General features: G+C 64.1%; 49 protein-coding genes and 2 pseudogenes (1 of these 51 only partly in view). 25 read left to right on the forward strand and 26 right to left on the reverse strand.

The annotated features are described in order from the left end of the window. Positions 1 to 203: 203 nt before the first annotated feature. The gene (locus V0R59_RS22130; RefSeq protein ID WP_330076799.1) at positions 204 to 983 is read left to right on the forward strand and encodes a TSUP family transporter; all 780 of its coding nucleotides are present in this window, start codon (positions 204 to 206) and stop codon (positions 981 to 983) included. Here the strand turns inward: V0R59_RS22130 and nudC are convergent. Next, on the reverse strand, positions 951 to 1,781 hold the full coding sequence (nudC, locus tag V0R59_RS22135) for an NAD(+) diphosphatase (protein WP_330076800.1): 831 nt from the start codon (positions 1,779 to 1,781) through the stop codon (positions 951 to 953). The genes V0R59_RS22130 and nudC overlap by 33 nt on opposite strands. Before the next feature lie 25 nt (positions 1,782 to 1,806). Further along, positions 1,807 to 2,619 (reverse strand): crotonase/enoyl-CoA hydratase family protein, encoded by an 813-nt coding sequence (locus tag V0R59_RS22140; protein ID WP_330076801.1) that lies wholly within the window; start codon positions 2,617 to 2,619, stop codon positions 1,807 to 1,809. A 153-nt stretch (positions 2,620 to 2,772) separates the two neighbouring features. Between V0R59_RS22140 and nhaB the strand changes: the two genes are divergently transcribed. Further along, the gene (nhaB, locus tag V0R59_RS22145) at positions 2,773 to 4,275 is read left to right on the forward strand and encodes a sodium/proton antiporter NhaB (RefSeq protein ID WP_330076802.1); all 1,503 of its coding nucleotides are present in this window, start codon (positions 2,773 to 2,775) and stop codon (positions 4,273 to 4,275) included. Between the two features lie 41 nt (positions 4,276 to 4,316). Here the strand turns inward: nhaB and V0R59_RS22150 are convergent, their stop codons facing one another. The 6 genes from V0R59_RS22150 to V0R59_RS22175 all read right to left on the reverse strand — a co-directional run bounded on the left by V0R59_RS22150 (position 4,317) and on the right by V0R59_RS22175 (position 15,594). After that, the gene (locus V0R59_RS22150) at positions 4,317 to 6,704 is read right to left on the reverse strand and encodes a UvrD-helicase domain-containing protein (RefSeq protein ID WP_375547406.1); all 2,388 of its coding nucleotides are present in this window, start codon (positions 6,702 to 6,704) and stop codon (positions 4,317 to 4,319) included. Between the two features lie 252 nt (positions 6,705 to 6,956). Next, entirely contained in the window at positions 6,957 to 8,594 is a 1,638-nt protein-coding gene (gene pgm, locus V0R59_RS22155; protein ID WP_330076804.1) for a phosphoglucomutase (alpha-D-glucose-1,6-bisphosphate-dependent), read from the reverse strand. Positions 8,595 to 8,689: 95 nt separating this feature from the next. Continuing rightward, a complete protein-coding gene (locus tag V0R59_RS22160) occupies positions 8,690 to 10,948 on the reverse strand; it encodes an ATP-dependent DNA helicase (RefSeq protein WP_330076805.1) in 2,259 nt (752 codons plus the stop codon). Beyond that, positions 10,945 to 12,591, reverse strand: a complete 1,647-nt coding sequence (locus V0R59_RS22165; RefSeq protein ID WP_330076806.1) for a VRR-NUC domain-containing protein — start codon at positions 12,589 to 12,591, stop codon at positions 10,945 to 10,947. The genes V0R59_RS22160 and V0R59_RS22165 overlap by 4 nt, the downstream gene beginning before the upstream one ends. Positions 12,592 to 12,662: 71 nt before the next feature. Then, positions 12,663 to 14,060, reverse strand: a complete 1,398-nt coding sequence (locus V0R59_RS22170) for a hypothetical protein (protein ID WP_330076807.1) — start codon at positions 14,058 to 14,060, stop codon at positions 12,663 to 12,665. 511 nt (positions 14,061 to 14,571) lie between these two features. Beyond that, positions 14,572 to 15,594, reverse strand: a complete 1,023-nt coding sequence (locus V0R59_RS22175) for a zinc-dependent alcohol dehydrogenase family protein (RefSeq protein WP_330076808.1) — start codon at positions 15,592 to 15,594, stop codon at positions 14,572 to 14,574. A gap of 218 nt (positions 15,595 to 15,812) precedes the next feature. On the opposite strand from V0R59_RS22175, the gene V0R59_RS22180 reads away from it, so the two are divergent. Together V0R59_RS22180 and V0R59_RS22185 are read left to right on the forward strand one after the other, a co-directional pair. Next, complete coding sequence (locus V0R59_RS22180) at positions 15,813 to 16,727, forward strand: LysR family transcriptional regulator (RefSeq protein ID WP_330076809.1); 915 nt, start codon at positions 15,813 to 15,815, stop codon at positions 16,725 to 16,727. An 87-nt stretch (positions 16,728 to 16,814) separates the two neighbouring features. After that, a complete protein-coding gene (locus tag V0R59_RS22185) occupies positions 16,815 to 17,192 on the forward strand; it encodes a DUF4440 domain-containing protein (RefSeq protein WP_330076810.1) in 378 nt (125 codons plus the stop codon). Positions 17,193 to 17,218: 26 nt separating this feature from the next. On the opposite strand, the gene V0R59_RS22190 is transcribed toward V0R59_RS22185, so the two are convergent. Both V0R59_RS22190 and V0R59_RS22195 read right to left on the reverse strand, forming a co-directional pair. Next, positions 17,219 to 17,776: a DUF3077 domain-containing protein gene (locus tag V0R59_RS22190; RefSeq protein ID WP_330076811.1), complete on the reverse strand. Its 558-nt coding sequence runs from the start codon at positions 17,774 to 17,776 to the stop codon at positions 17,219 to 17,221. Positions 17,777 to 18,565: 789 nt separating this feature from the next. Beyond that, positions 18,566 to 19,924, reverse strand: coding sequence for a DUF4041 domain-containing protein (locus V0R59_RS22195; RefSeq protein WP_330076812.1), 1,359 nt, complete (start codon positions 19,922 to 19,924; stop codon positions 18,566 to 18,568). 454 nt (positions 19,925 to 20,378) lie between these two features. On the opposite strand from V0R59_RS22195, the pseudogene V0R59_RS22200 reads away from it, so the two are divergent. From V0R59_RS22200 to V0R59_RS22210, 3 genes and pseudogenes are all read left to right on the forward strand, one after another. After that, positions 20,379 to 20,973: pseudogene (locus V0R59_RS22200) on the forward strand (N-acetyltransferase family protein). Next, positions 20,970 to 21,329, forward strand: coding sequence for a cupin domain-containing protein (locus tag V0R59_RS22205; RefSeq protein WP_330076813.1), 360 nt, complete (start codon positions 20,970 to 20,972; stop codon positions 21,327 to 21,329). Before V0R59_RS22200 ends, V0R59_RS22205 begins: the two are co-directional and overlap by 4 nt. A gap of 179 nt (positions 21,330 to 21,508) precedes the next feature. Further along, positions 21,509 to 22,299: pseudogene (locus tag V0R59_RS22210) on the forward strand (class I SAM-dependent methyltransferase). Here the strand turns inward: V0R59_RS22210 and V0R59_RS22215 are convergent. The 3 genes from V0R59_RS22215 to V0R59_RS22225 form a co-directional block, all read right to left on the reverse strand. Further along, a complete protein-coding gene (locus tag V0R59_RS22215; protein WP_330076814.1) occupies positions 22,259 to 22,426 on the reverse strand; it encodes a hypothetical protein in 168 nt (55 codons plus the stop codon). The pseudogene V0R59_RS22210 and the gene V0R59_RS22215 sit on opposite strands and share 41 nt — an antisense overlap. A 119-nt stretch (positions 22,427 to 22,545) precedes the next feature. Further along, positions 22,546 to 23,934 (reverse strand): ATP-binding protein, encoded by a 1,389-nt coding sequence (locus tag V0R59_RS22220; protein ID WP_330076815.1) that lies wholly within the window; start codon positions 23,932 to 23,934, stop codon positions 22,546 to 22,548. Continuing rightward, positions 23,931 to 24,596 (reverse strand): response regulator transcription factor, encoded by a 666-nt coding sequence (locus V0R59_RS22225; RefSeq protein WP_330076816.1) that lies wholly within the window; start codon positions 24,594 to 24,596, stop codon positions 23,931 to 23,933. Before V0R59_RS22225 ends, V0R59_RS22220 begins: the two co-directional genes overlap by 4 nt. 146 nt (positions 24,597 to 24,742) lie before the next feature. Here V0R59_RS22225 and V0R59_RS22230 point away from each other — a divergent pair, with 146 nt between their 5' ends. Genes V0R59_RS22230 through V0R59_RS22240 form a run of 3 tightly spaced genes read left to right on the forward strand, consistent with a single transcriptional unit; the run spans position 24,743 to position 27,243 of the window. Then, the gene (locus tag V0R59_RS22230) at positions 24,743 to 25,009 is read left to right on the forward strand and encodes a PepSY domain-containing protein (protein ID WP_330076817.1); all 267 of its coding nucleotides are present in this window, start codon (positions 24,743 to 24,745) and stop codon (positions 25,007 to 25,009) included. Continuing rightward, positions 25,009 to 25,545: a cytochrome b/b6 domain-containing protein gene (locus tag V0R59_RS22235; RefSeq protein WP_330076818.1), complete on the forward strand. Its 537-nt coding sequence runs from the start codon at positions 25,009 to 25,011 to the stop codon at positions 25,543 to 25,545. The genes V0R59_RS22230 and V0R59_RS22235 overlap by 1 nt, the downstream gene beginning before the upstream one ends. A gap of 15 nt (positions 25,546 to 25,560) precedes the next feature. Beyond that, complete coding sequence (locus V0R59_RS22240) at positions 25,561 to 27,243, forward strand: phosphoethanolamine transferase (protein ID WP_330076819.1); 1,683 nt, start codon at positions 25,561 to 25,563, stop codon at positions 27,241 to 27,243. 9 nt (positions 27,244 to 27,252) lie between these two features. Here V0R59_RS22240 and V0R59_RS22245 read toward each other — a convergent pair whose 3' ends face one another. Genes V0R59_RS22245 through V0R59_RS22260 form a run of 4 tightly spaced genes read right to left on the reverse strand, consistent with a single transcriptional unit; the run spans position 27,253 to position 30,782 of the window. After that, entirely contained in the window at positions 27,253 to 28,098 is an 846-nt protein-coding gene (locus tag V0R59_RS22245) for a metal ABC transporter permease (RefSeq protein ID WP_330076820.1), read from the reverse strand. Beyond that, positions 28,095 to 28,955 (reverse strand): metal ABC transporter permease, encoded by an 861-nt coding sequence (locus V0R59_RS22250; protein ID WP_330076821.1) that lies wholly within the window; start codon positions 28,953 to 28,955, stop codon positions 28,095 to 28,097. The genes V0R59_RS22245 and V0R59_RS22250 overlap by 4 nt, the downstream gene beginning before the upstream one ends. Further along, the gene (locus tag V0R59_RS22255; RefSeq protein ID WP_330076822.1) at positions 28,948 to 29,826 is read right to left on the reverse strand and encodes a manganese/iron ABC transporter ATP-binding protein; all 879 of its coding nucleotides are present in this window, start codon (positions 29,824 to 29,826) and stop codon (positions 28,948 to 28,950) included. Before V0R59_RS22255 ends, V0R59_RS22250 begins: the two co-directional genes overlap by 8 nt. Before the next feature lie 32 nt (positions 29,827 to 29,858). Further along, positions 29,859 to 30,782 carry a metal ABC transporter substrate-binding protein gene (locus tag V0R59_RS22260; protein WP_330076823.1) on the reverse strand — a complete coding sequence of 308 codons (924 nt, stop codon included), beginning with the start codon at positions 30,780 to 30,782 and terminating at the stop codon, positions 29,859 to 29,861. A gap of 380 nt (positions 30,783 to 31,162) precedes the next feature. Here V0R59_RS22260 and V0R59_RS22265 point away from each other — a divergent pair, with 380 nt between their 5' ends. Together V0R59_RS22265 and aldA are read left to right on the forward strand one after the other, a co-directional pair. After that, complete coding sequence (locus V0R59_RS22265; RefSeq protein WP_330076824.1) at positions 31,163 to 33,313, forward strand: PQQ-dependent dehydrogenase, methanol/ethanol family; 2,151 nt, start codon at positions 31,163 to 31,165, stop codon at positions 33,311 to 33,313. 25 nt (positions 33,314 to 33,338) lie between these two features. Further along, a complete protein-coding gene (gene aldA / locus V0R59_RS22270; RefSeq protein WP_330076825.1) occupies positions 33,339 to 34,772 on the forward strand; it encodes an aldehyde dehydrogenase in 1,434 nt (477 codons plus the stop codon). 45 nt (positions 34,773 to 34,817) lie between these two features. Here the strand turns inward: aldA and V0R59_RS22275 are convergent, their stop codons facing one another. From V0R59_RS22275 to V0R59_RS22285, 3 genes are all read right to left on the reverse strand, one after another. Beyond that, a complete protein-coding gene (locus V0R59_RS22275) occupies positions 34,818 to 36,728 on the reverse strand; it encodes a sigma-54-dependent Fis family transcriptional regulator (protein WP_330076826.1) in 1,911 nt (636 codons plus the stop codon). 146 nt (positions 36,729 to 36,874) lie between these two features. Next, complete coding sequence (locus V0R59_RS22280; protein WP_330076827.1) at positions 36,875 to 37,969, reverse strand: alpha/beta hydrolase; 1,095 nt, start codon at positions 37,967 to 37,969, stop codon at positions 36,875 to 36,877. 35 nt (positions 37,970 to 38,004) lie between these two features. Then, entirely contained in the window at positions 38,005 to 39,204 is a 1,200-nt protein-coding gene (locus tag V0R59_RS22285; RefSeq protein WP_330076828.1) for an MFS transporter, read from the reverse strand. Between the two features lie 133 nt (positions 39,205 to 39,337). On the opposite strand from V0R59_RS22285, the gene V0R59_RS22290 reads away from it, so the two are divergent. Next, positions 39,338 to 40,228: a LysR family transcriptional regulator gene (locus tag V0R59_RS22290; RefSeq protein ID WP_330076829.1), complete on the forward strand. Its 891-nt coding sequence runs from the start codon at positions 39,338 to 39,340 to the stop codon at positions 40,226 to 40,228. 48 nt (positions 40,229 to 40,276) lie between these two features. On the opposite strand, the gene V0R59_RS22295 is transcribed toward V0R59_RS22290, so the two are convergent. From V0R59_RS22295 to V0R59_RS22310, 4 genes are all read right to left on the reverse strand, one after another. Beyond that, entirely contained in the window at positions 40,277 to 41,143 is an 867-nt protein-coding gene (locus V0R59_RS22295) for a transporter (protein WP_330076830.1), read from the reverse strand. 104 nt (positions 41,144 to 41,247) lie between these two features. Beyond that, positions 41,248 to 42,603, reverse strand: coding sequence for an MFS transporter (locus V0R59_RS22300; protein ID WP_330076831.1), 1,356 nt, complete (start codon positions 42,601 to 42,603; stop codon positions 41,248 to 41,250). A 172-nt stretch (positions 42,604 to 42,775) separates the two neighbouring features. Beyond that, the gene (locus V0R59_RS22305) at positions 42,776 to 44,431 is read right to left on the reverse strand and encodes a GMC family oxidoreductase (protein ID WP_330076832.1); all 1,656 of its coding nucleotides are present in this window, start codon (positions 44,429 to 44,431) and stop codon (positions 42,776 to 42,778) included. A 119-nt stretch (positions 44,432 to 44,550) separates the two neighbouring features. Further along, complete coding sequence (locus tag V0R59_RS22310; protein ID WP_330076833.1) at positions 44,551 to 45,480, reverse strand: helix-turn-helix domain-containing protein; 930 nt, start codon at positions 45,478 to 45,480, stop codon at positions 44,551 to 44,553. Between the two features lie 198 nt (positions 45,481 to 45,678). On the opposite strand from V0R59_RS22310, the gene V0R59_RS22315 reads away from it, so the two are divergent. From V0R59_RS22315 to V0R59_RS22355, 9 genes are all read left to right on the forward strand, one after another. Further along, the gene (locus V0R59_RS22315; protein ID WP_330076834.1) at positions 45,679 to 47,349 is read left to right on the forward strand and encodes a GMC family oxidoreductase; all 1,671 of its coding nucleotides are present in this window, start codon (positions 45,679 to 45,681) and stop codon (positions 47,347 to 47,349) included. Beyond that, complete coding sequence (locus V0R59_RS22320; RefSeq protein ID WP_330076835.1) at positions 47,346 to 48,392, forward strand: NADH:flavin oxidoreductase/NADH oxidase; 1,047 nt, start codon at positions 47,346 to 47,348, stop codon at positions 48,390 to 48,392. The genes V0R59_RS22315 and V0R59_RS22320 overlap by 4 nt, the downstream gene beginning before the upstream one ends. 2 nt (positions 48,393 to 48,394) lie before the next feature. Further along, on the forward strand, positions 48,395 to 48,841 hold the full coding sequence (locus tag V0R59_RS22325; RefSeq protein WP_330076836.1) for a nuclear transport factor 2 family protein: 447 nt from the start codon (positions 48,395 to 48,397) through the stop codon (positions 48,839 to 48,841). Positions 48,842 to 48,875: 34 nt separating this feature from the next. After that, a complete protein-coding gene (locus V0R59_RS22330; protein WP_330076837.1) occupies positions 48,876 to 49,316 on the forward strand; it encodes a nuclear transport factor 2 family protein in 441 nt (146 codons plus the stop codon). Positions 49,317 to 49,325: 9 nt separating this feature from the next. Continuing rightward, on the forward strand, positions 49,326 to 50,420 hold the full coding sequence (locus tag V0R59_RS22335; protein ID WP_330076838.1) for an alkene reductase: 1,095 nt from the start codon (positions 49,326 to 49,328) through the stop codon (positions 50,418 to 50,420). A gap of 122 nt (positions 50,421 to 50,542) precedes the next feature. Then, the gene (locus V0R59_RS22340; protein ID WP_330076839.1) at positions 50,543 to 51,034 is read left to right on the forward strand and encodes a DUF1543 domain-containing protein; all 492 of its coding nucleotides are present in this window, start codon (positions 50,543 to 50,545) and stop codon (positions 51,032 to 51,034) included. Positions 51,035 to 51,140: 106 nt separating this feature from the next. Beyond that, a complete protein-coding gene (locus V0R59_RS22345; RefSeq protein WP_330076840.1) occupies positions 51,141 to 51,776 on the forward strand; it encodes a hypothetical protein in 636 nt (211 codons plus the stop codon). Continuing rightward, a complete protein-coding gene (locus V0R59_RS22350) occupies positions 51,773 to 52,252 on the forward strand; it encodes a surface-adhesin E family protein (RefSeq protein ID WP_330076841.1) in 480 nt (159 codons plus the stop codon). Before V0R59_RS22345 ends, V0R59_RS22350 begins: the two co-directional genes overlap by 4 nt. 59 nt (positions 52,253 to 52,311) lie before the next feature. Further along, positions 52,312 to 52,761 (forward strand): GNAT family N-acetyltransferase, encoded by a 450-nt coding sequence (locus tag V0R59_RS22355; RefSeq protein WP_330076842.1) that lies wholly within the window; start codon positions 52,312 to 52,314, stop codon positions 52,759 to 52,761. Positions 52,762 to 52,787: 26 nt separating this feature from the next. Here V0R59_RS22355 and V0R59_RS22360 read toward each other — a convergent pair whose 3' ends face one another. Both V0R59_RS22360 and V0R59_RS22365 read right to left on the reverse strand, forming a co-directional pair. Next, positions 52,788 to 53,081: a hypothetical protein gene (locus V0R59_RS22360; protein WP_330076843.1), complete on the reverse strand. Its 294-nt coding sequence runs from the start codon at positions 53,079 to 53,081 to the stop codon at positions 52,788 to 52,790. A 108-nt stretch (positions 53,082 to 53,189) separates the two neighbouring features. Next, positions 53,190 to 54,515: a hypothetical protein gene (locus tag V0R59_RS22365; RefSeq protein ID WP_330076844.1), complete on the reverse strand. Its 1,326-nt coding sequence runs from the start codon at positions 54,513 to 54,515 to the stop codon at positions 53,190 to 53,192. 117 nt (positions 54,516 to 54,632) lie between these two features. On the opposite strand from V0R59_RS22365, the gene V0R59_RS22370 reads away from it, so the two are divergent. From V0R59_RS22370 to V0R59_RS22380, 3 genes are all read left to right on the forward strand, one after another. Then, the gene (locus V0R59_RS22370; protein WP_330076845.1) at positions 54,633 to 55,706 is read left to right on the forward strand and encodes a helix-turn-helix transcriptional regulator; all 1,074 of its coding nucleotides are present in this window, start codon (positions 54,633 to 54,635) and stop codon (positions 55,704 to 55,706) included. 118 nt (positions 55,707 to 55,824) lie between these two features. Further along, complete coding sequence (locus V0R59_RS22375; protein WP_330076846.1) at positions 55,825 to 56,514, forward strand: type 1 glutamine amidotransferase domain-containing protein; 690 nt, start codon at positions 55,825 to 55,827, stop codon at positions 56,512 to 56,514. 14 nt (positions 56,515 to 56,528) lie between these two features. Continuing rightward, on the forward strand, positions 56,529 to 56,853 hold the start of the coding sequence (locus tag V0R59_RS22380) for an SDR family NAD(P)-dependent oxidoreductase (protein ID WP_330076863.1). Its footprint extends 440 nt past the window's final position; only the first 325 of its 765 coding nucleotides appear in the window; the start codon lies at positions 56,529 to 56,531; the stop codon falls past the right edge of the window.

Genomic DNA, 56,853 nt, shown 5'->3' on the forward strand with positions numbered 1-56,853 from the left:
TATTATACTTTTTATTTTTGTTTTGGGTGGTGGGGTTTGCCCGGGAGTGTGCGTGTGTTCCACACCTTTTGCATTGGGGGTTCACCCCGCTCCCACAAGGTCCGCGACAGCTCCAAAAGACCACACAAACCCCGGCGACAGGCGTACCATAGCTCCCTTCCGGCGAGCCCTTCTCGCCAGCCCCTGTCGCACAAGAAATCCCCATGCCTTTCGAACTCAGCGTTGACCTCACCACCCTCGCCATTCTCGCCGCAGTCGCCTTCGTCGCCGGATTCATCGATGCCATCGCTGGCGGTGGCGGCCTGCTGACCACGCCCGCCCTGCTCACCGCCGGCATGCCGCCGCACCTGGTGCTGGGCACCAACAAGCTCAGTTCCACCTTCGGCTCGGCCACCGCCGGTTTCACCTACTACCGACGCAAGCTGTTTCATCCGGCACAGTGGAAGCATGCCCTGGTCGGCACCCTGATCGGGGCCCTGATCGGCGCGGTGATCGCCCATTACCTGCCGGCTGAGTGGCTTAACAAGATGCTCCCGGTGATCGTCTTTGCCTGCGGCGTCTACCTGCTGTTCGGCGGTACGCCCAAGGCGCCGCTGGACGCCGACGTGCCGATCAAGAAGAAGTGGCAGTTCCCCCAGGGCTTCACCCTGGGCTTCTACGATGGCGTGGCCGGCCCAGGTACCGGCGCCTTCTGGACCGTCAGCACGCTGCTGATCTACCCCATCGACCTGGTCAAGGCCAGCGGCGTGGCGCGCAGCATGAACTTCGTCAGCAACGCCGCGGCGCTGTCGGTGTTCATCTTCTCGGGTCAGGTGGACTGGGCCGTGGGCCTGGCGATGGGCTCTTCGTTGATGGTCGGCGCCTTCTTCGGCGCGCGAACCGCCATCAGTGGCGGTTCGAAGTTCATTCGCCCGGTGTTCATCACCGTGGTATTGGCCCTGACCGTGCGCCTAGCGTGGCAGCACTGGTTCGGCCAGGCCTAAGCGGCGCGCTACATACAGATCAATCAGGTAGCGGGCAATGGAGCGCCCGGCGGGCAGCGGCGGCAAGGCGTCGACGCGGAACCACTGGGCATCCTCGATCTCGTCCGGCTGCATGACGATCTCGCCACCGGCGTACTCGGCATGGAAGCCCAGCATCATCGAGTGCGGGAACGGCCAGCACTGGCTGCCGACGTACTGGATGTTCTTCACTTCCAGCGCCACTTCCTCGCGCACTTCGCGCACCAGGCAATCCTCCGCCGACTCCCCTGGCTCGGCAAAGCCCGCCAGGGTGCTGTAGACCCCGGTGACGAAGCGCGGCGAACGGGCCAGCAGGATCTCGTCGCCACGGGTGATCAGCACGATCATGCTCGGCGAGATGCGCGGGTAGCTGCGCAGGTCGCAGGGCTCGCAGTACATCGCCCGCTCCCGGTTAATCTGCGTCATCGGCTGCCCGCAACTGCCGCAGAAACGGTGCTCGCGGGCCCAGGTGGCGATCTGCGCGGCATAGCCGAGAATGGTGTAGGTGTCGAAATCGCCTTCCAGCATGAACTGGCGCAGGCCGCGCCAGCTGCAGCCGGGCAGCGCCTGGCTGCCGTGCAGCTCGATCAGGTAGACCGGCTGCCCGTCGTAGTGACCGATGCCATGCTCGAAGCGGATATCCGGCTCCTGGCGCTTGAACCAGTCGCGGGGGAACAGCGCGCCATTGGCGTCCACCATGAATCCTTCGGCGCTGCGCACGACCGCAAGGCCGCCGCCGACATTCGTATCCAGTACCGCAGTGGTCCAGCGCGCTGACATGTTCCCTTATCCTTAGCCGTTCACCTCAGTCGGCGAACTCCGGCTTCTGTTTGCTCATGTGGGCGGCCACGGCCACCCGCAGGTCGGTGGATTGCAGCATGGCGGCGTTCCAGGTGGCGATGTACTCCAGCCCGTCGTCGATCCGGTGATCGCGCATGTAGCTGAGCATCTCCTTGGTGCCGGCCACGGCAATCGGGGATTTTCCCGCAATTTCGGTGGCAATGGCAAAGACTCCATCGAGCAGCGCGGCATGATCGTCGTAGACACGGTTGACCAGGCCGATACGCTGCGCTTCCGCCGCGTCGATGCTGCGCCCGGTGTAGGCCAGTTCACGCAGCAGGCCGTCGCCGATGATACGCGGCAGACGTTGCAAAGTGCCGACATCGGCGGCCATGCCCATGTCGATTTCCTTGATCGAGAACTGCGCGTCGGCGGCCGCGTAGCGCATGTCGCAGGCAGCGACCAGGTCGATGGCGCCGCCGATGCAGTAGCCCTGGATCGCCGCCAGCACCGGCTTGCGGCAATTATCCACGGCATTGAACGAGGCCTGCATCTGCAGGATTTTGCGCCGCAGCATGCGCGCATTGCGGCCGACGTCCTTGCCCAGCTCGCTGGCCACCGAGGCCAGCAGCATCAAGTCGATGCCGGAAGAGAAATGCTTGCCGGCGCCGCTGATCACCACCACCCGCACCGCGTCGGTCTCGTCGATCCACTGGAAGATCTCGACGATCTCGCTCCAGAACGCGGCGTTCATGGCGTTGATCTTTTCCGGGCGGTTGATCTGGACGTGGGCGATGTTGTTCGACAGCTCGACCTTGAACGCGGTGTAGTCGGTCACGGCGACGCTCCTTGAGCAGGGAGGGAAAGGAAGCCCGGACTATATCGCACCCCGCAGGCCGTGCTTTTGCCAAAAGCGGGACTGACTTTCCTTGATCTTGCAGGCCGCTTGCGGCACCGTGCGCAGGTCTTTGAATTATTAGGAAACATCTCCATGCCCCGCTCCCTGCCCGGCGCCCTGGCCCACAATTTCCTTGGGCAATCACCGCGCTGGTACAAAGCCACCGTGTGCCTGTTCCTGCTGCTCAATCCGCTGCTGCTGGCGACCCTCGGCCCGGTGGTCACCGGCTGGGTGCTGGTGGTGCAGTTCATCTTCTTCCTGGGCATGGCGCTCAAGTGCTACCCACTGATGCCCGGCGGCCTGCTGATGGTGGAAGCCCTGTTGCTGGGGCTGACCACTCCGCAGGCGCTGTACGAGGAGTTGCAACACAACTTCCCGGTGATCCTGCTGCTGATGTTCATGGTGGCCGGGATCTATTTCATGAAGGACCTGCTGCTGTTCGCCTTCTCGCGCATTTTGTTAGGAGTACGATCCAAGTCATTGTTGGCATTGATGTTTTGCTTCCTTTCGGCGTTTCTCTCTGCCTTCCTCGATGCCCTCACCGTGACCGCGGTGATCATCAGTGCGGCGGTGGGTTTCTACGCCATCTACCACCGCGTGACCTCGGGTGCGAACCCCCGCGGCGATGCGCAGATCGACAGCGACCAGCACATCCCCGACCTGGCCCGGGAAGACCTGCAGCAGTTCCGCGCCTTCCTGCGCAGCCTGCTGATGCACGGCGCCGTGGGCACGGCGCTGGGCGGCGTGTGCACGCTGGTGGGCGAGCCGCAGAACCTGCTGATCGGCCATGAGATGGGCTGGCACTTCCAGGACTTCTTCTTCAAGGTCGCCCCGGTATCGCTGCCGGTGCTGGCGGCGGGCCTGGTCACCTGCGTACTGCTGGAGAAACTGCGCTGGTTCGGCTACGGCACCCTGCTCCCGGACCGCGTGCGCGATGTGCTGGCCGCCTGCGCCGCCGAGGACGACGCCCAGCGCACCCCGCAACAGCGCGCCAGCCTGCTGGTGCAGGGCATCGCCGCGTTGATCCTGATCGTCTGCCTCGGGCTGCATATCGCCGAAGTGGGCCTGATCGGCCTGCTGGTGATCGTGCTGATCACCGCGTTCACCGGCATCACCGACGAACATCGCCTGGGCCGGGCGTTCCAGGATGCGATGCCGTTCACCTCGTTGCTGGTGGTGTTCTTCGCCGTGGTCGCGGTGATCCACCAGCAGCAGCTGTTCACGCCGCTGATCCAGTGGGTACTGGCCCTGCCGGCAGAGCAGCAGCCCGGCATGCTGTTCATCGCCAACGGCCTGCTCTCGGCGATCAGCGACAACGTGTTCGTCGCCACCATCTACATCACCGAGGTCAAGCAGGCGTTCGTCAATGGCGCCATGAGCCGCGAGCACTTCGAGACCCTGGCGGTGGCGATCAATACCGGTACCAACCTGCCGAGCGTGGCCACGCCGAACGGGCAGGCAGCCTTCCTGTTCCTGCTGACCTCGGCGATTGCGCCGCTGATTCGCCTGTCCTATGGACGGATGGTGTGGATGGCGTTGCCGTATACCGTGGTCATGGGTGGCCTGGGTTGGTGGGCTGTGACCTACTGGCTGTGATCCCTTGAGGGCCTTGTCGCCGGCACGCCAGCGACAGGGCCTCACTGCCCGCGCAGATCCTCGAAGAACACCTTCTTCCCATCCACCTGCAGCGAAGCCCTCGGCAACGCGGCCTGTTCTCCACTTGGCGCCTCCACATGCCAGTAGCAGTACCTCACCGCCCGGGTAATCGCCACATAGGCCAGGCGCAGGATTTCTTCTTTCTGCGCCGTGTCGAACGCCTCCGGATCACCATTCCTGCCCAACCCGGCCAGCCGATAGACCTGGTTCTTGTACGGCGAGCGCGTCACGTACTGGCAGTCCCCAAGCATGAACACCGCATCCGCCTGCAGCCCCTTGGCGCTGTGATAGGTCAGTTGCCTCAGCCGCCGCTGGCCATGAGGCAAGCTAGAATCAACATTAACTACAGATTGAATATGCTCTGAAATCAATGATTTATCAGAACTTTTTCGAAACAGGATCATGATCGAGTCACCGCGGTTGTAGTGCTCCATCACCTGCTGCGCCAGGGCCGCCTCGTCCCGTTCGCGCACCTGCACCGGCCAGCATTGCTCCGCAGCCGGGCCAACCGCCTTGGCCTTCTTGCCACTGATCGAAGGCGCCGACTTCACGATGTGCTCGGCGGCATCGATGATGTGCTGATGGCTGCGGTAGTTGTCAGTGAGCATCACCCGGGTGCTGGATGGCGCCGGGAAGGTCTTGGCGAACTCCATGAAGTACTTCGGCGAACTGCCGCGCCAGCCGTAGATCGACTGCCAGTCATCGCCCACGCAGAGCAGCGACGAATGCCGTGCCGTGCGCTCGACGCTCAATGCCGGCCCACGCCGGCGGATCTCGCGCAGGCTGGCGCGCAGCCAGGAGACGATCTGCGGCGAGACATCCTGGAACTCGTCGATCATCAGGTGCGCCAGCGGCCGCAGCAGCGGGTCCGGCAACAGCTGCAGGTTCTCCGGGTTGTTCTCGCCGAACAGGGCGAACATGCGGTTGTAGCTCATCACCGGCGGCGACTGCGCCAGCAGATGGGTCTCCAGGGCCTTCCAGTACAGGCTCAGGGCTTCGAAGAACAGCCCGTCGGTATCTCCCGCAGGGAAGCTCATGCCCTGCACGGCCACGCTGACATCCAGCCCCAGGTTCTCGATAAAGCCGGCTGCCGCGACGAAAGCATCCAGCAGCGGCACCGCAGCCAGTTCACCCTTGACCTTGTAGTCGAAGCCCGGACCGGCCACCGCATCCCCCGCCAGGGAAGCGGTCAGGCGTTTTGCCTCAGCGTAATTTCCCAGCCATATCACAGGCTTATCGCAGAAAGCTTGAAACAGGGTGCGTTTGATAACCCACTCTGCCCAGACCGGTAGCTTGGCCCCCGGGCGCTTGTAGTTCTGGTTCTCGCCCGGATCGAAGCCCAGCACCACCCAGGCATCCAGCTCGGCAATATGACCATGGAAATGGAAGCGGCTGCCGTTGATCTCGACGGTCTCCCGGCTCGGCTCGATGCCCTTGATCGGCCAGGCGCCGGCGCGGAACCACAGGTCCTCGATGGTATCGCAGAGCTCTTCGTCCCGCGTGGCGGAGAGCTGGGTCACGGCGACGCGTTTCTGCACGTCCGGATGATCGCGCTCCAGCGACTTGAGCTGCACCGCCTCGCGGCGCAGGCCGCCGATCAGCTCGGCGAAGCGCGGGCTGGTGCGCAGCAAGTCGCGGTAGCAGAGGTTGAGCTGCTGGCGCTGAGCGTCGTTGATGCGCAGGTCGAAGGGATTGCTCTCGGCATCGGCCTCCGCCCCTGCCGGCAACTCGCTGCCCAGGGTCTCGAAGGCGCGCACCTGGCTGAAGCCCGGCAGGCTGCGTACCAGCGGCAGGATCCGCGAGTGGAAGGTACGCACCAGCTCCCGCGCCTGCACGGGTGTCAGTTGTACCTGCCACTGGCTGAAGACCTGCAGCAGACGGGCGATAAAGTCCTTGCGCGACTCGCGGGTGAAGGTCACCACGGTCATCGCATCCAGCTCGTAGCCCAGGTAGTGGCGCAGCAGCAGGATGCGCAGCACCAGCGACGTGGACTTGCCCGCCCCGGCCCCGGCGATGACGCAGGTGGAAGGCGTTTCGCTGAAGATCATCTTCCACTGCGCGGCGCTGGGCTGGGCATGGGCTGGCAAGCGCTGGGCGACATCGGCCTTGAAGCGCTTCTTCAGCTCCGCGCTGAGCGGCAGGCGCCAGTCGTCGAACAGGCTGTCATCCAGGCCAGGCACGGAATGGCCGTCGGGACGGGTATCGCGGATCACCAGGACCTGGCGCCCGGCCTCGTAGCCGTCGACGCGGCCCTGCTCGTAACCCTCGCGCAGGCCGTCGGCATGGCCGGTACGCTGGCCGCTGGCATGGCCCTGGAACCATGAGTCGCGGTGCTGCGCGCTCAGGCGGTTGAGGCCGCGACCGAGCATGCGCGCGGCCACACGCCTGAGCCACGGAAGCTGGGCTGGCGGGGTGAGGTCCTGGGGTTGCGGGGGAAGCTTGTCTGACACACCGACTCCGGCTGGGGAAACACATGAGCCGGAAGTTTTACCCCATTCGGGGACGCTGGGACAGTGGTGATTGCCTGGGAAATCAGTGGATTAGCAGGCAGTGTTGAGACTGGGCCTGATTTCCAGGCCTTCCCGAGCAAGCTCGCGAAGGCCTGGAAGCGGCTGGAGGAATCAGGCGATCGCCTTGTCCACCAACTCCTGCGCCTCGGCCACCAGACGCTGCAGGTGCGCATCGTCGACGAAGCTCTCGGCGTAGATCTTGTAGATGTCCTCGGTGCCCGACGGCCGCGCGGCGAACCAGCCGTTGGCGGTCATCACCTTGAGGCCGCCAATCGCCTGGCCATTGCCCGGCGCATGGCTGAGGATCTGCTCGATCGGCTCGCCGGCCAGTTCGGTGGACTTCACCTGCTCCGGCGCCAGCTTGCTCAGCAAGGCCTTCTGCTGCAGATTGGCCTTGGCCTCCACGCGGGTGGCGAACGGCTCGCCCAGCTCGGCAGTCAGCGCGGCATAGGCTTCGGCCGGGTTGCGACCGGTGCGGGCAGTCATCTCGGCCGCCAGCAGCGACGGGATCAGGCCGTCCTTGTCGGTGCTCCAGACGCTGCCGTCCAGGCGCAGGAAGGACGCTCCCGCACTCTCCTCGCCACCAAAGCCAAGGGAGCCGTCGAACAGGCCGTCGGCAAAGAACTTGAAGCCCACCGGCACTTCATACAGGCGACGACCCAGGCGCGCGGTGACGCGGTCGATCAGGCCACTGCTGACCACGGTCTTGCCCACCGCGGCATCGGCACGCCACTGCGGGCGGTTCTGGAACAGGTAGTCGATGGCCACCGCCAGGTAGTTATTCGGCGCCAGCAGGCCGGCCGAGGTGACGATGCCGTGGCGGTCGTGGTCCGGGTCGCAGGCGAAAGCCACGTCGAAACGCTCGCGCAGGCCGATCAAGCCCTGCATGGCATACGGCGAGGATGGGTCCATGCGGATCTGCCCGTCCCAGTCCACGGACATGAAGCGGAAGGTCGGGTCGACTGCGTCGTTGACCACTTCCAGGTTCAGCTTGTAGTGCTCGGCGATGGCCGACCAGTAGCGCACGCCAGCGCCGCCCAGCGGATCGACGCCCAGGCGCAGGTTGGCGCCACGGATGGCGTCGAAGTCGATGACGTTGACCAGGTCGGCGACATAGGTGCCGACGTAGTCATGGCGATGGGTGGTGGAAGCCTTCAGCGCCTGCTCGTACGGCATGCGCTTGATGCCCTTGAGGCCCTCGGCCAGCAGTTCGTTGGCCTTGGCCTCGATCCACTTGGTCACATGGCTGTCGGCCGGGCCGCCGTTGGGCGGGTTGTACTTGAAGCCACCGCTCTGCGGCGGGTTGTGCGACGGAGTGATGACGATGCCGTCGGCCAGGCCGCCGGTGCGACCGCGGTTGTAGCAGAGAATGGCGTGCGACACCGCCGGGGTCGGAGTGTATTCGTCGTCCTTCGACAGCATCACCTCGACACCGTTGGCCGCCAGCACTTCCAGGGCGCTGGCCGCCGCCGGGGTCGACAGGGCGTGAGTGTCGGCGCCGATGAACAGCGGGCCGTCGATGCCCTGGGCCTGGCGGTACAGGCAGATGGCCTGGCTGATGGCGAGGACATGGTGCTCGTTGAAACTCAGGTCCAGGGAACTGCCGCGATGCCCGGAGGTGCCGAAGGCAACACGCTGGGTGGCGACAGAGGCATCGGGCTGACCGGTGTAGTAGGCGGTCAGCAGGCGGGGAATATCGACCAGCACGGAGGCCGGGGCCAGCTTGCCCGCCAGAGGACTGAGCTTCATGCAAAACCTCAAGAATGGAATTTCAGGGTGATGAAAACACGACAGTTTACTGCCACTTCGACCGTCTGGCGACGGCGAAGATTCCCACACGAAATTCAATAGCCTTCCGGCGACCACCAAGACGGGAACATATGGCGCACGCGGGCTTCGGCGAAGCGGTCGTCGATCAGCAGCACCGTGCCGCGATCCTCGGTCCCGCGGATCACCCGCCCGGCCGCCTGGATTACTTTGCGCACCCCGGGATAGAGATAGGTGTAGTCGAAGCCGGCACTGAACAGGCTGCCCATTCGCTGCTTGAGCTGCTCGTTGACCGGGTTGACCTGGGGCAGCCCGAGGGTGGCGATGAAGGCGCCGATCAGGCGCGTACCCGGCAGGTCCACGCCCTCGGCGAAGGCACCACCGAGCACGGCGAAACCGATGCCACGACCGTCCTCGACGAAGCGGTCGAGAAAGGCCTGGCGCTGGTCCTCGTCCATCCCCGAGGATTGCGCCCATTGCGTAATGGCTGGATAGCGCTCGGCCAGTAGAGTCGCCACTTGTTGCAGGTAATCGAAGCTGCTGAAGAACGCCAGGTAATTGCCGGGCGCCTCCTGGTACTGCCGGGCGACAAGCTCGACGATGGGCGCCAGCGAGGCCTGGCGATGCTGGTAGCGGGTCGACACCTCGCTGACGATGCGCACCCGCAGCTGTTCGGCAACGAAGGGCGAGTCCACCTCCAGCCAGGCGGTGTCGGCCGGCATGCCCAGCAGGTCGGCGTAGAAATGCCGCGGGCTGAGGGTCGCGGAGAACAGCACGACACTGCGGGCCGCGCTGATGCGTGGACCGATCAACGGCGCCGGCACCACGTTGCGCAGGCACAGGGTGGCCAGGCGCCTTCGCCCTGCCCCGCGCAGGCTGATATCGAAGAGGAAGTGCGCGTCGAACACCTCGGCCAGCCGGGTGAACTGCAAGGCCTGGAAGAAGAACTGCAGCAATGCCGGGTCAACCGCCTGCGGAGTGCGGTTCATCAGGTCCTGGACCAGCCCGACGCAGCGCTGCAAGACCTTGAGGAACGCGCCCGGCAGTTCGTTGCTGGCCTGATACGGAGCGACTTGCTCCTTGTACAGGCGATTCCACTCACGATTGAGACTTTGCAGGGCACTGGCCATGCCCGCCGGCGGCGCGCGCCGCAAGGCCTGCAACTGGCCCTGGTCGAGGCTCGCGCTGTACATCTGCCGCGCCCGTTCCACCAGGTTGTGCGCCTCGTCCACCGCCACGGCCAGGCGCCACTGCTCGGCCTGGGCCAGGCCGAAGAGCAAGGCGCTCTGGTCGAAGTAGTAGTTGTAGTCGGCCACCAGCACGTCGACCCAGCGCGCCTGCTCCTGGGCCAGGTAATAGGGACAGACATCATGGGCCAGTGCCACTTCGCGCAGCTGAGCCTTGTCCAGTAGCGGCCGTTGCATCGCCGCTTCCCGGGCTGCGGGCAAGCGATCGTAGAAGCCTTTGGCCAGAGGACAGGCCTCGCCATGGCAGGCCGTGCCGGGGTACTCGCAAGCCTTGTCCCGGGCTACCAGCTCCAGGGTGCGCAGGGCCAGCTCCGGGCTGGAATCCATGACCTGGCGCACGGCATCCAGGCCGAGGGCACGACCGGGGGTCTTGGCGGTAAGAAACAGCAGCTTGTCCAGCCCCTGGCGCGGCATGGCCTTGAGCAGTGGGAACAGCGTGCCAAGGGTCTTGCCGATGCCGGTGGTGGCCTGGGCCATCAGGCAGCGTCCGGTGCTGACCGCCTTGAACACGGTTTCCGCCAACTCGCGCTGGCCCTTGCGGAAGGACGGCCAGGGGAAGCCCAGGGCATTCAGCCCGGCATCGCGCTGCGCCAGGCGCCGCGACCGAGCCTCGGCCCACTGGATGAAGCGCAGGCACTGTTCGTTGAAGCAGGCTTCCAGCTCGGCTGCACTTGCGCTGCATTCGAAACGGGTTTCGTGATCGCTGTCGACATCGAGGTAGACCAGCGCCAGGTTGATGGACGCCAGCTGGCGCGACTGGCACATCAGCCAGCCATAGACCCTGGCCTGGGCCCAGTGCAGTTGCCGGTGGTTGTCCGGCTGGCTGGCGAGGTCGCCGCGGTGAGTCTTGATCTCTTCCAGGCAGTTGCTGGCCGGGTGATAGCCGTCTGCGCGCCCGCGTACTTCCAGCTCCCCGAAGCGTCCTTCCAGCGCCACTTCCGCCTCATAGCCCTCGCCCCGCCTGCTCACCACCCGGCGATGGCCGGCGATACCTTCCAGGGCCGTGGGCGAAGGGGTGAAACGCAGATCCAGGTCACCGACCTTGGCGGTGAACTCGCACAGGCTGCGCACCGCCACGCGGTAGGTCATGCCTCGGCCCACTGCACGTGGCAGACATCTACCGGCAGGCCATGGACGGTACAGAACTCGATCCAGCGCAGCTGGTTGTCCTGCAGGCGGTCGCCGGGGCCTTTCACCTCGATCATCCGGTAACGCTTCTCCTGCGGCCAGAACTGGATCAGGTCGGGCATGCCGGCGCGGTTGGCCTGGATATCCTCCAGCAAGCGCAGGAAACACTGCTTCAGATGCGCCGGCGGCAGGCAGTCGATGGCCAGCTCCAGCAGCTCCGGCGTCAGCAGCTCCCAGTAGACGAAGGGCGATTGCAGGCCGTGCTTGGCCGCATAGGTATCGCGCAGGGCCTGGCGGTAGCGGCCATCGTCCAGTTGCTCCAGGCATACCGCGAACAGATCGGCGCGGCGGCTGTGGAAGCCGGCGTCCAGCAGGTCCTGCGGGCCACTCTGGAACGGGTGGAAGAAGGCGCCCGGCACTGGCGCGAAAATGGCCGGCCAGCACAGCAGGCCGAACAGACTGTTGAACAGAGTGTTCTCGACGTAGTGCACAGGCGCGTCCGGCAGCTCGAAGTGCACCAGCACAGCCCGCTCGACGCCGAGCCCGGCCCATTCGGCGGGCAGGGTCAGGTCGAGGCGGCTGACGGCCTGGGCCTTGCGCCGTGGCTGCGGCGGACCACCCAGCTTGCGTCGCAGGCGTGGCAGGATGCGGGTCAGGGCCTGGGCCTCGGCGGCATTGCCGGGGCGCTCGGCAGCGAGGGTCGCCAGCTCCATTGCCATTTGATAGTCGCCGCTGTGTTCCAGCACGCGGATATGCCGCTCGCGAGCCTGGGGATGGGCGCATACGGGATAGATCGCCAGGGCCTGATTCCAGTCGCCGACTCGCTCGCACAGGTAGGCCAGCTGGTACTGCAGCTTCGCCCGGCGCCGCTCCAGCCAGGGATTGGCGGTATCCATGCCCTCCAGGCGTCCCAGCAACGACTGGACATCCACCTCGCCCTCCATCTGCTCGGCGCAGACATGCAGGGCCAGGCACAGGTCGACATCGGCGCGCTCGCGCAGGGCGCGGGAATCACTGCCGAACTCCACCTGCTCGTAGCGCAGCAGACCGAGGTCGGCGAGCACGAACTCGGACCAGTCCTGGTACAGGTTGCCGAAGAACAGCAGGCGCAGGCGATCGCAGACTGCCTGCTGGCACAGCGCGTAGATCGGCTCGTCACACTCCGGCCACCATTCGCGCAGCGGGCGCGGCTCGGGGAACAGCGCCTGCAACTGTTCGAACAGTTCGTGCTTGGCCGCCTTCGGCCGGCTCAGGTGGGCGGCGAAGCAGCGGCTGATCTCGTCCTTGAGCAGGAGCTGGAACAGCGCCTCCAGGCCCAGCGGCGCCTCGCTGTCGACCCAGCCCTGTTCCAGCAGGGGCGCCATGGCCGCTACGGTCGGGCCGATCTCGTCATAGGCCAGGCGCCGTCCGCGAAACAGCACACCCTTGCGCATCAGCATGCGTACCAGCAGCGCCTGGCTGGGTTGCGGCAAGCACTCGAAACCGTCGATGAAGGCGCGCTCCTCTTCGTCCAGCAGGTCGCTGTAGCGCAGGCGCAGCCAGTTCAACACCTGACGGAAGTTGTGCAGGTAGTAGAACGGGTCGTTGAGGGAGTCGGCGATCACGGGGCACATAACCAGGGGAAAACGAACACTGGTTATACATACAGATAAGCCCGATTGGCAACCGCGGGGGATCAGTGGTCGATCGGCTCGGTGGCCGGCGCCAGCAGCGGAGTACGCCGGTAGAGCGTCTGCAGGGTGACCATCGGCAGGCCGCTGGTGCCGGTCAGCCACTGGATCACCGGATCGGTGGCCGGATGGCCCTGCAAGGCCTTGTGCAGGTACGGCAGCGCCACCAGCATGCCCGGATGGCAACGGCGCAGGAACGTTTCCAGCTCCCTGCCCTGTCTGACGATCGGCGCGAACAGCAGGCACACCAGCTGCGTCTCGCTGATACCCCACGCCTGGGATGCGAAGTCCCCGGCCAGGCGCCTGACCTGTTGCAGCTCCTCGCCCTTCTGCCAAGGACCGAGCAGTTGATCGCGCAAGGCCGACGGCAGTTGCTCGCGCTTCATCGCCTCCTCACTGCGTTGCAGGCAGCCGTCGAGGCCGTCCTGATAACAGCCGTCCTCGATGAACTCACGGCGCAGCCCCATCAGGTGCGCGCGCAACAGCGGGTTGCCGGCTTCATTGCGGGAAAAGGCAAACGACCATTCGTCATGCTCGTAGCGCAGCAGTTCGGCCAGCAGGCGACCGTGGCCGCAGACGGGGTCGTGGGTCAGGTCGTCGATGGCAATGACTCGCGGCAGGCGCACACGTGCTTCGAAGGCAGGATTTTCCGTGGCGGTCTCGGCCGGTTGCGGCAGCCGGTATTCATCGCGAATCGCCGTTGCCACCTCGAACAGCGTGTGCGGAAAGGTCTCCAGCGGACGCACCCGCGGCACACCGGTGGCGCGCATCATGCGCAGCGCCTTGGCCAGGAAGCGCTTGCGCTGCACGGCCGGCTCGCCGCTGACCAGCACGTCAACCCCGCCATTCCATGAGGCGCCAAGGCGATGCAGGTCGGCCAGGTCCAGGTATTGTCGATGGCCCAGGGACATCTGCGTCTCACCACCGGTGAGGTGTCCGGCCATCAGTACGGCGTGACGGTCCGCCTGTTGCTGCTGCCGCGAGATCGGCTGGCGGGCATCGAAAGGCCGTACCTGGCCATCCTCCAGCATCAGCAGCTCGACACGCGGGTCGTCATGCACCACCAACGCGGCAAACGCCCGCTCGATATTGCTCAGGACTACCGCCGGCATATCGCTGTGTCGCGCGGCGGCAATACGCAGGTTGAACGTGCCGGGCGAGCGGGCCGCCAGGGTCAGTTGCGCGGCCCGCAGGAAGGCCAGGGCCTGGGTGCTGTCCTGGCTGCCGGTGTGCACCAGCATCACCTTCAACCCGCCGATGCAATCGGGTCCGCCGGCAATCACCAGCAGGCGCTGGACCAGCAACTGCAGGGATGCGCGTTGTCCCTGGGTCATCCGTTCGAGTACCCGCTGCAGCACTTGCTGGTAGACGTACTGCATGGCTTGGTCGTGAATCGCACCCATATTCAATTCCCTGATATTTTTCGCAATCAATCAAAACTTGCGGATCACCCGCAAAAGTGAATTTGCGTAGTTATCGAAACAGTCAGCGCCTGCACTCACGCAGAGCCTCGTTTGTATTTGCAGGAAACTTCTTACTTTCCTACAAAACCAACTGAAAAGTTGTAGGACGCCACGGCAGGGCATCCCCGGGGACAGCGCAAACCCGCGCAGTCAGGCCCCTGGCCGGATCGGGTAATTCCACGGACATATCTCGCTCCTTGAGACGACGACAAACAGAACACTTTCCCAGTCGACGAACAGGTTCACGCTACGAAGAGCGCGGCACTTTTCCGCCCCGCCGCGTAATTCTCCAGACAGCGAAGTACCTTGTTTCCGACAGCAACAACATAGCCCAAGCAATGTCCTTAGTCCCCATAAGACTAATAGGAAATTTCTGAAATTTTAGAAGGCTAAATTCACAAAAAAGCCCGAGAGGGTTCTCGGGCTTGGTGGGATACGCCGGAAAAGTGCGTCAGGCGTCGGGCAGTTCCAGCACCACGCGACCACCGCAAGGGCATTCGTCCATGTGCCGGTGGGCATCCACCGCCCGCTCGAACGGATAGACCTGGATGATCTGCGGCAGCAACTGGCGGTCTGCGGTGAACTGGTTGATATCGCGCAGGGCGCGGTGCAGCGCGACCTGGTCCTGAGTAATGCCCAGCTCCGGCTTGCCGGTGAAGTTGCTGATGCAATGGACGAAGAACTGGATGTTCTTCTGGAACGCCGCGCAGGCCGGGAACGGCGTCTGGTTGCCGCCCTGCAGGCCGTACAGCACCAGGCTGCCGCGAGGCGCGAGGACATCGCCGAGCAGCGACATCTGCGGCCCGCCGAGGCCGTCGAGGACCATGTCGACGCCACGGTTGTCGGTGATCTTGTTGATCTGCATGAGCAGGTCCTGCTCCTCCGTGACGATCACCTTGTCGGCGCCCAGCTTGAGCAGTGGCTCGCGCTCGTCGGCGTCGCGGGTGGCGGCGATCACCTTCAGGCCCAGGGCCTTGCCCAGTTGCACGAAGGACGGTCCGGCGCAGTGGCTGGCGTCGGTGATCAGCGCGGTCTGCCCGGCCTTGGCCCGCGCCAGGTCGACATAGGCGAAGTAGGCCATGAGGAACGGCGTGTAGTGCACGCTGGCCTCGATCGGCGTGAGGATGTCCGGGTAGCGGGTCAACGCGGTGCGCGGCAGGACGATGACCTCACCGTACACCGGGTGCTCGTTGGGGCTGGTGGCCGGGAAACTGGCGACCTTGTCGCCGACGACCAGGTCATCGACGCCCTCGCCCACGGCCGTCACCACGCCTGCCATCTCGTGGCCGATACCGGCCGGCAGACGCGCCTGGGACGGTGCCAGATTCTGCCGCCAGAGCACGTCATACCAACTGACGCCGATCGCCTGGACACGAATCTGCACTTCCCCGGCAGCCGGCGCGGGCGTTGGCAGCTCCTCTATCTTGAGCACCTCGGCCTGACCGAACTTGTGGATACGGATCATGCGGGACATCGCAAACCTCGCCTAGTGAACCTCTAATGCCCTGAACTCTATCGGGGCTTTCATGGTTAGACCATCAGTGGTCATTAATAGTCGACATGCTTGTCATCGATTGGGCTCGTGCCCGTGGCCGTGTCGTACACTGGCCTGACGCCATATAACCGATGCAGGGTAACGCCTTTGTCCGTAAGATTCATCCCTTGCCCCACACCGCCAGCGAAGCGAAGCCGATGAACCGTAACGACCTGCGCCGCGTCGATCTCAATCTGCTGATCGTTTTCGAGACCCTCATGCACGAACGCAGCGTGACCCGCGCTGCGGAAAAGCTGTTCCTCGGCCAGCCGGCGATCAGTGCCGCGCTGTCGCGGCTGCGTACGTTGTTCGATGACCCGTTGTTCGTACGGACCGGGCGCAGCATGGAACCCTCGGCGCGGGCGGTGGAGATCTTTGCCCTGCTCTCCCCGGCGCTGGACTCCATTTCCACGGCGGTCAGCCGCGCGGCGGATTTCGATCCGGCGACCAGTACGGCGGTGTTTCGTATCGGGCTTTCCGACGACGCCGAATTTGCCCTGTTGCCGCTGTTGCTCAAGCGCGTGCGCGCCGAGGCGCCCGGAGTGGTGCTGGTGGTGCGGCGGGTCAACTACCTGCTGATGCCTACCCTGCTGGCGTCTGGCGAAATCTCCGTGGGGGTCAGTTATACCGATGACCTGCCGGCCAACGCCAAGCGCAAGGTGCTGCGGCGCAGCATGCCGAAGCTGCTGCGGGCGGACAGCGTCCCGGGGGCGTTGAGCCTGGATGATTTCTGCAAGCGGCCCCACGCGCTGGTGTCGTTTGCCGGGGACCTGAGCGGGTTTATCGATGAGGAACTGGCCAAGGTCGGGCGGCAGCGCCACGTGGTGCTGGCGGTGCCGCAGTTCAACGGCTTGGGGAGCTTGTTGACCGGGACGGATATCGTGGCGACGGTGCCTGACTACACCGCCGATATTCTCACTGCCGCTGGCGGCCTGCGGGCGGAGGAACTGCCGCTGGAGACGCGGACGTTCGAGCTGCATATGGCCTGGCGAGGGGCGCAGGATAACGATCCGGGGGAGAAGTGGTTGCGGTCGCGGATTCAGATGTTCTTCGGGGATCCGGATAGTTTGTGATGGGTTTGTGGAAGATCGAATACCGCCCACGCAGCGGCTCCCCCGCACTGTCAGGACACGGTTGAACGTCTTTTTGAAGGAAACGTCATGAACGGCTACATGCAGGAAGTCATTGACCTCCATATTCTGATCGAAGCGACTTTTTCCAAGGGCGAGAGCCAGATTGAAACCATGCTCGAGCGGTTCCATCCTGACTTTTCGATGATTACTCCCACAGGCCGTCAAGTGCCCCTGGAGGAGGTAGCAGCCCTGTTCAATCAGCGCGCCGGTAGCCAGCCAGGATTGACTATCGAGGTCAGTGATATGGAAACGCTGGCGGAGTGGCCGGAAGGAGCAGTGATCCGCTATCAGGAGACTCACCGAATCCCTGAGCAGAGCGAGAAGCAGCGAATCTCGACGGCATTGTTCAGCCTGGAAGGAGAACATGTCTTGTGGCGCCACCTGCATGAAACCTGGGCGGCTTGAGCTTTCTGACGCCGTACAAAACCTGTTCAAGGCTGCTCCGCCACCATCATTGAATGCGCGACATCCTCTACCAGCGCATTGGCCATCCCGCTGAGGAAATGGGCCGCCATCGCCAAGGTGGCGTCCTGCTCGATGCCGGCTTCGAACGTCAGCTTGCGCACGCAAGCTATCAACTGGCAGGACTGCGCCAGCGCATAGTCCGCGCTATGACCGGGTTCGACCCGGAAGAGCCGAAGCCCCTGTGTACCACCCTCCTCTCCGCCAAAGGATCCTACACCTGATGTTTTCAAGCTGTTGAGGACTCCGGCGATCTCGTCCTTATTCACGTAGTGCTCTCCCTGGGTTGGCGAACGCCCCTGCTCCGCGCCACCTATATTTGAAAGGTCAGGCATCCAGAACAGGCGCCCCGACTGCAATCGAGTACCGCCAGCATTTGCTCGGACATGCCAATCGATATCCGGAATGCGGAATATATGCCGTCGAACCGGACATTGCAACATGGCTACATCCTCACTTTTGGGGAGGAAGCTGATGTCATTGAGCAAGGAACTGGCAGCCGTGTTGCGCTCGGTCAGGGCGGTCAAAGGCTTGTCCCAGCAGGATCTGGGGGATGCCAGTGACCGGAAGCATCTCTGGTTGATGGAGAGTGCGAAGTCTTCGCCTACGTTGAACAAGTTTGATGAGTTGGCGAAGGCTTTGCAGGTAAGCCCGGTTACTTTGCTTGCGTTGTGTGTGGCGTTGCGGGATGGCATTGGACCCATTGATGTTTTGAGTTTGGTTCGAAAAGAACTAGACGCGTTCGAAGCAGCGGGAGGATGCGAACTGACGTCCGGCTATATCTCCGGTAAGACGTCAAATTCGCGGGCGAGTGAAAGGCGACGTAAGCTGGCCGCGGTTCAGGAATGCAAGCGGCAAGGTTTGACGCAGAGGGCTACTGGAGAGAAGCTCGGAATCCCGAGGTCGACGGTAAGCGACTTGTGGAAGCTACAGATTGCAAGTGAGATTTGAACCATACTTACGGATGTACCAACACCCAGTACCATATTGGCTAACGCTGCGGCAGACCCTGTGTGATATGGAAACCTTGGTGAATGGTCGGAAGGGGCAATGATCCGCTGTCAGGAAACACACCGAATCCCGGACACAGCGAGAAAAAGAGGATTTCGACTGCATTGTTCAACCTAGAAGGTGTTTGTGGCGACATCCCCATGAAACCTGGACAGCTTGATCTATTGCGCACCACAGATCCGACTGGCTGCTCTAGACGCTGAAGTTGACGGATTTATTTTTCGCCGCAATAAGGCTTTAAAAGCAAATCCGCCCTCTATCAGTTCCTCAAACACTAAGCCCCATCGTCTAAATCGAGCCGCAAGCTAGCTGTGTGCAGCTATCCGTTCTGATTGCTGAATAGCTGGCTTAGGCAACGCCATGCGTAGGCTTTCACGATACTGCTCAGCCGGCGCTTCATGGATGACCTCCACGACAGCATCATAATTTTCTCGAATCACTTTCTCGATCTCAGCAATGTCCGCTCGGAAGAACTCTTTACGCCCGTTCACTTTATTGAGCCTGCCAGACGCAAAGTGTTCGTGCAGTTTTGCTTCCAGTGCAGGTGCATTATTCGAAAAAACCATCGCATGGACATCAAACCAGAAAGGCACCGACGCGTCACCCAACTCATCAACTCGATCCATGGGCTCTAGACGGCGTGTCATACCAATCTTATAGATGCCCTCTCCAAACGCCCCCAAATTCGAAATCACATACACATATCCAGCCTTAGCATTTTGCTCGCGATAGTCAATTAGCTTTTCTTCGCTTTCGAGCTCAGCTCGACCTGCTTCAACCTCGGCCAGTTTCAACAAAATCGCAGAGCGCTCCTCATCGGACTGTACGTGCTCCAATCGTGCCTGAAGGTCCCGCATAGCGGCCGTAAAGTGCTTTCGTTCCTTAGTGATTTTCTCGCGCGCAGCGCGAATTTCCTGCTCTAACTTTTGCTGTTCTCGCAGTTCCTCTCTTGCCCGCTTTGCTTCTTCCTTTTCCTCTTGCTTCTTGATCTGGAATTCATGAGCAAGGTGAAGCTCATCGAGTTTCAAATCGAGGTATACACCGGATATTTCCACGCTCATGATCTTACCAAGGCGATTGCAGGCATCAAAAGATTTGAGAATTCGCTTCTCACCGAGCTCGACGTTGTCAAATTTCACATTAGCCACACACGCATCAGCTTCATTGTTGAATGAGCGGATTACCAATTTAATCATGTCATTCACTAGCTTGCGGCCTTGAGCCTGGCTATTGTTGACTGTCCAGCTCATATTCCCGGTTGCGGCCTGCGAATTTTTAATCATCACCTTCTGTCGCTCGCGAGTATGATCCAGCCGAGCCTTATATTCTTGGCTAGTGGCTAGCTTAAACTTTGGCTCGTAAAGCGCAAAGCTCTCCAAGAGCAAGGTTTCTTCCCAAACAAGTATTTGTCCTTGTAGATCCAAGGAGCGCTGTGCGAGTACTGCTAGTTCCTTTTCTGAGCGGTGAGTCTCTTGGCGGATAGATGCAAGTTTCACTTGCTCAGCCTCGATTAAGTTTTGGATGTTCACCACCTCCATGGCGCCGATTTTCGCAGTGAGCGCCAGCAATTGTGTGTGCCGGGCTTCAAGCTCCGCAAGTTGGGCTGCCAGGGCATCCGCACGTTGCCTATGGGCTGGGCCTTTCCAGTAATCACTAAACGACATGGGGTCCTTCCTCGTTATGAATCAGATACGTCGAAACGCCTTTCACGATCCCGCGTGCAATACACAGCTGCGATGGCTCATTACGTCTTTCTTTCGAGCTCATGAGCGTAACCGGGATGATATCATAAAGCCATCACGACACAGGGAGTGTGCGAGCCATTTGAGTGAAGAGCCGGAAAATCGAGACAGATTTATTTTCGATACCACGAGGCTTGAAAATAAATCCATCTCGTTTTTTGGCCCTCGTATCACAACCTCGGCCAACTGTAGGATCGACTCTCCAGACCTCAGCCATTTCACGGCCACGTGCGTTCGAGCATGGCGGCAACGTCGCACGTCGTACTGATGTGGTCGCCCAGAGCACGATGGCAACCGCTTAAACCGCCTACCCTGCTCCCCCTGTCAAAGGCGTAATCCCCAAAACCAACCACCCAATCCCCTGGAATCACCGCACATGCCTATCGACTTCAGACCCGCTCAAGCCTCGGACGCGCACGATATTGCGCGCTTCTTTCAACTGACATCGGAGGGCATGGCCGATTACATATGGAGCAAGCTGGCCGCACCTGGAGAAGCATTGCTGAGTGTCGGCGCCTCTCGCTATTCCAGGGAGCAGGGCGACTTTTCCTACAAGAACTGCCTGATGGCCACGTCCGAAGGGCGCGTCATCGGCATGATGCATAGCTATGCCTTGCGCGCGGCCCCTGACAGGCCAGTGGAAACCGACCCGGTCCTCGCGCCTTATTCCGACATGGAAATACCCGACACCTTGTACATCTCCAGCCTGGCCCTGGATGAGGCCTGGCGCAGCCAGGGGCTCGGCGTCCGGTTTCTTCGCCAAGCCCAGCAGCGCGCCGACGACCTTGGCCTGGATGGGCTATGCCTGATCGATTACGCAGAAAACCACGGTGCACGCCGCTTCTACGAACGCCACGGTTTTCAGATTGTTAAAACCTGCCAGATCGTTCCGCACCCGATGCTGGGCGTCACCGGTGAAGCCTATTTGATGTATCGCCCTACCCCACAACGTGATCGAGAGAAAACCATGAACAACAAACTGACCGTGTTTCGCGAGCTGGATATCCAACCGGTGCGCGACCTTCCCTTTTTTGAAGAGGTCGTTGAAGGTGAGCCTCACACGCTGACGTCCAAGTACTATCACGATGAACAGCAAGGTCGCATCTCCGGAGAATGGGAAGCCAGCACCGGAGCGTGGCGCATCGACTACAAGGTCTGGGAGTTCTGCCATGTCCTGGGTGGACGCTGCGTCATCGAGCTTGAGGGCTGCGCCCCGGTCACACTGGCCGCTGGCGACACGTTCATTATCGAGCCGGGCGCCAAGGGCAAATGGACGGTGCTGGAGGACATGAAAAAGAACTTCGTGATCCTCTTGCCTGCGAACTAGGCACCGCGTTGCGTTTCATCGAGCGCAGCGCTTGAGTGTTCTCCGGCGGCCCTGATTTTTCTGGTCAGGGCCCCAAGGGGCTTTGACAGGCGTGGGAACCAAAAGGAACATCTTCATCATCGCGCTCCCGCATGGTTTCTATAATCCCCCTACCGCCAGCCATACCAGGAGCCACCCCCATGCCTCCCGTTCATGACGCCGCCCAGACCGGATACTCCAGCCAGGCCCAGACCTACACCCAGGGCCGCCCCACCTATCCCGAGGCCCTTTCCTCCTGGCTGCGCCAGAAGCTGGCAATCGACCAGCAAACCCGCGTGCTGGATCTGGGTGCAGGCACCGGCAAGTTCACCTCCCTGCTAAAACCGCTGACTGACCGGCTGGTTGCCGTCGAACCCATTGAGGCGATGCGCGGGGAGTTCTCCAAAAGCCTGCCCGATGTCGAGGTGCTTGCCGGAACAGCCCAAGCCATACCCTTACCCGCATTGAGCGTCGACGTGGTGCTGTGCGCCCAGGCCTTCCACTGGTTCGCGGATGCCCAGGCACTGGCGGAGATTCACCGGGTGCTCACCCCTGGCGGCCGCCTGGGGCTGGTGTGGAACGTGCGGGACGAATCGGTCGATTGGGTCGCGGCAATTACCCGGATCATCACTCCTTACGAGGGTAATGCCCGCGCTTTCACAAGGGCCAATGGCGAGACGCGTTCGAGGGCTCGGGCTTCTCGGCGCCTGCACTGACGTGCTTCGAGCACAGCCATGTCGGCAGCCCTGAGACGGTGATCATGAACCGCATCCTGTCGGTCAGTTTCATCGCCAGCCTGGTGTCTTCGGAAAAGGCCGAGGTGACCCGACAATTGCGCGAACTCATCCACACGCATCCGGCGCTGCGGGGGCAGGAAACCATTGCGTTCCCTTATCAGACCCAGGCGTATCTCAGTCATCGGCGCCGCGGAACGTCGCGGGAAAGGTCATGAACTGTGCCGCGCCGGTCACCGGGTGGTTGCCGATGTAGTTGTCGTCCGCCGTCACCACCGCAATCCCCGGTGGACCCGGATGCCAGGACTGATCGGTTTCACGCCAGTATTCGACTGTTTGCACCATGGTTGCGTCCTTGCTGGTGGGGGCTCATGAGAATGGCGAAATAACATCGTCCATCCGGAACACCGAGGGGTGTAGACGGCGCGGGCCCAGTAGTCAATGGACAGGGAGCCAGAATCGCTTCAGTCCGACAGGACGCCAGACATCGACACCTGGACAGGGTCCTGCGGCAGGCGGATCCTCACGCCAAGCCCACCCCCAGCCCGGTTGAAGTACTCCAGCCCACCGCCCAACTGCTCCACCACCAGCGCCACGATCGACAGCCCCAATCCCGCCCCGCCGGGGTTGTTGACGCTGTAGAACCGATCACTCAAGCGTTCGAGCCGATCCGCCTCGACCCCCGGCCCCTGGTCCAGCACCTGCAACTGCACATCACCGCCCTGCTGACGCAGCTCAACCGTGATCTCGCTCCCTGCCGGGGTGAACTGCAAGGCGTTGCCCACCAGATTCTGCAACATCACGGTTACGCTCGTGGGATCGGCATACAGATGGCACTCGCCCTGCTCGTCCAGCACCAGATCTACCCGCCGACACAACGCCAGCGGCGTGAGTTGCGCCAGTTCTTCCCGTGCCAGGACGTCCAGACGCACGCGCTGGCGGCTCTGGGTCAGGGGCTCCAGCCGGGCCATGGTCAACAACTGGCTGACCAGGCGAGTGGCCCGGCCCACGCCTTGTTCAAGGAAGCCCAGCGCTTCATCTCGCTCCAGCTCATCCCGGGCATTGCGCGCATTGCCGGCATGGATCGCCAGCACCGCCAACGGCGTGCGCAGCTCATGGGCGGCATCGGCGATAAAGCGCCGTTCACGCTCCAACAGCCGGGTCAGTTGCAGCAACTGATGGTTGAGCGCCTGGGCCATGGGCGCCAGTTCCGGCGGCAGCTTGTCCAGCGGCAGGGCTTCGAGACTGTCCACCGGCCGCGCCCGCAAATGCCGGGCCAGGCGCTGCAAAGGCTGCAAGCCCCAGCCCAGCAATAGCCAGATCGCCGCTGCCAGCAGCGGAATGCCGATCAGCGCCGGGGTCAGGGCCTGGTCAGCAAGACGCTGAATCAGGTCCTGGCGCAGGTCATCGCGCTCACCTACCCAGATCAGCAGCCCACGCTGACGGTCTTCGAGCAGTACGCCGCACCAGTCCTGACCCCGGTACAGCAGGTCATGGATGCCCAGGCTCGGCGGCACCTCCAGTACCGGCGCATCCGCCGAGCGCATCAGCAGGCGGCCGTCACTGCTCCAGACCTGGAACGCGAGGTTGATTTCGTAGGGATGGCTGAGGATATCGGTGCCGGACAGGTCCATGGCCTGCTCCAGTGCCAGACGCACGTCCTGCCAGTTCTTGCCCTCGGGCATTTGCCGGAAAAGCCCCTGCAAGACCCGGGCAGCCTGCACCAACTGGGCATCGTAGACATTCTCGATATCCCGGTAGTTATCCCGCGACACGCTCAGCACCAGGACGAGACTGCCCAGCAGCACCAGCAACAGGGTAGGCAGCAGGATACGCGTGCGGATCGCGGTCATGGCCTGTCCTCGACCAGATATCCGACCCCGCGCACGGTGCGGATCAGTCCGCTGTCGAGCTTGCGCCGCAGGTTGTGCACCAGCACTTCGAGGGTGTTGCCAGGGCCACTTTCTTGCCAGCCGTAAAGCATGTCCGCCAGGCGTTCACGGGTCAGTACCGTGCCGGGACGGGCCAGCAACTGGTGCAGCAACTGGAACTCCATGGGCGTCAGGGTCACCGGCTGGTCGTGATAACGCACCTCGAAGCGCGCCGGATCAAGACGGACCCCGGCATGTTCAATCAGCGGCTGGGCCCGTCCCTGGCTGCGCCTCAGCAAGGCGCGGATGCGCGCCTTGAGTTCGTCCACGTCGAAGGGCTTGACCAGGTAATCATCGGCGCCGGCATCCAGGCCCAGGATGCGGTCGCGGGTGGCGTCGCGAGCGGTCAAGACCAGGACCGGCACCTGCGCCTCGGGGTCGGCACGCAGGCTACGCAGCAGTTGCAGGCCATCGCGGCGCGGCAAACCAAGGTCGAGCAGCACCAGGTCGAAGGTTTCCGCGCGCAGGGCGCGTTCGGCTTCGAGGCCGTCGGCCAGCCAGTCCAGGGTATAGCCCTCGCCGCGCAAGGCGGTGCGAATGCCCTGGGCCAGGGCATGATCATCTTCCACCAGCAGTACGCGCATGGGTCGGGTCTCCAGTCGAGGGCGCCATCATGGGCCCTGGCGGGAAGCGTTTGCCGGGGAAAATGTAACCAGGAATGACTCACTAAGCTGGCATTAAGACTCACGGCGCATGGTGCGTTTCCCACACTCAGATCGGAGTCGATCCCATGCGTACCTTCCTCACCATCGCCCTGTTGCTGGGCAGTTCCACCGCCTTCGCTGCCACCCAGTGCACCACCGCCGACAAGAGCACCTGGCAGGATCAGGACAAGTTCCAGGCCCAGCTCAAGGAGCAGGGCTACACGATCAACAAGTTCAAGGTGACCCAAGGCAACTGCTACGAGATCTACGGCTTCGACAAGGAAGGCCGCAAGGTCGAGATCTACCATGACCCGGTCACCGGCAAGGTGGTCAAGAGCGAGGTCAAAGGCTGATGCAACGGGTCATGGTGCAGCTCTGGGACCCATTGCTGCGCCTGTGTCACCTGTCGTTCGCCACGGTGTTCTTCGCCAACTACTTCTTCAACGAGGCAGGCGGCGACTGGCACCAGTGGCTCGGCTACTACGCCATCGGCTGTCTGGTGTTGCGGGTGTTCTGGGGCTTCGTCGGGCCTGCCAGCGCGCGCTGGGCCGATTTCTGGCCGACGCCCGCGCGCCTGGCCGGACACGCCCGGGCCCTGTGGCAAGGCGAGCCCTGTCACCGCCTCGGCCATTCGCCGATCGGCGCCCTGGTGATGCTGCTGATGCTGGCCTGCATCGCCGGGCTCGGTCTCAGCGGCTGGCTGGCCGAGGAAGTGGACGCCTTGTGGGGCGCCGACTGGCCGATGGACCTGCACGCGTACCTTGCCGATGCCTTGCTGGCCCTGGTCTGCCTCCATTTGCTGGCCGCCCTGGTGGAAAGCCTGCGGCTGCGGGAAAACCTGCCCTTGTCGATGCTTACCGGACGCCGCCGGCGCCGCATGCCTTCCTGATCACGAGACCTTTCCATGCTGATGTCCCTGACTCTGCGACCCTGCTCCGAGCGCAGCGGTGCCTGGTTGCGCCTGTGCAGCCTGGCCAGCCTGAGCTGCCTGTTGCTGCTGGCCGACGACTTTCTCCAGCAGCTGTTCACTGGCAACAACCGCGCCGAGCTGGAAGGCGGCTGGGTCGCCGGACTCTGGGTCTTCTGCCTGGCCCTGTGGCTGTGCAACCTGCGCGCGGTGGTGGTGGTGATCCTTGGTCTGTTCGCTGTGATGCAGTTGCTGCAACTGGGCAATATCAGCTTCTTCGGCGAACCCTTGAGCGCCATCGATATCCGCAGCCTGCTGCACGAGCCCGGTGAGGTGCTGCAAACCGCCCGCCATAGCCTGGGCCACCACTGGAGCGCGGCGTTCAGCGTGCTGCTGCCTTATGCGCTGTTGATCGCCCTGCACTGGCGATTGCCCGCCCGGGTCGAACTGCCGGCGAGCCGCTGGGCCCTGGTGCTGATTGCCGTGGTCCTGCTGGCCAAGCCCTACCGGGCCACCTACCGCAACCTCGACTCCTTCACTCCCGGCCCGACCCGCAGCGGCTTGCACAACAGCCTGAATGCCTTTTCCGCCTGGGCGGTGCGCCTGGCTTTCACGACTGAAACCGCGTTGCCGGCTACACCCTTCGCGCCCTACCGACTCAGTCCGATCCCGAGCACCGCGAAGCATGTCTGGCTGGTGGTGGCCGACTCCCTGCGCAGCGAGCGCATGGGCCTCTATGGCTACGACCGCCAGACCACGCCGAAACTGCAGCGCTACCTGGCGACGCATCCCGACGCCCTGGTGCGGCCAGGGGTTTCGGCGGGAGTGGCCACGGATGTCAGCCTGCCCTACCTGCTCAACCCGATCCGCGAGCCGGGCCAGGATCACCTGCTGCGTGAAGGCCAGGTCAACCTGTTCCGCTTCGCCCGCGAAGCCGGGATGCGTACCCACTGGATTTCGTCCCAGGAGTCACGTCTGCTCGCCCATCTTGGCAGCCGCTACCTGGATGTCTCGATCACCCGCGAGGATCATCCATTGCGCTTCCTCCAGCGCCAGGATCATGCACTGCTGGACATCCTCGATCAGCAGCAGTTCGACCAGCGCAATTTCGTCGTGCTCAACCTGCGTACCGCCCACCTGCCCTATGCCCGGAACTACGTGCATCAGGAGGGCATCCGACCCTGGCCGGACCAGGGGCCGCAGGGCCAGGCCAATGCTTATGACAACTCGATCCACTACCTTGATGGACTTCTGGAGGAAGTGATCGCGCGCTTCGACCGTCTCGAAGGCGAACGCTACCTGGTCATCACCGGCGATCATGGCCAGCGCCTGGGAGAGGACGGCAAATGGGGCCATAACGATCTGGTGCCGGAGGTCAGCGATGTGCCGGTGATAGTGCTCAGCCGCCAAGCACCACGCCAGGCCATGGACGCGCTGACGCCCGAGCGCTGGATCAGCCATTACGAAATCGGCAAATGGCTGGCGGCGCGGCTCGGCACGCGGATCGACAACCCGAACCTGCGCAAGGACGAGCACTTCGTCCACGGCAAGTTGCTGTTCAGCGATAACTTCATCCAGCCGGTGTGCGAGACCGACCGGGGCCTGGTGCATCTGCCCCCGGTGCAGTTGAGTGAATGGTTGCAGGCAGCAAACCGGAGGCGATGCGAGCAGGCCTTGTAAGTCCCGCTGTCATGCAACCGGCGGTGCCTTCCCGGCCGTCCGCCCGATCGACTGATAGCCCAGCGCGGCCATGAACAACACCGCGAACACCAGCACGATGGTAGGCGCCGGAGCGCTGTCGAGGAAGAACGAGAGATAGACGCCAAGCAACGCACTGCCGATCGCAACCACCAGCGAAACCCAGAGCATATGCCGCAGTTCCCGGGTAATCAGCGCCGCAATGGCGCCGGGCGCGATCAGCAAGGCAACGGCCAGGATCACCCCGGAGGCCTTCAGCGCCCCTACCACCGCCAGCGAGATCAGGCACAACAGCCCGTAATGCAGCCAACCGGTGCGCAGGCCGACCGCATGGGCCTGGACGGTATCGAAGGTGTAGAGCATCAGGTCCTTCCACTTGGTCCCCACCACGACCGCGGTCAGCAAGGCGATGGCGGCGCACAGCAGCATGTCCTCGCGGCTGACGCCCAGGATGTCACCGAACAGGATGTGATCCAGGTGCACGCTGGATTCGATCTTCAGGTAGAGCACCAGGCCCAGTCCGAACATCCCCGAATACACAATGCCCATCACCGTGTCCTGCTTGATCCGGCTGTTCTGCTTGAGGAAGCCCGTGGCGACGGCACAGAAGATGCCCGCCAGGAACGCGCCGATGGCATAGGGGATCTGCATGATGTAGGCGATCACCACGCCCGGGAATACCGCGTGGGCAATGGCATCGCCCAGCAGCGCCCAGCCCTTGAGCACCAGGAAGCAGGACAACAGCGCCATGGGGATGGCTATGAGCACAGCAATCAACATCGCATTGACCATGAAATCGAAGCGAAACGGCTCCAGGAACAGCTCGATCACGCTCATGCCGCCGCCTCCAATGCCTGCCGCGCACGGCGCCGGGCCGCCAGCACCCCGTGCTTGGGGGCGAGGACGAACACCAGCAGGAAGATCAGGGTCTGCAACACGACGATGACGCCGCCGGTCGCGCCATCCAGGTAGTAGCTGATATAGGTGCCTGCCAGGCTGGTGAGCGTGCCGATACTCACGGCGATCACCAGCAGGCGCGGGAAGCGGTCGCTCAGCAGATAGGCCGTGGCGCCAGGGGTGATGACCATGCAGATGACCAGGAAGGCGCCCACCGTCTGCAACGCCGCGACGGTCGAGGCCGATAGCAGGGCGAAGAACAGCAGTTTCAGGCGCTCCGGCCGGATACCGACGGCGCGGGCCTGGTTCTCGTCGAAGAAGGTCAGCATCAGGTCGCGCCATTTGGCCAGCAGCACGGCCAGGGTGACCAGGCCGATGAGCGCCAACTGCAAGGTATCGCTGGCCGTGATCGCCAGGATATTGCCCAGCACGATGGTCTGGATGTTCACCGAGGTGGGCGACAGCGACACCATGAACAGGCCAAGGCCGAAGAACGAGGTGAAGATCATGCCAATCACCACGTCCTCCTTGAGCCGGGTGCGGCGCTGCAGGAACAGCAAGGCCGCCGACGCCAGGCCTCCGGCGAAAAAGGCCCCGAGGGAAAACGGCAGGCCCAGCATGTAGGCGCCGGCCACGCCAGGGACGATGGAATGGGACAGGGCATCGCCGATCAGCGACCAGCCCTTGAGCATCAGGTAGCAGGACAGGAAGGCACAGACGCCACCCACCAGCGCCGAAACCCACATGGCATTGCGCATGTAGCCATAGGCGAAAGGCTCCAACAGCAGTTCAATCACGGTGGGCCTCGTTATCGCTGTCGTTCTGCCGCCGGGCCGGCAAGCCATCGCGCAGGATCAGCGGGCGTTCGTCGTCACTGAACACGCTCACCCCCGGTTGCAGTTGTTCGCTACCCTGGACCAGCGCGAAATGCCGCAGCACCCCGCCGAAGGCTCGCTCCAGGTTGTCCCGGGTGTAGACCTCGTCGGTGGGGCCATGGGCCAGGACGGTGCGCTTGATCAGCACCACGCGGTCGCAGAATTCCGGCACCGAACCCAGGTTATGGGTCGACACCAGCATGATCCGGCCTTCCTCGCGCAGTTCGCGCAACAGCTGGATGATCTGGTCCTCGGTCTTCACGTCGACGCCGGTGAACGGCTCGTCGAGCAGGATGATCCGGCTGTCCTGGGCCAGTGCACGGGCCAGGAACACGCGCTTGCGTTGCCCACCGGACAGCTCGCCGATCTGCCGCTTGCGCAGCGCGGTCATGTCGACCCGCTCCAGGGCGGCGTCCACCGCCTCGTGATCGGCGCGACGGGCAATGCGCAGCGGGCCCATGTGGCCATAGCGGCCCATCATCACCACATCCTCGACCAGCACGGGAAAGTCCCAGTCGACCTCCTCGGCCTGCGGTACATAGGCCGTGTGTTTCTTGCGCAGCGCCTGCCCGGCGGGCATGCCCAGGACGCTGATCGAACCGGCCACCAGGCGGACCAGGCCCATGATGGCCTTGAACAGGGTCGACTTGCCCGAACCGTTGATGCCCACCAGCGCCGTGATGGTGCCGTGGGGCAGCTCGAAGCTGGCATCCTGCAGCGCGGTGTGGCCATTGCGATAGGTCACCGTCGCCCCTTTGACGACGATGCCAGGTTCGAGCGTTGCGACTTTCATGGAGCGAATCCCGGGTGGCGTGCTGGGATGGTTCATGGCGTGTGTCCTTCGCTCAGGCCGCTGGCCAGCGTCTCGGTGGTCACCCGCAGCAGGTCGAGGTAGGTCGGTACCGGGCCGTCGCTGGTGCTCAACGAGTCGACGTAGAGCACGCCGCCATAATGGGCGCCGGTCTCCCGGGCGACCTGCCGCGCGGGTTTGTCGGAGACTGTGCTCTCGCTGAATACGGCGGGAATGGCATTGGCCCTCACCGTATCGATGACCTGGCGGACCTGCTGCGGCGTGCCCTGCTGGTCGGCGTTGATCGGCCACAGGTAGAGCTCCTTCAAGCCGAAGTCACGCGCCAGGTAGGAGAAGGCGCCCTCGCTGCTGACCAGCCAGCGGCTCGCGGGCGGGATCTGCTGGATGCGTGCGCGGATCGGCTCGGTGGTAGCCTCGATACGCGCCTTGTAGGCCTCGGCATTGCGCTTGTAGACCTCGGCATTGGCCGGGTCGTGGCGCACCAGCGCATCGCGGATGTTGTCGACGTAGATCGACGCGTTGCGCGGTGACATCCAGGCGTGCGGATTGGGTTTTCCAGTATAGGGACCAGCCGTGATGCCCATCGGCTCGATACCGTCGGACACCACCACGCCGGGCACCTGCTCCAGGCGCTGGAAGAACTTCTCGAACCACAGTTCCAGGCCCAGGCCGTTCCACAGGATCAACTGCGCGCCCTGGGCACGACGCAGGTCGCCCGGGGTCGGGGAATAGTTGTGGATTTCGGCGCCGGGCTTGGTGATGGACTCCACCACGGCGGCATCACCGGCCACGTTCCTGGCCATGTCCGCGATGATGGTGAAGGTGGTGACGACCTTGAACGGCTCGGCGGCGCCCGCCGGCGCGGCGAACAGGAGCGCACTGAGCATCACGCCGAGCAGGCGCGCTGACACTGAACGGGACTTGCTTGTATCGAACATCCGTCACTTCCGCTTGAAGTCAGAGGAAACGGCTGGTTCACGGTGGGTACGCCAATCTTGTCGAAAAGCCCGGAACAGCTACGGTGCTCGTGCAGTTGGCTTGCCAGACGGAGTATGGAGAGCTGCCACACGGATGGCAAACCCTGTGAGCCGTGCAAGGCCCGACAGCGCAGCCCGCCACGCTCCACCTGTCCCGCCACTGTAGCGCCCGATGCAACACCTGTAGCGCGCAACACTCCCCCTCCTCTGCACGCCGCATACCCCGCCAGGCCCCGTGATCCAGGGGCTCCAGCCCATCCGCCAGCCCCTGGCACAGCCGTTGCTCCTGTCCTGTTGCGAAGCGAAACGACCTCGCCACTAATAAGAACAGGATCGACTCCATGAGACAGATTGGCCCCGCCGCCCTCCCCTTGAAATGCCTGGCTGCCGCAATGCTCCTGAGCCTGGCCAGCTTCCCCGCCCTGGCCAGCGACACACCGGCCAACGTCGACGCCCAGCGCCTGATCGCCGCCGACAAGGAACCCGGCAACTGGATGAGTACCGGCCGCACCTACGACGAACAACGCTACAGCCCGCTCAAGCAGATCAGCGACCAGAACGTCGGCCAGCTCGGCCTGGCCTGGAGCTACAAGCTCGACCTGGATCGCGGCGTGGAGGCCACGCCGATCGTGGTCGACGGGGTGATGTACACCACCGGCCCGTTCTCCGTGGTCTACGCGCTGGACGCCCGCAACGGCAAGCTGATCTGGAAGTACGACCCGCAATCGGACCGCAACCGTGCCGGCGAAGCCTGCTGCGATGCGGTGAACCGCGGCGTGGCCGTGTGGAAGGGCAAGGTCTATGTCGGCGTGCTGGACGGACGCCTGGAGGCCATCGACGCCAAGACCGGACAGCGCGCCTGGTCGGTCGACACTCGCGCCGACCACAAGCGCAGCTACACCATCACCGGCGCACCCCGGGTGGTCAACGGCAAGGTGGTGATCGGCAATGGCGGCGCCGAGTTCGGCGTGCGTGGCTACGTCACCGCCTATGACGCCGAGACCGGCAAGGAGGCCTGGCGTTTCTACACGGTGCCCGGCGATCCGAAGCTACCGCCAGAAGGCAAGGGCATGGAGATCGCCGCCAAGACCTGGCATGGCGACGCCTTCGTCGAACAGGGCGGCGGCGGCACCGCCTGGGACTCGTTCGCCTTCGATCCCGAGTTGAACCTGCTGTACATCGGCGTCGGCAACGGTTCGATGTGGGACCCGAAATGGCGCAGCCAGGCCAAGGGCGACAACCTGTTCCTGTCTTCCATCGTCGCCGTGAACGCCGACACCGGCGAATACGTCTGGCACTACCAGACCACCCCCGGCGATGCCTGGGACTACACCGCGACCCAGCACATGATCCTCGCCGAGCTGCCCATCGACGGCAAACCGCGCAAGGTGCTGATGCAGGCGCCAAAGAACGGCTTCTTCTACGTGATCGACCGGGCCACCGGCCAGCTGCTGTCGGCCAAGGGCATCGTCCCGCAAAGCTGGACCAAGGGCATGGACATGAAGACCGGACGACCGATCTTCGATGACGAGGGCGCCGCCTACTGGAAGGACGGCAAGCGCAAACTGGTGACGCCAGCCTTCTGGGGCGCCCATGACTGGCAGCCGATGTCCTTCAACCCCGACACCGGCCTGGTGTACATCCCGGCCCACATCATGTCCGCCTACTACGAGCACATCCCCGAGGCGCCGGCGCGCAACCCGTTCAAGAGCATGTACCAGCTGGGCCTGCGCACCGGGATGATGCCGGAGAACGTCGACGGCCTGCTGGACATGGCCAAGACCTGGTCGGGCAAGCTGATCGCCTGGGACCCGGTCAAGCAGCAGCCGGCCTGGGAAGTGCCCTACGTGACCATCTTCAACGGCGGCACCCTGAGCACCGCCGGCAACCTGGTCTTCGAAGGCAGCGCCGATGGCCGGGTGATCGCCTATGCCGCCGACAGCGGCAAGAAGCTCTGGGAGCAGCCCGCCGCCAGTGGCGTGATGGCAGCACCGATCACCTACACGGTCGACGGCGAGCAGTACGTGACCTTCATGGCCGGCTGGGGCGGCGCCTTTTCCACCTTTGCCGGCGCCCTGTCGCTGCGCGCCGGGGTGCAGCCATTTTCCCAGGTGCTGACCTACAAGATCGGCGGCACCGCCAAACTGCAGGAACCGGCACCGCGCCCCGACACCCCGAAACCACCGCCGCTGAGCACCGACACCGCCGCCATCGAGGCCGGCGCCAAGCTGTATGACGGCTACTGCTCGCAGTGCCATGGCATCCACGCGGTCAGCGGCGGCGTGCTGCCAGACCTGCGCAAGCTGACGGCTGAGAAGCACCAGATGTTCCTCGGCATTCTCTATGGCGGCCGCGTACCCGATGGCATGCCGTCCTTCGCCGATGCCTTCACGCCCCAGCAGGTCGAACAGATCCACCAGTACCTGATCAAGCGCTCCCACGACCTGGTCAGCGAAGGCGAAGCCTGGAAACAGTTCAGCAGCAAGCACTAAACCCTCCGACAAGAGAGATGCGGACATGAGTGAAAGCACTTACCAGAACTACATTGCCAACGCCTTCGTCACCAGCGACGAGCACCTCGAAGTGCGCAACCCGGCCAACGGCCAGTTGCTCGGGCGCGTGCCCCAGGGCAACGACACCGACGTCGACCGCGCCATCGCTGCGGCGCGCCAGGCGCAGAAAGCCTGGGCGGCGCGCCCTGCCATCGAACGGGCCGGCTATCTGCGCAAGATCGCCGCCAAGGTACGCGAGCACGCCGAGCGCCTGGCCCGCACCATCACCGCCGAACAGGGCAAGGTGCTGGAACTGGCCCGGGTCGAGGTGAACTTCACCGCCGACTACCTGGACTACATGGCCGAGTGGGCACGCCGCCTGGAAGGCGAAGTGCTGAGCAGCGACCGCCCCGGCGAAAGCATCTTCCTGCTGCGCAAGCCCCTGGGCGTGGTGGCCGGCATCCTGCCGTGGAACTTCCCGTTCTTTCTTATCGCGCGCAAGATGGCCCCGGCGCTGTTGACCGGCAACACCATCGTCATCAAGCCCAGCGAAGAAACCCCGATCAACTGCTTCGAATTCGCCCGACTGGTGGCCGAGACCGATCTGCCGGCCGGCGTGTTCAACGTGGTCTGCGGCACCGGCGCCACGGTGGGCAACGCCCTGAGCCGTCACCCGGGCATCGACCTGATCAGCTTCACCGGCAGCGTCGGCACCGGCTCGGCGATCATGGCCGCCGCCGCGCCGAACATCACCAAGCTCAACCTGGAGCTGGGCGGCAAGGCGCCGGCCATCGTGCTGGCCGATGCCGACCTGGAACTGGCGGTCAAGGCCATCACCGCGTCGCGGGTGATCAATACCGGACAGGTGTGCAACTGCGCCGAGCGGGTCTATGTCGAGCGCCGGGTCGCCGATGCTTTCATCGAGCGCATCGCCGCGGCCATGGCCGCCACCCGCTATGGCGACCCGCTGGCTGAGGACGGACTGGACATGGGGCCGCTGGTCAATCGCGCGGGCCTGGACAAGGTGGCGCAGATGGTCCGCACCGCCACCGGGCAAGGCGCGCAGGTGATCACCGGCGGCGCGGTGGCCGACCTGGGCCAGGGCTTCCACTACCAGCCGACGGTGCTGGCGGGCTGCTCGGCGGACATGGAGATCATGCGCAAGGAGATCTTCGGCCCGGTGCTGCCGATCCAGATCGTCGACGACCTGGACGAAGCCATCGTCCTGTCCAACGACAGCGAGTACGGCCTGACCTCGTCGATCTACACCCGCGACCTCGGCGCGGCCCTGCACGCCACCCGCGGGCTGGACTTCGGCGAGACCTACATCAACCGGGAGAACTTCGAGGCCATGCAAGGCTTCCACGCCGGGACGCGCAAGTCGGGGATCGGTGGGGCCGATGGCAAGCATGGGTTGTACGAGTACACCCATACCCATGTGGTGTACATCCAGGCTTGAGGAGGGTGCCCGGCTTGCAGCCCCGCAAGCCGGGTGTTTTTCACGCTAGAGACGGTCGTTGGGCTGCACCAGGTTCCGCTTCTTCATCTGTCGATACAGCGTCGAACGCGCGACACCCAGCTCAGCCGCCGCAGCGCTGATGTTCCAGCGATGACGACGCAGCACCGCCTGCAGATCCGATCCCTGCGGCTCAGCGCTGGCGGGTACGACGCCGTGGAGCAGTTCTCCCGGCAGGCAATCCAGGTCGATGACGCCCTCATCGGCCAACGCCATCGCATAGCGCAGGGCGTTGAGCAACTGACGGATATTGCCGGGCCACGCGGCATCGACCAGGCATTGGCGGGCCTGGACGCTCAGGCGCATGCCCTGCCCTTCATCCAGGCTGTCCAGCAGCGAGTCGATCAGTTGCCCCCGATCACTCCGCTCGCGCAAGGCCGGCAGGCGCAGCGTCATGCCATTCAGGCGATAGAACAGATCCTCGCGAAAATCCTTCTCCCGCAGCATGCCTTGCAGGTCCTGGTGGGTGGCGCAGACCACCTGGATATCCAGCGCCACCGGTGCCGGTGCGCCCAGCGGCGAGATCTCGCGCTCGGCCAGCACCCGCAACAGGCGGGTCTGCAGGTGCGCGGGCATGTCGCCGATCTCGTCGAGGAACAGTGTGCCGCCATTGGCCAGTTCCAGCTTGCCCTTCATGCCCTTCTTGCCGGCCCCGGTGAAGCTGCCGGCGTGGTAGCCGAACAGTTCGCTCTCGATCAGGCTCTCCGGGATCGCCGCGCAATTGAGGGCGACGAAGGGCCCGGCGCGGCGTGCGCTGGCCTGGTGGATGGCACGGGCAAAAGCCTCCTTGCCGGTGCCGGTCTCGCCGGTGATGAGGATGGCGATGTCCTTGTCGATCACCTTGCGCAGGCGGCGCACCGTCTGCTGCAGGCCCGGGTCGGCGCCGGCCAGGCGGTCGAGGTCGGGGTGGCGTGGTCGCTGCACCTTGGGCGCGGGCCCAGGTGTCGGGGCCTGCCGGCTCAGCGCCGAAGGAATGCGCAGGCTGACGTCCAGCAGCGCCTCATCCTGCAGCGCGCGCAGACGCAGGCCGCGGGCGCCGCCATGGGTCAGGCGCAGCAGTTCGTCGACGCCCATCGGCAACAGTTGTTCGATGGCCGTGCCCAGCAGCTTGCGGCCGTCAGCCTGGTCATGGGCGATGAACGCGGCGTAGTTGGCGCCGATCACACGGCCGCTGTCGTCCACGGCCAGTAGTTGCTCGTTGGCCAGGTCGGCGATTTCGTCGATGGGCTTGAGCGAAAGCGTCAGGCGATCGCGATAGCTTTGGCGGAAGTGGGCGTTCTCGATCAGGCGGGCGTAGAGGATCACCAGTTGCAAGGTCAGGTACTGGCTTTCCTTGGGGCCATTGCTGTCCAGGCAGGTGGCGTTCAGGCACCCCTGCAACAGGCCCTGGGCGTTGAAGATCGGCGCGACGGAGCAGCTCAGGCGGGCGTTGGCGGTGAGGAAATGTTCCTCGCGATGGATGATCAGCGGCTCGGCCGCGGCCAGGGTGGTGCCGATGCCGTTGGTGCCGGCGATGGACTCGTCCCAGCGCGCTCCCACCACCAGGCCCGAGCGGATATAAGGATCGTGCTGGCACGGCAGGCGGGCATCCAGGGTAATGCCCTGGGCATCGCTCAGCAGCACCGCGAAGCCCGCCGGCACCACCCGCCGGGCCAGGCCGCTGACGCCCTGGCTGGCGATATCGAGGTACTGCTGGTGCTGTTCCTGATGGTGGCGGATATCGTCGGCGCAGAGGATATCCAGGCGGGTGCTGGTAGCTGGATCGAGCCCGTGCTGCATGACGCTGCGGTACCAGGACTGGGCGATCACCCGGTCCGGACGGATCCCCCGGCCGGGGAAATGTTCGGCGACGAAGGCGGCGAGCTCGCTCGGATGGGTCTGCGTGCCAGGGCGGGTCATGGAAGGCTCCCTGTAGCGTGCCGCCTCGGTGACGCGGCACGGCGTTCTTGTTATGGGGTGCGGCGGCCGATGGCCGTCAGGGGCTCAAGATAGCCCCTGAAGCACGTGAGCGCCATGACCAGACACCATCAGGTCTGTGCTTGCAGTTACCGCAGGTTCTTGTCGAAGAACCCGGCAATCCGGTCGAAAGGAATCTTGTCCGCACGGTCGTACAGGTCGACATGGCTGGCCCCCGGGACGATCAGCAGTTCCTTGGGCTGCGCCGCCGCAGCGTATGCGGTCTCGCTGAAGTAGCGCGAATGGGCCTTTTCACCGTGGACGAACAGGATCGGCCGTGGCGAGATCTCCTTGATGTAGGTCAGCAGCGGCATGTTCATGAAAGACAGCGGCGTGGTCATGGTCCATGCATTGCCGGAGTTGACCGAGCGCGGGTGATAGCCACGCGGTGTCATGTAGTAGTCGTGATAGTCGACCAGGAACTGCGCCTCACCGCCCTTGAGCTGGTTGTAGGCCGGCTGGTACGCCGGAGTGCCGACCTGGGCATCCTTCCAGCGCTGCTGGCCCAGTTGTTCCAGCACCTGCGTGCGTTGGGCAAGGGTGACGCTGTCGTTGTAACCCTTGGACATGACCCGCGACATGTCGTACATGGTGCTGGTCACCACCGCCTTGACCCGCTTGTCCACGGCCGCCGCACTCAGGGCCATGCCGCCCCAGCCACAGATGCCGACGATACCGATGCGCTCGCGATCGACCTGCTCCAGCAAGCCGATGAAGTCCACGGCGGCGCTGAAGTCTTCGGTATTGATGTCCGGCGAAGCCACGTTGCGCGGCTGGCCGCCACTTTCACCGGTGTAAGACGGGTCGAAGGCCAAGGTGATGAAACCACGCTCTGCCAGGGTCTGCGCATACAGGCCGGACGATTGCTCCTTGACCGCACCGAACGGTCCACTGACGACGATGGCAGGCAGACGCTGGTCGCCATGCGCCTTGGGCAGGTAGAGGTCAGCCGCCAGGGTGATGCCGTAGCGGTTGGTGAAGGTGACCTTGCGCTGCTCGACCTTGTCGCTGCGGGGGAATGTCTTGTCCCATTCCTGGGTCAGTTGCAGTTGCATCGGGGTAGCTCCGTTGTGCTTGGAGGGGGTGGCCTGGCAGCCCAGCAGCGCCGCCAGCGCGCCAGCGAGGATGGCCAGCCGCAAGGGGCCCTTGCGTTGGACGGGTCGATTGCATTGCCTGGTTTCCATGGGGGTCTCCATCGATGAAGTGGACGCAGCGGGCGTCAGGTTGGGATTCGGCTGACAAACGCCGTCAGGACCGCCGAAACCAGCAGTACCGCGGCACTCAGGAAGAAGGTGCTCGGCAGCCCAAGGTTGTCGAACAGCAGGCCGCCCAGCGTGGAACCCAGGGCGATCGAAAGCTGGACGACAGCCACGAACAGGCCACCGCCCGCCTCGGCATCCCGTGGGAACACCCTGGCAATCCAGGCCCACCAGCCCACGGGTGCCGAAGTGGTAGTCAGGCCCCACAGCCCGAGCAATACGACGACCATCGCGAGCCAGTTGCCGAAGCCAACCAAGGCCAGGGCAATCAGGCTCATCAACAGGGGAATGACCACCAGCGTTACGTAGAAGCCCCGCTGCAGGACCCGACCGACCAGCATGGTCCCGACGACGCCGGCAGTGCCGATCACCAGCAAGACCCAGGAAATGCCTGTGCCATGCACCTGGGTGACCGTCTCCAGGAAAGGTCTGACATAGGTGAACAACGCGAACTGCCCCATGAACAGCAGGCTGCTGGCCAACATGCCCAAGGCGATGCCGGGCCGCCCAAGCAGGGCGAATACCTTGAACACCTCGCCCCGCCCGCTAACCCGAGCAGCGGCTGGCAGGGACGGCAGCGTCTTCCATTGCCAGACCAAGGCGACCAGGGCAATCGGCACCAGGCAGACAAAGGCCCCGCGCCAGCCGACCAGGGTACCGAGCCAGGCCCCCATCGGGGCGGCGACCACGGTTGCCAGTGCGTTGCCGCCATTGACCAGTGCCAATGCCCGCGGCACATCGCGACTCGGTACCAAGCGCATGGCCGTCGCGGCCGACATCGACCAGAAGCCGCCGATCACCACGCCGATCAACGCCCTGCCGAGCATGTAGAAGGCATAGCTCGGCGCCAGTGCCACGATGGCGCCGGACACACCCATCGCTGCGGTCAGCCACAACAACAGGGTCTTGCGGTCCAGGCTGCCGGCCAGCGAGGAAATGAACAGGCTGGTAAATACCGCGAAGCCGCCGGAAACGGCTATGCCTTGCCCGGCCATACCCTCGGTGATGGCCAGGTCGCTGGCGATGGGGGTCAGCAGGCTGACCGGCAGGAACTCGGAAGCGACCAGCGCGAAGGCGCAGACGGAGATGGCCAGGACGCCACTCCAGGCACTTGGTCGAGCGGGGTTTTCGGCGGTGGTTTCAAGTGAGCTGACGGTCATTGCAAAGCCTGGTGATGTCCGGAACGAACCAAGAGGTTGCAAATGGTCGGGCATGCCGTCAGCCCCGACTAGCTAATCAATTCTTAAAGGGGATATAAGCCTCACTAATGAATGATTCATGCGAGAGTGATTCATGATCAAACGCAACCTCAATGACCTGCTGTCCTTCGTCACCGTCGCGCGCGAGGGCACCTTCACCCGTGCCGCTGCCCAGCTCGGTGTGACCCAATCGGCCCTCAGCCAGGCGATAAGCGGCCTGGAAGCGCGGCTGCAGATCCGCTTGCTGACCCGCACCACCCGCAGCGTCTCGCCGACGGCAGCCGGCGAGCGCCTGCTCCAGGCCATCGGCAATCGCTTCGACGAAATCGAGGCGGAGCTGGACGAGTTGTCGGCGCTGCGTGACAAACCCGCTGGCACGGTGCGGATCACCTGCGGCGATCACATCCAGCGCACGCTGCTGTTGCCCCGGCTTACGCCATTGCTGCGCGAGTATCCGGACATCAAGCTGGAATTCGATATCAACTACGGCTTTCGCGACATCGTCGCCGACCGCTTCGATGCCGGCGTGCGCCTGGGCGATACCATCGACAAGGACATGATCGCCATGCCCATCGGACCGCCCCTGCGCATGGCGGTGGTGGCAGCCCCGGCCTACTTCGCGGCACACCCCAGGCCCGGGAAGCCCCACGACCTGCTCGGGCACAACTGCATCAACATGCGCATGCAGTCGGGAGGCGGGCTCTATGCCTGGGAGTTCCAGCACAAGGACCAGCAGGTCAACGTGCGGGTGGAAGGGCAACTGGTGTTCAACACGTCGCCCAACATCGTCGATGCCGCGCTGGCAGGGCTCGGTGTGGCCTGGTTGCCCGAAGAGGAGTTCGCCCCGCACATCGAGGACGGCAGGTTGATCCGGGTGCTGGAGGAATGGTGCCCACCTTTCCCGGGCTACTACCTGTACTACCCGAGCCGCCGACAGCCCTCCCCGGCCTTCTCGCGGGTGCTGGAAGCACTGCGATCGACCTGATGTCGCGCCCCAGCAATACCCCCGCCAGGCGGGGGCAGGCGGCATCGCTCAGAACGCGTGAACGAAACGCACCCGGACACCGCGGGTCTCGAAGGCGTTGTCGACCTTGATGTCCTGGATGTACTCGACCTGCACGTTGTCCTGGCGGGTCAATTGCTTGGCCAGGCCGAAGGCGACGGTCTGTACCTTCGAGCGGTCGTCCTGGTCGACGCCGCCCAGTTCGGTCTCGCCACCGCTGGCCCAGGTGTACTTGGCCGAAGCCCAGAGCGTCGGCGTCAGGTTGTAGGCATAGATGGCCTGGGCGCTCCAGACCTGGTCCTTCTTCTGGGTCTGGCCGAGGTAGTCGTCGTTGCGGCCGAAGAAGTCCACGGCGGCGATCAGGTCCACCGTGGTGTTCTCGCCAAAGCCCTTGGTCATGCCGAACTCGGCGGTGTAGCTCCAGCGGTTGCTGCCCAGGCTGGTGCCCGGACGCTCGTCGTTGTAGTTGCCGGTCGGCACCGTGACGTAGGGGGTGAAGGCGATCCAGGTCTTGTTGGCCGGGTCGTTCACGAACCAGAACGAACTGAGCAGGATCATGTCGCCCATGCTGCTGCGCCGGTCGTCCAGCGCGCCAGGCAGGTTCACGTTGAGCTGGCCCATGGGCAGGATGATCTGCGGGTCGATGATCATCCCGCCGACCTCCATGAAGTGCACGTAGCGGGTGATCAGCAAATCGGAGGAAAAGTCCGCGCCGATGTCCTTGCCATCCGCCACGTAGGTGTTGGCCTGCTTGTGGGTGTAGTAGCCCACGGCGAGATCCACGCCGGCCGGCGCCGCGATGTAGTCCCGGGCCATGGCGTCGCCAGCGGCCTGCACAGGAATGGAAAGGGACAGCAGGAGGGCGAGACCGGAAAGATTGAGGAGTGTGTTGTTCATTGGGCACTTTTATTGTTTTTGTGGGACAAGCCGTCGCCGTGGCCGGCACCGCAGTGCCAACCCGTTCGACGGAGGATTGATAACGCTGGGGATTGCGCGGGGGCTCAGCTCTCGGCCTGGCCGGCGGCGAAACCCTGCCGGGCACTGGCGCTGCGTTTGCGACGGTGGTCGTAGAGCCAGGCGCCGGCGAAGAACACCACCACGACCAGCGGCAGGAACGAGGCGCTGTGGAAGATCGATGCTGCCGCGTCGACCATCACCCGGTCATGGGCCGCAGAGCCTTCCTTGAGCGCCTCGAACGCGGCGCTGCCGCCGGCACTGGCGATCTTCGCCTGGTCGAACAGGGTGCCGAACGCCGGCATCAGCACGTAGGTGGAGAGCATCCCGGCGGACGCGGTGATACCGATCGCCAGCGAGCCGCCCTGGGGGAAACGCTCCGAGGTGCTGGCCAGCATGGTCGGCCACAGCACACTGGTGCCCATGCCGAACAGCAGCGCGGCGAACAGCCCCGTGCCCGGGCTGGTCGCCTGGCTCAACAGGGACAGGCCGGCGAAGGCGAAGGCACAACCGAAGAACAGGATGCCGCTGGAGCCGATATGCCGGTACATCACCCCGGTGAACAGGCGCACGACGATCTGCACCGTGTAGATGAACGCCACCAGCCAGAAGCCCTGGATGCCGACGATCCGGGTCAGGGTCAGGTCGATCCAGCTGCTGGGCACCAGTTCCGTGGCCGAGGTGAGGAACATGGCGCAGAGGAACAGGTAGAACGCCGGCCGAGTCAGGGTATGACGGAACATGCCGGCGAACGACACGCCCTGGGCGACCCGCTCGCTGGGCGGGTACTTGACCCGGGAAATCAGCACAAGCGCCACCAGGGCCGGGATGGCGACCAGCGCCAGCTGCACTTTCCAGCCCAGGCTGAAGGTCTCCACCATCACGCAGGCGGGGGCCGCGACCAGCATCCCCAGCGCGAAGGCCGCATGGAACAGGTTGAGCTTGAGCACCTTGCGGGTCGGATAGAGGGTCACCACCAGCGGGTTCAACGCCGCTTCGATGGAGCCCCAGGCCAGCCCCTGGAGCAGCGAGCCGCCCCAGAGCAACTGCCAGGCCCAGGCCGACTCCGGGGACGCCGATACCAGCGTGGCGGTCCCGGCCAGGTACAGCAGCACACTGAGCACATGGGTGCGGCGCAAGCCGATGGCGTCCACCAGCGGCGCCATGCAGAAGTTGGCGATGGCGAAGCCGAGGAACAGCACTCCGAGCACCTCGCCGATCATCGCGCCGGAGGTCAGCGGGTTGGTGGCGTCGAAGAAATCATGCTTGATCGCGCTGGCGGCGTTGAGCCGCAACAGCACCTCGAAGCCCATGCAGAACTGGGTGATGAACGCGGCGATGAAGATCCGCGTAACGGGAATGCCTTGCAGATGGCCGGGAAGCCCCGGTGGGTTGCTGTGCATGATGCAGTGCTCCTTCAACGGATCGGTCCGCTGAATGCAGGATGTTGTTCTTGTTGGTCTGGGTCGAAGCGTCGGGCAAGGCGTGATGGTGGGTGATGGGTGTCCTCGGTCAGCGTGGATGGAATGGGATGGCAGGCAGGCGCGGATTGCTCCGGCCCCCGCCTGCCGGGTATCAGTGCGCCAGGGCCGGCTCGGCGCGCGGGGACGCTTGCGCCTGGGGCTGGCGGATGAACGCCGACGCGCGCTCGGCGATCATCACCGTGGGCGCCGTGGTGTTGCCGCGCACGATGACCGGCATCACCGAGGCATCGGCAATGCGCAGGCCCTGGATGCCACGGACCCGCAACTGCGGATCGACCACCGCATCGGCACCGCTGCCCATGGCGCAGGTACCGACAGGGTGGAAGGCGTTCTGCGCATTGGCCCGGACATAGGCTTCCAGCGCGGCGTCATCGTCGCCCACCGCACTGCCCGGCATCAGTTCGCCGTCGATATAGCGCGCCAGCGCCGGTGCCCGCAGGAAACGCCGGGCAACCCGTACCCCATTCATCAGGTTGCGCACATCGCGGGCGTCGCTGAGGAAATTGGCGTCGATCAGCGGTGGGTCCTGCGGGTTGCTGCTGCGCAGGCGAATGCGCCCGCGGGAATGGCTGGTCAGGCAGCACGGCGCCACCGAATAACCGTGGGCGGGTTCACCCCCGGCCAGCTTGCCCCAGGCGGTAGAAGCCATCGCCAGGGTATGGATCTGGATTTCCGGACGGCCATCACCATCGAGGTCCATGAAGCCACCGGCCTCGACCAGGCAGGAACTGAGGATGCCGGTGCGGAACAGGCTCCATTCCAGGCCATGGCGCAGGGCCTTGAGGCCCTTGTCCTGGCCCAGCAGGCTGATGGGTGCCTTGAGCTTGCCGTCCACCGGCGCCACCAGGTGATCCTGGAAGTTCTCGCCGACGCCGGGCAGATCCACCAGCGGCTGGATCCCGTGCTCGCGCAGGTGCGCCGCCGGCCCGATGCCAGACAGCATCAGCAGCTTCGGCGTGACCAGGGTGCCGGCACAGAGGATCACCTCGCGACGGGCGCGGATCGGCTGTTCCTCGCCATTGCGCTTGACCAGCACCCCGACCGCACGCAGGTCCTCGATCAGCACCCGGGATACCCCGGTGCCGGTCTGTACGGTCAGGTTGGGCCTTGCCTGCGCTGCCTTGAGGTAGGTCCGCGCGGAACTGCCGCGCTCGCCGCGCTGGCTGGTGATCTGGTAATAACCGAAGCCATGCTGGCGCTCGCCGTTGAAGTCATCGTTGTAGGTGAACGGCACGCCGTCATCGTCCAGGGTCTGCTGCGCGGCCTTGACGAAGGCCTCGCTGAGCGGATCGCGATGGGGGTTGTCGGACACCACCAGGGGGCCGTCGCTGCCATGCAGCCTGCCGGCGAAACGGCGATTGCCCTCGGCCTTGCGGAAGAACGGCAGGACCTCATCGAACGACCAGCCCTCGCAGCCGGCCGCCGCCCAACCGTCGTAGTCCTCGCGCTGGCCGCGGATATACAGCATGGCGTTGATCGAGTGCCCGCCACCGAGGGTGCGGGCCTGCATGATCTGGATCGGACGCCCGGCCACATGGCGGGACGGCTCTGCATGGTAGGTGCGGGTGCGCTCGCTGCCCATCATCCTGAAGTAGCCACCGTTCATGCGGATGAACAGGTTCTGGTCGTCGGGCCCTTCCTCGATGAGCAACACCTGGTTGCGCGGATCTTCGCTGAGGCGGGCGGCCACTACGCAGCCCCCTGCCCCGCCACCCACGACGATGTAGTCGTAAGCCTGGGTATTCATGTCATCACCGTATCGCTGTTGTCGTTATTGGTAGCGGTCGATGACATGCTAGGTTTCGCGGCGGGGGCCTGGCTTGGACGGCTGCGCCAGGGTTTGGACTGCTTGCGCCAGGGTTTCGCCTACTGGCGCAGCAACTGGTTGGGCGTCACTCCGTAGGTCTTCTTGAACGTCCTGCTGAAATGCGACAGGTCATTGAAACCGCAGCTCAGCGCCGCCTCGCTCACCTGCCTGACGCGCTTGCCGGTCAGCGCCTGGTAACTGGCCTCCAGCCGTTGCTGCCAGAGCCAGCGGTTGGCGCTGACACCCTCGGCAGCGAACAGGCGGTTGAGGGTCCGCAACGACACGTTGTGCCGACTGGCCACCTCGGCAAGCTGCAGGTCCGGATCGTCCAGGTGGGCGTGCATGTAGCGCTTGATCTGTTCCAGCGGCGACTTGCGCGCAACACCGGCGCTCACCCCCGCCGCGTTCTCGAAGGCAAAGCACATGAGGTCGAGCATGCCATTGGGCAGCCGCGCCTCATCACTGCCCTCCTTCTCCAGGCTCCAGGCCAGCGACTCGCGCATCAGGCTGCCGAGCATGGCGCCGAACGGCGATGCGGCCTTCAGCGACAACGCCAGCGCCTGCTCGCGACAGCCGATGCGGCTGAGCACGCTGGCCCGTGGAATCTTTATCGCGATGGTCCGGGAGCCGTCCGGATAGGCAATGGAAGACGGCGCGGTGGCGGTGTACAGCGCCACATCGCCCGGCAGCAACACGGCCTGTCGCTCGTGCTGCTGCAAGTGGCCGACGCCACTGACCTGCAGGACCAACTGGAAGTGCTCCTCGTGGTGCGCCTTCAGTTGCGAGATATCCCGACGGTATTCCATGGCCGGCGAGACCACGTCGATCAAGTCCAGCCCTCCCAGGTGCCCGCCTTTCATCTCGCCGTGGAAGGCATCGCCCGGCTGCTGCCGGCAATCCACCGCGAGGAAGGTCTCGCAGATGGCTTCGGTCCAGTAGGCAAGGCGCTGGCGCTGGTCGATGGCGGCGGTATTGAAGGCATTGAACATGGCAAGCGACCTCGCGATCAGTGGAGATTCTTATTTTATTAACAAGTTAACTTTCGCCTTTTCGATCCGTCAACGACCCGCCGGCGTCCATCCGTCGAGTGGCGCGCCCGGTACAAAGATTGGCACCCGCAAACAAGCGTGGCGCCCGGTGCATTCGTAGCCTTGGAGCAAGCACAAAAACAACAAGGCGTTCTCGATATGCACATTTCCAATGGTCGTGCCGACCTGGACGGATTCGACTACATCGTGGTCGGTGGCGGCGCCGCCGGTTGCGTGGTCGCCGCCCGGCTCAGCGAAGACCCTGCCAACCGGGTCCTGCTGCTGGAGGCCGGACCCCATGCCCGGCATCCGCTGATCAGGATGGCCGGCGGTTTCTTCAAGATCCACGGTACCGCACGCACCTTCCTCTTCAAGAGCGAGGCGACGCCCGGCGCCAACGGCCGGCAGATGCCCCTGCTGCAAGGCCGCACGCTGGGCGGCGGCACCGCCATCAACGCCATGTGCTACAGCCGTGGCCAGAAGGAAGACTACGACGCCTGGGCCGCCGCCGGCTGCGCAGGCTGGAGCTACGACGAGGTGCTGCCGTTCTTCAAGCGCGCCGAACACAACAGCCGGCTGGCCGGCAAATACCACGGCACCGACGGGCCCCTGCGGGTATCAGACGGCGTGCACCGCCACGTCCTCAGCGATGCCTTCATCGTCGCCGCCCAGCAGGCCAGCGGCGCGCCGGGGCTGCCCGCCGTGTTCAACCATGACTTCAACGGCGACAAACAGGCCGGCGTCGGCTTCTACCAGACCATGAGCTACCGCGGCGAGCGCAGCAGCAGCTATGTCGCCTACATCGAAAAGGCCGAAAAACGCGCCAACCTCACGGTGTGGACCGATGCAGCGGTGCACAAGGTTCTGCTCGAAGGCACCCAGGCCGTGGGCGTTCGCCTGCGTCACGATGGACAGGTACGGGACATCAAGGCCCGGCGCGAAGTGATCGTCTCGGCCGGCGCCTTCATGTCGCCCAAGCTGCTGATGCTCTCCGGCATCGGCCCCGCCGCGCACCTGCGCGAGCATGGCATCGAGCCGGTGGTCGACCTGCCGGGGGTCGGGGAAAACTACCAGGACCACGTGCTGGTGCCGGTGGATGCCGACCTCAAGCAGCCCATCAGCCTGATGGGCCAGGATCGCGGCTGGCGCGCACTGTCCAACGGACTGCAGTGGATGCTGTTCCGCAGTGGCGTGCTCACCTCGAACATCGTCGAGTGCGGCGCCTTCTTCGACACCGACGGCGATGGCCGCTCGGAAATCCAGCTCAACGCCCTGGCGGCGTCGTCCTGTGGCTGGGGCGACCCGATTCCGCAGGTGCACCGCTTCTCCCTGGCGCCGCTGTGCAACACCTGCCACTCGCGTGGGCAGGTGCGCCTGCGCAGCGCCGATCCCGAGGACATGCCGCAGGTGCACGGCAACTACCTGGGTGCCCACGAGGACGTCGACAACCTGGTCAAGGGCATCCGCCTGGCGCGCAAGATCCTCGCCGCACCGGCCCTGGCGACCCTGCTCAAAGGCGAATCCCTGCCCGGCCCCCAGGTCGGCGACAGCGACGCCGAGCTCGAAGCCTATGTCCGCGCCACGGCCGGGACCGCGTTGCATCCCACCGGCACCTGCGCAATGGGCCACGGCCCCCAAGCAGTGGTCGACAGCCAGCTGCGCGTACATGGCGTCGAGGGCTTGCGGGTGGCGGATGCCTCGATCATGCCGAGCATCGTGCGCGGTAACACCGCGGCGCCGACGATCATGATCGCCGAGCGCGCCGCAGACTTCATTCGCCGGCACAGCGCCGGCGCGGCACACCAGGCTTCTCCTGGAGGTAGAGCATGAGCAGGATTTTCCAACCCTTGACCCTGCGCGGGGTCACCTTGAAAAACCGCATCGTCATGGCGCCGATGCTGATGTACAGCGGCCAGGACGACGGCAAGGTCAACGATCTGCACCTGGCCCACTACAGCGCCCGGGCACTGGGCGGCGTAGGCCTGATCACCACGGAAGTGGTGGCGGTACTGCCGCAAGGACGCATCAGCCACACCGACCTGGGCCTATGGAACGACAGCCAGGTCGCCGGGCTGGCGCGCCTGGCCGACATGATCCACACCTGCGGGGCCAAGGGCACCCTGCAACTAGCCCATGCCGGGCGCAAGTCGATGGTCGACGGCGCCATCGTCGCCCCTTCGCCGCTGCCCCACAGCGAACAGCAACGCACCCCCGAAGCGCTGAGCATCGCGCAGATCGAAGCCATAGTGCAGGCCTTCGTGGACGCCGCGCAGCGCGCCATCGATACCGGCTTCGACTGCCTGGAAATCCACGCGGCGCACGGCTACCTGATCCACGAATTCCTCTCGCCGCTGAGCAACCAGCGCGAAGACCGCTACGGCGGCAGCGAAGAAAACCGCAGCCGCCTGCTGCTGGAGATCGTCGCCGGCGTGCGCCAGGCCTGGCCGCAGGAGCGCCCGCTGATCGTGCGCCTGTCCGCTGAAGACAAGGCCGGCCCCGGCGGCAATCACCTGCAGGTCACCGAGCGCCTGGCCACCAGGCTCAAGGCACTGGGCGTCGACCTGCTGGGCATTTCCGCCGGCGGCCTGGCGCCGACCTTCGACGGCGAGATCGTGCCGGGCTACCAGGTGCCCTATGCCGCCCGGATCCGCGAGCAGGTCGGCATCCCGGTGGGCTGCAACGGCTCGATCACGTCCAGCGAGCTGGTGGAATCCATCCTCTTCTCCGGCGCCGCCGACCTCGTCTATATCGGCCGCGAGCTGCTGCGCAATCCATTCTGGCTGCTGGAGGTCGCCCGCCACGCCGGCGTCGAGCCGCCCCTGGCCATCCCCACCTACGCCCGGGCGACCGGGCCCTACGTTCGCGGACACTGACCATGCAGCCCACCCCGTTCAATGACCTTCAACGCCAGGCCGCCCAGCGCGAAATCCTGCAACGCCTCCACCAGTACTGCTGGGGCTACGACAGCAACGACATGCCCCTGCTCGGCAGCGTCTTCACCGAGCAGGCCAGCAGCGGCGGCATCGTCGGCGGCAGCGACCTGTCCTGGGGCCCCTGGCAGGGTCGCAGCGCGATCGTCGAGGCACTGGCGGCGATCCGCACGTCCCAGCCCGACCGCCGCCGCCATGTGATCGATACCTGCGTCTTCGACAGGCTCGAACCCGACAGCGCCAGCGCCCGGGTCTACGTCAACATTTTTTCCTACGCCAATGGCAAGCCACCGCACCTGGTGACGGTCGGCGAATACCGCCTGGACGCCCGCCATGGCCCAGACGGCTGGCTGATCGAACGCCTCGACGAAGTCCTGGACAGCGCCTTCTGAGCCGCACCCTCCTCCGACCCAAGGAACCCACACGATGAGCAACACACCCGAACGCTTCGACTGGAGCCAGGCGCAAGCCGTCCTCGACACCCTGCACCGCTACGGCTGGGGCTACGACAGTTTCGACATGGCGCTGATGGGCTCGGCCTTCTCCGAAGACGCCATCAGCGGTGGCGTGGTCAGTGGCTCCAGCAGTGGCTGGGGGCCATGGACCGGCCGCGCGGCGATCGTCGCCGGGCTCAAGGCGATCCATGAAAGCCAGCCCGACCGACGCCGCCATGTCATCAGCACGCCGATGTTCCTGCGCCTGGACAGCGAACAGGCGGAACTGAAGGCCTTGCTGACCTGCTACTCGATCCTGCCGGGGCAGCAACCGGTGCTGGCCACCACCGGCGAATACCTGGCGCGGCTGTCGCGTACCGACGGCACCTGGACCATCGACCAACTGGATGCCGTCCTCGACGGCGAGTTCTGAGAGAAGACCATGACCGCATTGCTCGAAACCTACCGCCTGGGCGACCTGGAACTGCCCAACCGCCTGGTCATGTCGCCACTGACCCGGGCCCGCGCCGGCATCGATGGCGTGCCGACCGCCTTGATGGCCGAGTACTACGCGCAACGGGCCTCCGCCGGCCTGCTGGTGTCCGAGGCTACCAACGTCAGTCCCCTGTCCTGCCCGTTCGAACGCGCGCCCGGCCTTCATGAAGCCGCCCAGGTCGAGGGCTGGAAACACGTCACGGCACGGGTCCACGACGCCGGCGGGCGGATCTTCGCCCAGCTCTGGCACGGCGGCCGCATCGGCGCCATGGGCACGCTGAACTGGCAGCAACCCCTGTCGCCATCCGGATTCAACGACGATGTCGACCATCTGCATGTCTGGGCCTTGCTGGACAACCAGCACTACGTGCGCATCAGTGCCACGCCGTCGCGGACCATGACCCTGGAAGAGATCCGCGCAACCATCGGCGAATACCGCGAGGCCGCGCGCAACGCGGTCGCGGCGGGGTTCGACGGCGTGGAGATCCATGCTGCCAACGGCTACCTGCCGCACCAGTTCCTCTCGGCACGGGTCAACCAGCGCAGCGATGCCTACGGCGGCTCCATCGCCAACCGCGCGCGGTTTCTCGAAGAGATCGTCGAGGCCATCGCCGAGGTGATGCCCCTCGGCCGCGTGGGGGTGCGCCTGTCGCCGTTCACAACCTACAACAACGCCCAGGACGACTTCGCCGCCGACACTTATGCCTGGGTCGCGCGAATGCTGCAGGACAAGGGCGTGGGCTACATCCACATCGCCGACGTCAATGGCTGGTACGGCGCGCCGGACCTGGAGCGGATCCTGGAAATCCTGCAAGGCAACTTCCATGGCGCGCTGATCGCCAACGGCGGGCTGGATGTCCCCCGGGCCAAGGCGCTGGTGGATGAAGGACGGGTACCGCTGGTGGGCTTTGGCCGCTATTTCATGGCCAACCCCGACCTGGTGGAGCGCATCCGCGACAACGCAGCGCTCAACGAGCTGGCGGAGCGCGGTCACTATGCAGGAGGTGCAGAAGGTTACACAGACTATCCGCGGCACAGCTGACTTCTGTAGGAGCGAGCCTGCTCGCGAAGGGCCGCAAAGCGGCCCCACCTGGCTTGTTTCTCCTTTCTCCGGTCCTGCTAAGATGCGCGTCGTTATGCCCCCTTGAAACCGCAGGACACCCCATGCTCTACGTTGTCATGCTGGGAGGACGCCATCCTCGCGCCAGCATCGAAGTCCACGACGTGCTGTTCGCCCAGGCCGACTCGCTTGAACACACCTACCCGCAACTGCGCGCCGCCTGGTTCGGCAGTCCGAAGGGGCTGCACATCGATTCCTGGCTGGAGGTGGACGGGGTGGAGGGCTATCGCGTCGAATTCAGCCAGGCCGCACCGGCGCCCGGGGCCATGCGCCTATTCTTCCTTAACCTCGGCGGGTACGAGCGACAGGTGTTCGGCGAGGCGCACCGCTACCTGCTGTTGGTGGCGCCCGACAAGGCCACGGCCAAGCAGTCGGGCAAGCAACGCATGGCCGCAGGCTGGTTGAAACCCCACACCGACGCGGTCCTCGATGTGGACGATTGCCTGCCCGTCGACATGGTCGCGGGGCGCTACGTGCACCTGGTCGAAGGCGAGCATCGCGGGATCGTGCAGCACAGCGACTACATCCTGATCTGACGAGCGGATACCCGACCAGCCGTATCCGCCCGCCCTTTTCGATTTGTAACACCGTTACGACGCGCTTAAGATCGCGTCTCTTCACCCCTCAAGGAATTTTCAGGCAATGGATCTGCGTCGTCTTCTCTCCGCTTCCTGCTGCACCCTTTTCCTCGGCCTGTGCTCTGGTAACGCCCTGGCCACCGGCCTCAGTGAAAGCCTCGTCTCGTGCGAGCCGTCATTCTTCAAGAACCTGTACGCCCAGCGCGCCGAACTGGCCAAGACCGTCAAGCTGGCACGCGACGATCAACACGGTGTGGCCTGGCTGCCAGTGCAGGACCGCCGCGAGTTCGACAGCGCATTCCAGCATTTCACCCCCGCCGTGGACGACCAGGGCCTGCGCCTGACCAGCTATTACGACCGCGTCATGGATCTGGGCAAGCAAGGCATCTACTACTTCTGGGGCTTCGAAATCGATGCCAGCCGCGAGCAGGTCATGGCCAGGTTGCCCGAGGCCAACTGGCAGGAGGCCGGTGAGTACTTCATCTCCAGGCCAAGGATCAAGCTGGACGCCAATTCCGCCTGGCAGGACAACCTTGCAGCGGCCTCGGGCATCGCTCCGGCGGCCGGTTCTGCGGAAAAGCTGCTGATGCTCAGCGTCGAGGATGGCAAGACCCGCCTGCTCTGCTCGTTGCAAGGCAGCGTCGATGCGCACCTGTTGCAGCAGGAACGCCCGGACGTGGCACAAGGCGCCAAACGATGAAGTACCTGCCATGCCTGGCCTTGGCACTGCTGCTGGGCGGCTGCGCCCACGGCACTGCGCCACAAGAGGCCGTGACGCAAGCACCGGACACGCCCCCTGCGGGCATGTTCAAGCTGCTGGAAGACGCCGAACTGGTCACCTGGTTCGACGCCCGCTCCGTCACGCTGTACCAGGGCAACCCGCAACTGCGCCAGTTCTACCTGATCAACAACTACCTGGCAGCCGTCGATCCCGGCGATAAATCTCCGGAAATCCGCAGTTCGCGGGCGACCCGGGTGATCAACTGCGAGCGGGACGAAATGGCACAGTTCGGACGCGTGTATTTCTCCCAACCCTTTGCCCAGGGGCAGGAGGTGGTGCGCAAGAACGATATTGCGCAATGGGAACCGCTGCAGCGGCAGTCGCTGATCGGAATGTTGCGTGATGTGGCCTGCAAGGTCGATGCGGCGCGTCTGCGCCCGGGTAGTCCGGGGTAGCGGGATCCATGCTTCGGGTTGCACTGAATCATCATGAGAACGTGATCAAGGAAACCGACATGCTGATCCGCAAGATGACCCACGAAGACCTGCCGGCTGCCAGTGCCCTGTGCCTGGAGGCATTCATGCTGGCGGTTGCGCCCTCGCTGTCGGCGCAAGGCGTGGAAACCTTCGGCAAAGTGGCCGCTACGCAGGCGTTTGCAGAACGAATGACAGGTGACAACCTGATCCTGGTCTGTGTCGCAGACGGAATCCTGACCGGGCTGGTCGAGCTCAAGGAAGGGCGTCACGTGGCGATGCTGTTCGTCTCGCCGGCGTGGCAACGGCGGGGCATTGGCAGGCGCCTGGTTGATGCTGCCCTGAAGCAGGCCAGGACCGATGTAGTGACGGTAAGCGCGTCACTGTCTTCAGTGGCAGCTTATGAGCAGTACGGTTTTGAACTGGCTGGGGAAGTGGCCGAGTTTGCCGGGCTGGTCTATCAGCCCATGGAGCGGCGGCTGACAGTTTGACCGGCTGCTCGGCCGAACCCGGGTTATTACAGGGGTAGCCACGCAGGGCAACGGCGGACGTCACAGAACAGCAGGTCGAAATCCTGGCTCTTCAGCCAGCGTGCGAGGACCGCCAGGTTCGCTGCGCGAATCTTGCGATCGGTAGCCTTGCGAAAACGTCTCGGCGGTGTCTCTCGGTGGCTCGCGAAGCTGTCGCCATGGAAGCGCGCCAGGCGCTTGCGAACGGCAAGACATCGCGAAGTGAGCAGCTCGGGCTCGATATCCCAAAGCACAAAAAGGTAATCGTACTGGCAACCCTGTCGCCTGTAGGTGCGGGCCATAGGTAAAACTCCATATCGTTATCTGGCTGACATGGCGGTCTCCCTGGACAAGTCTGAAAGGTAGAAAGTCCCGGAGCGTGTGATGCACGCTCCGGTTCGGGTGATGGGCTACAGGTCTTCCCGCAGTTCGATTTCACGGGTGACAAGTGCAGTGACGTCGATCATGCCTTCACCGGGGAATGCGTCGGTGTTGATCGACCACGCGTCACGACGGCCGGGCGTGAAGCGCAATGCACCGATGTCTTGAAGTACTGCGGCAAGCGCGCTGGCATCTGGCGGGTTGCCCTTCCTGTCGGTCGCTTCGAAATAGGCAGTGCCGATACCAAACGCGCTTTCTCCGGCTCGAACCTTGGTTGCGCTGTTGGCCAGAGGGAATGGCGTACTGCGCGAAACTTCCCAAAGAATGTTCAACATCTTGTTGATGATCTCGATCGGGTATCGGCGGCCTCCATGAAGCCGGATTGCGTCGTCGTCGATCAGGTAGTGGAACCTGTTGTTCCTTGCTGCGGTGTAGCACTCGGTCCAACTGTCATCCGGTGTCGGGGCCTCGGCATTGCTCCCGTCACGGGGCAGGTCATAGCCGATCATGAACAACGCAGCCTCCAGTTGGCGCAGCGCCGATACGCCGGAGGACGCCGCGAAGCCGCCGGCAGGTGCGCGGGCCAATGCCGCTGCCAGAATCCAGCTGGCCTTGAGATTCCACTCTGCATGCACAGCACCGGCGCTCAGACGCGGAAAGCTCAAACCTTTCTGACCGGGATTGCGATTCTTCGGCGATTTCGCACGGGGGCCCTCTTTCGACGGCGCCCAGGGAAAGGCGAGTTCGGCAGGGACACTCGAAAGCTGCTTCTCCTTGCAATATTTCACGACGATCCAGCCCAGGGCGGCCGCAACACGGCTGTCGTAGATGATGAAGTCGTCGACCAGCAGCGAGTACACCTTGGTCATTCCGGCGTTGAAGCGCAGCGCATTGCTCGTCAGGATCTGCCCGGCCAGGTCACCTCGGGCCAATGCAGCGGCCGTGGTCGTCAGGGTCTGGGCCAGGTCTTTCGTGTTGATGCTCAACCAGCGAATGTTTCCTGCCTGGACGCCACCCCAGGTCATCACATCCGCGGCGGCGGAAAATGCAGCCTGGTCGTTTACCGGATCGAGGCTGCTGCGCAATCTGCGAGCCAATGCGTCGAGCGCTTGACCGTTGCTGCCGAGGTCTGCTCCCGGGGCAACGCCAGGAGCGCCTTTGTGCCGCCATTGATAGCGTGCGCACGCGTCCTGAAGGCCCTGGAATTTCCAATGGATACCACTACGACGGTCCGTGTATTGATGAGTGAAGAGCGTGGTATTGCCCAGGTTCCTGGCCAGCCAATCGACAAAGTCGCGCACCACATGGCTCGTGGTGGCGGAAAGCGTGTTGCCGAGGTACTGATCGCGGTGCATGTCCCGATTCCTTGTAATGGGCTGCTTGAGTTGCGCTAGTATCCCACCCCCTACGACAGAACCTGTCGTAGGGACGCCGGATTATCTCGTCATTTCAGGTCAACAGAGGAATCGAACGTGACCAGGCAGGATTTGCCGAATGCCATCAAGACCTTGAAGCGGCGCTTCGACCTGCTGCGCCTTGTAGGGTCGTCAGGAAGAAAGGGCATTACCGCGACCGAGTTGCACGGTCGCGATGACAGTGGCGTGGACATCCGCACCATACAACGTGACCTTGAAGTCATGGCCAAGGCAGGGGTGATCAGGACGAAGTCGCCCGGCAAACACGAAACCCCGACGTGGGTCCTGAACGATGAAAGCCCTATCGATCTGGACTTTGCGGATGACCATGGGCGGGCAGAAAAGCTGGAGCTATCCCCCTCGCAACTGAAGTCCAGTCGCGTGGCACTGGGAATCGTGACGTTGTACGAGCACGCTCGCCATCTCCTGCACCACGCAGCGCTGGCTGACCTGAAGCCGATCTACGAGCGGTCCAATGACATTCTCAGAAAGAGCCACGCTCTGGAGCATGGCTGGATCGGAAAGGTCGTGCATGGCACCCAGCATGTTCAACTCTGCCAGGCCAAGGTCTCGCAGGAAGTGCTGCACGCCTTTCAGACCGCCATTCTGGAGGGTATCCAAGTCAAGGGGCAGTACCGATCCCGGCGTAGCAAAGCACTCAGAGACATGTGCCTGAACCCTTTCGCTCTTGCTTATCAGGATTCAAGCATCTACCTGATTTGCCAGTCGGACGATGACCAGATCATTCGCAAGCTGCCACTTCAACGTTTCCAGGCCGTCGAGGTGCTGCAATCTCGTCGGGTATCGATACCGGAGAACTTCTCACCGACCGAGCACGTGCAGAAGATTCACAAGGCATGCGGCCCTGTCAGGTTGAAGCTGAGGATCAACGAGGCACTGCGCGAGCGGCTGGATGAGTCGGAGACGCCATTGACGGAAAACCAGGTACTGACACCCTTGGGTAGCGGTGGCTGGATGCTGGAGTGCGACTACGAGTACACCCAGGGCCTTGAGTGGTGGATTCTCGGCCACGGTGCCGCCATCGAAGTACTGGAGCCGGCCCAGTTGCGGGAAAGCATCAGCAGCTGCGTCCGGCAGATGGCCCAGGCCTATGGGCACCTTGTGCATTAGAAGGTCACTTGGCTGCATCCCACGCAAAACTCACGGAACATCCACCCTCCGTGCGCATCCCACAAGGATGCAGGGCGAACGGCGCCCTGCCCATCCAACACTCGGAGGACCGGCTTCCATGAAGAAAATCCTGATGGTGCTCACATCCCACGACCAGCTCGGCAACACCGGCAAGAAGACCGGTTTCTGGCTGGAAGAATTCGCCGCCCCCTACTACGTATTCATCGACGCCAACACCGACATCACCCTCGCCTCGCCCAAGGGCGGCCAGCCGCCCCTGGACCCGAAAAGCGACGAGCCGGACGCCCAGACCGACGCCACCCGCCGCTTCCGCAGCGATGCCCGGGCACAGGCCGCATTGGCCAATACCTTGCCGCTGTCGCAGATCGACCCGTACGACTTCGACGCGGTGTTCTACCCCGGCGGCCACGGCCCGCTGTGGGACCTGGCCGAGGACAAGCATTCCAGGACGCTGCTGGAAACCTTCTACGCCGCCAACAAACCCATCGCGGCCGTGTGCCATGCCCCCGGCGTGCTGAAGGATGTCAAGGCACCCGACGGCCAACCAGTGGTCAAGGCCAGGCAGGTCACCGGGTTCAGCAATACCGAAGAAAACGCGGTGGGGCTTGCCGATGTGGTGCCGTTCCTGGTGGAGGACATGCTCAAGGACAACGGTGGCAACTACAGCAAGGCCGCAGACTGGGCCAGTCATGTAGTGGAGGACGAGCACCTGATCACCGGGCAGAACCCGGCGTCGTCCGAAGCGACGGCCAAGGCGCTGCTGCAACGCCTGGCGCAGCAATCCTGAAACCCGCGAGCCCCCTGATTCCAGGACTGACAGGCCCGGCCGCGGTCCTGGTGTGCGGCGCCAGCCGGGGCATCGGCCTGGCCTTGTGTACCGCTCTGCTGGCCCGGGAAGACGTCAGCCAAGTGTGGGCCGTTTCGCGTCGCGCCACCGAGGCCGCCGGTCTGTTGGCGTTGCTGGAAAGCCACGCCCAGCGCCTGCACCTGGTGGACTGCGATGCCCGCGACGAAGATGCCCTCGCCCGCCTTGCCGTCCAGGTAAAGCAGTCCAGTCCCCATCTACACCTGGTCATCAGCACCCTGGGCATCCTTCACCAGGACGGCGCGAAAGCGGAAAAGTCCC

Source organism: Pseudomonas ulcerans (assembly GCF_036324125.1).
Taxonomy (GTDB): Bacteria; Pseudomonadota; Gammaproteobacteria; order Pseudomonadales; family Pseudomonadaceae; genus Aquipseudomonas; species Aquipseudomonas ulcerans.

Coding starts and splice junctions, on each gene's coding strand:
- V0R59_RS22130 (WP_330076799.1), top strand. CDS start 204: ATGCCTTTCGAACTCAGCGTTGACCTCACCACCCTCGCCATTCTCGCC.
- nudC (WP_330076800.1), bottom strand. CDS start 1,781: ATGTCAGCGCGCTGGACCACTGCGGTACTGGATACGAATGTCGGCGGC.
- nhaB (WP_330076802.1), top strand. CDS start 2,773: ATGCCCCGCTCCCTGCCCGGCGCCCTGGCCCACAATTTCCTTGGGCAA.
- V0R59_RS22150 (WP_375547406.1), bottom strand. CDS start 6,704: ATGCTCGGTCGCGGCCTCAACCGCCTGAGCGCGCAGCACCGCGACTCA.
- pgm (WP_330076804.1), bottom strand. CDS start 8,594: ATGAAGCTCAGTCCTCTGGCGGGCAAGCTGGCCCCGGCCTCCGTGCTG.
- V0R59_RS22160 (WP_330076805.1), bottom strand. CDS start 10,948: ATGACCTACCGCGTGGCGGTGCGCAGCCTGTGCGAGTTCACCGCCAAG.
- V0R59_RS22170 (WP_330076807.1), bottom strand. CDS start 14,060: ATGGGTGCGATTCACGACCAAGCCATGCAGTACGTCTACCAGCAAGTG.
- V0R59_RS22175 (WP_330076808.1), bottom strand. CDS start 15,594: ATGTCCCGCATGATCCGTATCCACAAGTTCGGTCAGGCCGAGGTGCTC.
- V0R59_RS22180 (WP_330076809.1), top strand. CDS start 15,813: ATGAACCGTAACGACCTGCGCCGCGTCGATCTCAATCTGCTGATCGTT.
- V0R59_RS22185 (WP_330076810.1), top strand. CDS start 16,815: ATGAACGGCTACATGCAGGAAGTCATTGACCTCCATATTCTGATCGAA.
- V0R59_RS22195 (WP_330076812.1), bottom strand. CDS start 19,924: ATGTCGTTTAGTGATTACTGGAAAGGCCCAGCCCATAGGCAACGTGCG.
- V0R59_RS22205 (WP_330076813.1), top strand. CDS start 20,970: ATGAACAACAAACTGACCGTGTTTCGCGAGCTGGATATCCAACCGGTG.
- V0R59_RS22215 (WP_330076814.1), bottom strand. CDS start 22,426: ATGGTGCAAACAGTCGAATACTGGCGTGAAACCGATCAGTCCTGGCAT.
- V0R59_RS22220 (WP_330076815.1), bottom strand. CDS start 23,934: ATGACCGCGATCCGCACGCGTATCCTGCTGCCTACCCTGTTGCTGGTG.
- V0R59_RS22225 (WP_330076816.1), bottom strand. CDS start 24,596: ATGCGCGTACTGCTGGTGGAAGATGATCATGCCCTGGCCCAGGGCATT.
- V0R59_RS22230 (WP_330076817.1), top strand. CDS start 24,743: ATGCGTACCTTCCTCACCATCGCCCTGTTGCTGGGCAGTTCCACCGCC.
- V0R59_RS22235 (WP_330076818.1), top strand. CDS start 25,009: ATGCAACGGGTCATGGTGCAGCTCTGGGACCCATTGCTGCGCCTGTGT.
- V0R59_RS22240 (WP_330076819.1), top strand. CDS start 25,561: ATGCTGATGTCCCTGACTCTGCGACCCTGCTCCGAGCGCAGCGGTGCC.
- V0R59_RS22245 (WP_330076820.1), bottom strand. CDS start 28,098: ATGAGCGTGATCGAGCTGTTCCTGGAGCCGTTTCGCTTCGATTTCATG.
- V0R59_RS22255 (WP_330076822.1), bottom strand. CDS start 29,826: ATGAAAGTCGCAACGCTCGAACCTGGCATCGTCGTCAAAGGGGCGACG.
- V0R59_RS22260 (WP_330076823.1), bottom strand. CDS start 30,782: ATGTTCGATACAAGCAAGTCCCGTTCAGTGTCAGCGCGCCTGCTCGGC.
- V0R59_RS22265 (WP_330076824.1), top strand. CDS start 31,163: ATGAGACAGATTGGCCCCGCCGCCCTCCCCTTGAAATGCCTGGCTGCC.
- aldA (WP_330076825.1), top strand. CDS start 33,339: ATGAGTGAAAGCACTTACCAGAACTACATTGCCAACGCCTTCGTCACC.
- V0R59_RS22275 (WP_330076826.1), bottom strand. CDS start 36,728: ATGACCCGCCCTGGCACGCAGACCCATCCGAGCGAGCTCGCCGCCTTC.
- V0R59_RS22280 (WP_330076827.1), bottom strand. CDS start 37,969: ATGGAAACCAGGCAATGCAATCGACCCGTCCAACGCAAGGGCCCCTTG.
- V0R59_RS22285 (WP_330076828.1), bottom strand. CDS start 39,204: ATGACCGTCAGCTCACTTGAAACCACCGCCGAAAACCCCGCTCGACCA.
- V0R59_RS22290 (WP_330076829.1), top strand. CDS start 39,338: ATGATCAAACGCAACCTCAATGACCTGCTGTCCTTCGTCACCGTCGCG.
- V0R59_RS22295 (WP_330076830.1), bottom strand. CDS start 41,143: ATGAACAACACACTCCTCAATCTTTCCGGTCTCGCCCTCCTGCTGTCC.
- V0R59_RS22300 (WP_330076831.1), bottom strand. CDS start 42,603: ATGCACAGCAACCCACCGGGGCTTCCCGGCCATCTGCAAGGCATTCCC.
- V0R59_RS22305 (WP_330076832.1), bottom strand. CDS start 44,431: ATGAATACCCAGGCTTACGACTACATCGTCGTGGGTGGCGGGGCAGGG.
- V0R59_RS22310 (WP_330076833.1), bottom strand. CDS start 45,480: ATGTTCAATGCCTTCAATACCGCCGCCATCGACCAGCGCCAGCGCCTT.
- V0R59_RS22315 (WP_330076834.1), top strand. CDS start 45,679: ATGCACATTTCCAATGGTCGTGCCGACCTGGACGGATTCGACTACATC.
- V0R59_RS22320 (WP_330076835.1), top strand. CDS start 47,346: ATGAGCAGGATTTTCCAACCCTTGACCCTGCGCGGGGTCACCTTGAAA.
- V0R59_RS22325 (WP_330076836.1), top strand. CDS start 48,395: ATGCAGCCCACCCCGTTCAATGACCTTCAACGCCAGGCCGCCCAGCGC.
- V0R59_RS22330 (WP_330076837.1), top strand. CDS start 48,876: ATGAGCAACACACCCGAACGCTTCGACTGGAGCCAGGCGCAAGCCGTC.
- V0R59_RS22335 (WP_330076838.1), top strand. CDS start 49,326: ATGACCGCATTGCTCGAAACCTACCGCCTGGGCGACCTGGAACTGCCC.
- V0R59_RS22340 (WP_330076839.1), top strand. CDS start 50,543: ATGCTCTACGTTGTCATGCTGGGAGGACGCCATCCTCGCGCCAGCATC.
- V0R59_RS22345 (WP_330076840.1), top strand. CDS start 51,141: ATGGATCTGCGTCGTCTTCTCTCCGCTTCCTGCTGCACCCTTTTCCTC.
- V0R59_RS22350 (WP_330076841.1), top strand. CDS start 51,773: ATGAAGTACCTGCCATGCCTGGCCTTGGCACTGCTGCTGGGCGGCTGC.
- V0R59_RS22355 (WP_330076842.1), top strand. CDS start 52,312: ATGCTGATCCGCAAGATGACCCACGAAGACCTGCCGGCTGCCAGTGCC.
- V0R59_RS22360 (WP_330076843.1), bottom strand. CDS start 53,081: ATGGCCCGCACCTACAGGCGACAGGGTTGCCAGTACGATTACCTTTTT.
- V0R59_RS22365 (WP_330076844.1), bottom strand. CDS start 54,515: ATGCACCGCGATCAGTACCTCGGCAACACGCTTTCCGCCACCACGAGC.
- V0R59_RS22375 (WP_330076846.1), top strand. CDS start 55,825: ATGAAGAAAATCCTGATGGTGCTCACATCCCACGACCAGCTCGGCAAC.